Consider the following 55,487-nt stretch of genomic DNA (forward strand, 5'->3'; position numbering starts at 1 on the left):
CCCGTCCGCCGCTAACATCCGGGAGCAAGCTCCCTTCTGTCCGCTCGACTTGCATGTATTAGGCACGCCGCCAGCGTTCGTCCTGAGCCAGGATCAAACTCTCCGAAAAAGAACAAAACCGAAGTTTTGTTTTTCGCCAGTTTGACTGACTACCTATGATGTTTCATAGGATTTTTTTATAAAAACTCGAATTAACAGGTACGTTTTGTCTTGTTTAGTTTTCAAAGATCATGTTCGTTATCGCTTGTAAGCGACTTTAATATCTTAACATTTCGTGTCGGTTAAAGTCAAGAACTTTTTTCAATTTCTTTTTTTAACCCCGCTGCTGTTTTGCGGCAACGAATAATAATATACCACCTTGAAATCCTTCTTGCAATAGCTTTTTTAAAAAAAGTTTTATTTTATGAAAAATAAAAAGCGCCATTCATAAAACGGCGCTTTTATTGTTATATTAACGATTTCTCATTTGTGGGAAAAGCAGTACATCTCTGATTGATGGAGAATTTGTTAATAGCATGATCAATCGGTCGATACCGATTCCTAGTCCACCTGTTGGCGGCATTCCATATTCTAATGCTTCAACAAAATCGTCATCCATTAGATGCGCTTCGTCATTTCCTTCTTCACGTTCTTTTAACTGAGCTTCGAAGCGTTCTCTTTGATCGATTGGATCGTTCAGCTCTGTGAATGCATTTGCGTGCTCACGGCGTACGATAAATAGCTCAAAGCGATCTGTGAAGCGAGGGTCTTCTGGGTTTTTCTTAGCTAATGGAGAAATCTCCACTGGATGTCCGTAAATAAAGGTAGGCTGAACCAATGTTTCTTCTACTTTTTGCTCGAAGAACTCATTGATAATATGACCCACTGTCATGTTTTTCGCAATTTCAATACCGTGATCAGCAGCATGCTGTTTCGCTTCCTCTACAGACATCTCCTGCCAGAAGTCTACACCTGTGGCTTCTTTGACCGCTTCAACCATGTGCAATCTCTTCCATTCAGGTTTTAGATCAATTTCATCTTCTCCATATTGAATCGTTGTTGTTCCTAGTACCTCTTGGGCAATATGAGCAATCAGATTTTCAGTCAGGTTCATAATGTCTTTGTAGTCTGCGTATGCTTCGTATAGCTCGATCATTGTGAACTCTGGGTTATGACGAGTAGATACACCTTCGTTACGGAATACGCGGCCGATCTCGTATACTTTCTCTAGACCACCGACAATGAGACGTTTTAAGTGCAGCTCGATCGCAATACGCATATAAAGCGGCATATCAAGTGCATTGTGATGAGTAATGAAAGGACGAGCTGATGCACCACCAGGGATGCTATGCATTGTTGGTGTTTCAACTTCTAAGTATCCCTTAGAATCTAAGTATCTTCTCATTGATTGAATGATTTTGCTTCGCATGATGAACGTCTGCTTACTTTCTGGATTTACAATCAGGTCAAGGTAGCGCTGACGATAGCGTTGTTCCACATCTTTTAGTCCGTGATATTTATCAGGAAGCGGGCGAAGTGCTTTTGTAAGAACCTCAAAGCCTGTCGCTTTAATTGAAAGTTCTCCCACATTCGTTTTAAATACTGTTCCTATCACACCAATGATGTCACCTAGATCTGAGCTTTTGAATAATTCGTAAGCTTCTTCTCCTACACTATCTTTACGAACATAGATTTGAATTTGTCCTTCTAAATCTTGAATGTGCGCAAAGCCAGCTTTTCCTTTTCCACGCTTTGTCATCATACGGCCAGCGATTGTCACTTGGGCATCTTTTTCTTCTAAGTCTTCTTTTGAAAACTCGTCATATTCTGCAATAATTTGTGCAGATTGATGAGTTCGGTCATATCGTTCACCGAATGGATCGATACCCTCTTCTCTCATTTTGTTCATTTTGTCGCGTCTGACTTGGAATTGGTCATTTAATTCTTCGTTATTAAGCCCTTCATTACTCATTTATATCACTCCAATAATGTATTTTGCAGAGAAAAGCAGAAAAACTGCCAGTACATGCACTAGCAGTGAGCTACAAAAAGAAAGATAGTCTTATCCTACTTTTATACTTTGAAGCTCTTTTGCCTCGGCTTCGATCGTAAAGTCATCAAGAACTTGTACGAGCCCGGCTCTCGTTTCACTTTGATTGATTCGGTTTCTAACGTCTGCGTTGCCTCGGACACCTTTTAAATACCATGCGGCATGCTTTCTCATTTCTCTGACAGCCACGTGTTCGCCTTTCAGGTCAATGAGTCTGTCTAAGTGAAGTTTGCACACAGTCATTTTTTCACGCACGTTTGGTTCTTCTTTCAGTTCTCCCGTTTCTAAATAATGAACCGTACGATAAATCATCCACGGGTTACCTAGTGCTGCTCTTCCGATCATTACAGCATCCACACCGGTTTCATCAAGCATACGTTTTGCATCTTGAGGGGTTTTGACATCGCCATTTCCGATGACAGGAATGGAAACAGATTGTTTTACCTCTTTAATGATATCCCAATTCGCTGTTCCTTCGTACATCTGCACACGGGTCCGGCCGTGAAGTGCAACTGCTTGTCCACCTGCTCGTTCAACAGCACGGGCATTTTCAATAGCGAAGATATGGTCTTCGTCCCAGCCCATTCTCATTTTTACCGTAACAGGTTTATCTACAGCTTCTACAACAGCGGAGACCATTTCATAGATTTTGTTTGGATCAAGCAGCCATTTCGCTCCTGCATCACATTTTGTAATCTTCGGTACAGGACAGCCCATGTTGATATCAATAATATCCGCCGTTGTATGCTGATCTACAAACTTTGCCGCTTCTACGAGTGTGTCCTTTTCTCCTCCAAATATCTGAAGACTCAAAGGCTTTTCCCGTTCATCAATGTATAGCATTCCCATCGTTCTCGCATTATTGATGAGGATCGCTTTGTCACTGACCATTTCAGCGCAGACTAAGCCCGCTCCAAACTCCTTGACTGTGAGTCTGAAGGCAGAGTTACATACACCGGCCATTGGTGCGAGCACCACTTTGTTTTTAATCTCGATATCTCCGATTTTAAACATCTTTCCCCCTCCTTTCTTCCTCGAGTATTGGTGAAAGTTCTTCCACCGTTATATTTAAAGCATCTGCTATTTGACCAACCATTTGGTTTGTTGGTAATCGATTGCCTCGCTCAATTTCTCCTAAGACAGAGACAGAGATGCCCAGTCTTTTGGCTAACCCTTCCTGAGTATACCCTTTTAGCTTTCGGTATGCACGAATTCTTCTACCCCACATGTCTTTTTCCATATGCTAACACCTTCTTGGTCTGTTACGGCATTTATTTGTACTTCGCCGATTTCTGGGCAAATCTCACTCATCGGAACAAGAACGAATAAACGTTCGTACATTCTAGGATGCGGCACTACAAGTTGTTCTGTTTCAATATTTTCACGATTATAAAGTAAAATGTCAAGGTCAGCCGTTCGCGGACCCCATCTCACTTCTCTTGTTCTGCCTAACTCTTGTTCGATTTTCTGAGTAAGTGCGAGCAGTTCCTCTGGACGGAGCGAGGTGGAAATCTTCACGGCCATATTCAAAAAGTCATCTTGGTTCTCGTACCCTACGGGTGTTGTTTCATATATAGATGAGATTGACTCCACTTGAACATCTGGGTGTTCGTGCAGTTTTTTGACTGCTTCTTTTAAATAGGTTTCCTTTTTACCTATGTTTGAACCTAAAGCGATATATGCTGTATTGTTCATGTGCGTGATCTCGTCATTTCAATTGCAACGGACTGATAGTGTCCTGGAATTGGCGGGTCTGGCTTGATCACCTTCACTGTACATTCCTGAACTGTCGGAAAGTCCTTTAACACTTGGTTTGCAATTCTTTCTGTCAGCGTTTCAACAAGGTTAACCGGCTCCCCTTCTACAATGCTTTTGCAGATTTGGTAGAGCTCTGCGTAATTGATGGTCTCGTTTAGGTCGTCTGTTTGTCCTGCTTTGCTTAAATCAAGTGAAGCTGTTAAGTCCACACGGAATCGCTGTCCTAATTTATTCTCTTCTGCAAATACTCCGTGATAGCCGTAAAATTCCATTCCGTTTACATATACTTTATCGATGATAAGCGCCTCCCTTATTCAGCATGGCATCCATCATTTTTGCCATTCTTGCTATTTCTTTTACATCATGCACACGGACCATCGCACTACCCTTTTGAATCCCTAGGCAAACCGTGGCACCCGTTCCTTCTGTACGTTCTTCAGGTGGCAGATCTAAGACAGCGCCGATGAATCTTTTTCGAGATGTAGCAAGAAGCAGCGGATAGCCGAGGCGGCAAAAATGTTCAAGTTCATTCATCACCATCAGGTTGTCTGTTTTATTTTTTGCAAATCCTACACCTGGATCTAATACAATCATGTCATCACGGACACCCGCTTGTTTGACAATTTGAACACTTTCTTTCAAATCAGCAATCATATCTGGAATCAGATGTGTGTAGTTTCGCTCTGGTCGATTGTGCATTAAGATGATTGGCACATCGTGCTTCGCTGCTACATGTGCCATTTGAGGATCGGCTTTTGCTCCCCATACATCATTAATGATGGAGGCTCCAGCTTTTACCGCCTCGTCTGCGACATGGGCTTTATACGTATCAATGGAAATAGGCACATCCAATTCTTTTGTGATCTTCTCAATCACAGGGATCACTCTTGAAAGTTCCTCTTGCTCTGAGACAAGTGCCGCTCCCGGACGAGTCGATTCTCCGCCAATGTCGATGATATGCGCACCGTCTTCCATCAGCTGCGCTGCATGAGCCAGCGCTTTATCCATTTGATTAAACTTTCCTCCATCTGAAAAAGAGTCAGGTGTGACATTTAAAATGCCCATGACCAATGTCTTTTCTTCATAACTAAGGGTGTGGCGCTTGGCTTGTATGATTTTAGGCTGTTTTATCACTTGTTGTGTCACTGTGTCCACCTACTCTTTATGTTCTAGACGTTCCTTTGTATATTGCGTTCTCAACTTTGTTGAGATCGTTCGGTTATTTTTGGGCAAGGCGATTTCTCCTATACGCCTGAAAGGCACAATCCCCTGTACAGAATTGGTCATCCATGCCTCATCAGCTGAGAGCAGATGTGAGACTGGGTATCGTCCTTCTATCAGCGAGACCCCCAGAGCGCAAAGCGTTTCTATACAATATCGACGGGTTATCCCATTTAAAATACCTGTATCAAGTGACGGTGTATAGATCATATCTTCTTTTCGCCAAAATACATTCGAGGTAATTCCTTCTGCCACATCATCTTCTTTTGTTAAAAAGATGCCTTCTATCGATGGGTCGTTCCCTACTTCTCTTTTAGCCAGCAGGTTGTTCATATAATGATGAGACTTGAGCCGTCTCGGACCTTCTGGTGTGTTTCTCCTCGTATGAAGAATGACTCCCTGCTTTTCATCTAATAGAGACTCAGGCCGGAATGGAGAGATCATCACAAAAATGATCGGCTCTTCATAAGGGTCTGCAGAAAATCCATTGCCTCTGCCCGCAGAGACATTGAAGCGAATCCTCGCATGACCATCGGTTATATGGTTTTGATTCAGTAAGGTATGAATGATGTCGAGTACAAATGGTTTCTCTATTGTGGATTCGATGCAAAGGTCACGTAACGATTGATTGAGCCTTTCAAGATGCCAATCTAACAGGAAGACTTGTCCTGCCAGGCTGGTAAATGTTTCGAATACACCGATGCCATATAGAAAACCATGATCAAAAGGAGAAAGAGTCGCGTCTTTCTCCTCTATATACTGACCGTTCAGATAAATGATCATGCGTTTACTTCATGCCCCTTTGTACGATAGGTTTCAATGAAATTCTTGAGCATTTCTTTTCCGAAGGAAGTCATAATCGATTCAGGATGGAACTGAACACTTTCAATTGGCAGTTCTTTATGGCGAATGGCCATGAGCTCGCCTTCCTTAGTGCTAGCTGTTGCCACAAAGCACTCCGGCAGCGTCTCGTTTTTGACAATTAATGAATGATACCTCGTTGCGACGAGCGGATTTTGGAGTCCAGTGAAGACACCTTTGCCGTCATGTTCGATCTCTGACGTTTTACCATGCATTAACCGCTCTGCGCGAATCACATCTCCACCAAAGACTTGTGCGATGGATTGATGACCTAAACACACACCGAAGATCGGTATTTTTCCGGCAAAATGCTTGATCGCCTCCATACTAATTCCCGCTTCATCAGGACTGCATGGTCCTGGAGAAATCATCAGAAAGTCTGGCTTGAGTTCCTCGATTTCTTGAATGGTTACTTGGTCATTCCGTTTCACAATTAATTCTTCTCCAAGCTCACCTAAATACTGGACCAGGTTGTACGTAAATGAATCATAATTATCAATCATTAATATCATACTCTGCTCACCTCTAACTCAAAATAGTCTCTTCTTCGCTCAGCTGTAATGCTTTTTTTACTGCATAGGCTTTTTTAATCGATTCTTTGTATTCGTGCTTTGGTACAGAATCGATGACGATCCCAGCACCTGATTGCATAAAGGCTTTGCCTTCTGTACAGTACGCTGTACGAATGACGATATTAAAGTGCATATCTTGATTGAATCCAAACCAGCCTATAGATCCAGTATAAAGCCCACGTCTTGTTGGCTCAAGTTCTTCTATGATTTCCATCGTTCTCACTTTTGGAGCACCTGTGATCGTTCCACCCGGGAATACAGCATGCATGACATCTACTGCATCACATTCAGCACGCAGCTCTCCTTGTACATTGGATACAATGTGCATCACGTGTGAATATTTCTCAATCGCCATAAATTCGTTCACTCTTACTGAGCCATAAGTGGACACGCGTCCAAGGTCATTCCGCTCAAGATCCACGAGCATCACATGCTCCGCGCGTTCTTTTTCATTTTCAATGAGCTCTTTTGCCAGCGCTTGATCCTCAGCGTCGTCCTTGCCTCGTGACCTTGTGCCAGCAATCGGTCTTGTTTCTAGTTGAGTGCCTTTTTTCTTAATAAGCAGCTCAGGAGACCCACAAACAATCTGGAAATCTGGCGTGTGCAGATAAGACATATAAGGAGATGGGTTCACTTGACGTAATGTTTTGTAAAAATCATATGGGTGAGTCTGAAGCTGTTCATCTTGTCTGATGGATAGGTTCACTTGGAACACATCCCCGTTTGCGATATATTGCTTAATTTTCTCTACTGCTTCCGCAAAGGTTTCTTCAGTAAAAGGCGCAGCTGGCACAAATTCTGAAGAAGATACGCTGACAGGTGAGTGTGTTGATTCTTCTGAAAAGCTTGTCCAGCTTAGCTTCAATTCCTCCAACCTTTGATGAGCTTCATTCACAGGTTCCTCTCCCTCTGTGTGGGTGATGAGCCATAGCATATTTTCTTCATGATCAAAGACCGCGACATCATTAAACACGAGGAAATACAGGTCAGGCGTCTTGAGATCATCGATTGACAGCATTTTAAAATGCTCGATATATCTCGCATAGTCATAGCTTAAAAACCCAATCGCTCCGCCTTGAAAATCAGGGTACTCCTCGTTCGTTTCGGTTTGGAGTGTTTGAAACCAATCAGCAAACGCTCTGAATGGATCGCCTTCTTTGAACAAAACCTCATCTTGATAATGGATGGTTGTCATCCCGTCTTTCCCTTTCGCTTTAGCGATCGGGTGAATTCCAGCAATGCTATATGTTCCGCCGCGTGCACTTTCAAGAAGGACATGGTGAGTTTCACGTGCAGCTAGTTGTTCGTATCTTTTTAAGAATGCATCTTTCGTAAAAGGAATTTTGATGCCAATCGGCCTTCGTTGTGTCATGTTATCATCCTTTTTCATTTTCATTAATCTTATTGTAATGCAATCCATTTTATTTAGAAAATAGTATTTGCTTTCCATCTTCAGAATTCATGAAAAAACCCCAGCAAATGCTGGGGCTTATGGTTTAATCGAACTGATAAAGAGGTGTACTGAGGTAACGCTCACCATTACTTGGGATGATCGCTAACACTTTCTTCCCTTTACCAAGCTTCTTCGCTGTTTGAAGAGCTGCGTAAATGGCTGCTCCTGAAGAAATACCACCAAGGATACCTTCCTCTTTTGCCGCCTTTCTTGCAAGCTCAAATGCATCTTCGTTTTTCACTTGGATAATGCCATCATATACTTCCGTATTCAAGATGGATGGGACAAACCCTGCTCCAATTCCTTGAATTTTATGCGGACCTGGCTTTCCTCCTGATAATACTGGAGAATCTGTTGGCTCTACCGCATACAGCTGAATAGTTGGGATGGCTTCTTTTAGGACTTCACCAGCCCCTGTAATCGTACCGCCCGTACCAACACCTGCAATAAACGCATCAAGCTCGCCATCAAACTGTTCAAGAATTTCTTTCCCAGTTGTACGGCGGTGAATCTCCGCATTGGCTTCGTTGTTAAATTGCTGAGGCATGAAGTAACCATGCTCTTCTGCCAATTCTTCTGCTTTTTTGATGGCGCCTTTCATTCCTTCTGCACCTGGTGTTAAGACAAGCTCTGCACCATAAGCGCGTAAAAGGTTGCGGCGTTCCTGACTCATTGTGTCCGGCATAACCAAAATGGCGTTGATTCCTTTAGCTGCCGCTACCATCGCAAGGCCGATTCCTGTGTTTCCGCTTGTTGGTTCAATAAGTGTGTCGCCAGCTTTTAATGTACCTTTCGCTTCAGCATCTTCGATCATTGCTAACGCAATACGATCTTTCACACTGCTGCCTGGGTTCATATATTCAAGTTTCAAGTAGACATCCGCACTGTCTTCTTCTACTAAACGGTTTAATTTAACGACTGGTGTATTTCCTATTAGTTCAAAAACTGAATTTGCAATACGAGCCATCACTAACACCTCTATCTCCGAGTAATTTTATTGTATTAATATTAAATTATCAATTTCAAAAAATTTTGTCAATGCTTTTAGTCCTGCTCTCCATCGTAAAACCATGTGACTTTTGCTTCTTTCCACAGGGTTTTGACATTCGCCTTTTCACCTAGATCTTCCATTGCGATCTGTCTTTTGATCTGATCTTTGACTTCTTCGTAAGAGAAGGAGCGGCCATTTAATTTTTCTTTTAATTGGATGATGGCATACCCGTTTTTAGTCTCAATCGGCTCTTTCGTCCATTCATCTGGTTGAAGCTTTTGAGCTTCTTGTATGTATAAGGCTGGGATACTCTCTTGCTCTTCTGTCACAAAACCAAGATCTCCGCCGTATGGTGAGGTGTAGCGGTCGATGGAGCGTTCAGCTGCCACGGCTTCGAAGCTAGATCCGCCTTTTAAATCTTTCAACACGTTTTCAGCCTCGTCCTTTGTCTTCACGACAATATGACGAATACGGTATGAATCATCATATTGATATAAGTCCTTGTTTTTTTCATAAAAGGCTTTGGCTTCTTTTTCAGAAACAACGGCATCTCTTGTTAAGAGCTGTTCTAATAAAATTTGATAACGAATCTGCTCTTTCCATTCCTTTTCACTTGTATGACCATCTTCGTAGAAATTATTAGAAACCGCTTTAATCATCAGTAATTCACGATTGATCTCTTTTGAAGACACCTCTAGCTTGTTTTCCTTCGCAAGCTGATTGACTACCTTCTGATTGATCATTTGTTCAAGTGTTGCCTTTCCGTAGCGGTCTTCCATCTTCTTTAACCATTCTTGACGCGTAACCTTCTCTTTTCCAATGGACGCAATGTCTTCACTGTTCTTCCCGTTTGAGGAAGCCTGCGACATTTGCGATTTTGTTAGTACATATGCAATAACAACAGCATTGATCATGAGCAAAACGAGGATAAATGTCCATACCACTCTTGCTTTTAGTCTCATCTTTCGTCTCCTTTCCATGCTAAAAAGAAAACCCGCTGCTGAGAGCTTAGCGGGTTATTTCTTCACGTAGCTCTTCTAGCTCTTCTTTTGTAAATACATACGTTTCGTTACAAAAATGGCATTGAGCTTCTGCTTGTCCGTCTTGTTCGATCATATCTTCAATTTCGGCTGTTCCTAGGCTGATAATGCCATTAGCAAACCGTTCTTTTGAGCAGTTACAAGAGAATTCGACAGGTACAGTTTCTAAAATTTGAGGTTTTTCACCGAGAACTTCTTCTAAAATTTCTTCTGGTGTCATTCCTTTTTCAATGAGTTTAGATATCGGTTCAATAGTTGATAAACGTTTTTCTAGTCTTTCAATGACTGCATCTTCTGTTCCAGGCAGCAATTGAATGATAAAACCACCTGCCGCAAGGATAGAGTTGTCTGGATTTACAAGGACACCTACGCCTACAGAGGAAGGTACTTGCTCAGAAGAGACGAGATAATACGTGAAGTCATCTCCAATTTCCCCTGAGACGATTTCTGTTTGTCCTGTAAAGTGATCTTTCAGCCCAATATCTTTCACAACACTTAATGTTCCTGTTGTTCCAACTGCACGTCTGACATCCAGCTTGCCATGTTCATTTAAGTCAAAGTGAACTTGTGGGTTCGATACATATCCGCGAACGTGACCTTTTGCATTTCCATCAGCGATGATGGCTCCGATTGGTCCACCGCCTTCAATTTTGACAGTTAACTTATTCTCGCCTTTGAGCATAGCTCCCATCATGACTGTAGCCGTCATGGTTCTCCCAATCGCTGCAGAGGCAGTTGGCCACGTATGGTGTCTTCTTTGTGCTTCGTTGATTGTATCTGTTGTGTTTGCAGCATATGCGCGGACTTTACCGTCATATGCTAACGCTTTAACTAAGTAATCCATTTGATTTAAACCTCCTATAGTACACCGACACGATTACGTTCATAAATTAATTGGAGTCCTTTTAATGTTAAGAACGGATCGACAATATCAATACAATCTGATTCATTTCCAATCAATGTAGACAAGCCGCCTGTTGCAATGACTTTCGGTGTTTGTTTGGCTTGCTGCTTCATCCGTTTCACTATTCCCTCGACTTGTCCAACATATCCATAAAGGATACCTGATTGCATCGCACTGATGGTGTTTTTTCCAACGATGTGATCCGGGCGGACGATTTCAATTCTCGGCAGCTTAGCCGCTCTTGTATATAAGGCCTCCGTTGAGATGGTAATACCCGGTGCAATGGCTCCACCCATGTATTGTTTTTGTTCATTGATATAGCAGTAGGTTGTCGCTGTTCCAAAGTCTACCACAATGAGAGGCGCCCCATATAGGTGAATGGCCGCCACCGCATTGACAATTCGATCAGCGCCGACTTCCTTTGGATTGTCGCACTTAATGTTTAGTCCGGTCTTCATCCCAGGCCCTACAATTTGGGGTGTAATGTGAAAGTACTTTTCGCACATTCTTTCAAGTGCAAACATCATTGGCGGAACCACAGAGGAGATGATAATACCTTCTATTTGGTCAAACATTAGCCCTACATAGTCAAATAAAGACCGGATGGACATGCCAAATTCATCTTCTGTTTTATGACGGCTTGTTTCAATTCGCCAATGGTAATTTAGATCGCCATTATGATAAACACCTAAAACGGTATTTGTGTTTCCTACATCTATCACGAGTAACAACTTCATCACCACTTTGAATAGTTTCTCAAAAAGATCATTTTTCGACTTTCTATCATACCATACACGAATCGAGTTCCATTTGTAAACAATTCGAAACCGATCCATTCATGAATCGAAATAAAAAAAGCTGCCGGTGATCCCGGCAGCTTTCACAGAAGGAGATTAGATCTCCTCATCTTCTTTTTTCTTGATGTTCACTTTCACATCATCGTTTTTCTCTTCGTCATCCGCGTATATACGCTCTGGAAGCTTTCCAGTTTCGTAAAGAGATTTAATTTGCTCAGCATCTAATGTTTCAACTTCTAGAAGGGCTTGTGCGATAATTTCTAGCTTATCTTTGTTCTCAGTGAGAATTTGTTTCGCACGTTCGTAGCTGTCCTTGATGAAACGCTGAATTTCTTGATCAATCTCGTAAGCAATGGCTTCACTATAATTCGGCTCGTTGTTAAAATCACGACCAAGGAACACTTGACCACCTTGTGCTTGACCGAACTGAAGCGGACCAAGCTTATCAGACATACCGAACTCAGTAACCATTTTTCTTGCAATGCCTGTTGCACGTTGGAAGTCGTTGTGAGCGCCTGTGCTTACTTCACCAAACGTAATTTCCTCTGCAACACGACCGCCGAGTAAGCCGACAATTTTATCAAGAAGCTCTGGCTTCGTTTGGAAATAACGATCCTCTCTTGGAAGCATGACCGCATATCCGCCTGCCTGACCACGAGGAACGATTGTTACTTTATGCACCATATCCGCTTCATCTAGGATAAGTCCAATCACAGTATGACCTGCTTCATGGTAAGCCACGATATTACGTTCTTTCTTCGAAATGACGCGGCTTTTCTTCGCCGGTCCAGCGATAACACGGTCAGTCGCTTCGTCGATATCACGCATATCGATTTTCTTTTTGTTATGACGAGCAGCAACTAGAGCTGCTTCGTTTAGTAAGTTCTCAAGATCTGCTCCAGAGAACCCTGGTGTTCTGCTTGCAATGGCTTTCAAGTTGACTGTATCATCAAGCGGTTTGTTTTTCGCATGAACCTTCAGTACTTCTTCACGGCCAATGACATCTGGGCGATCCACCGTAATTTGACGGTCAAAACGTCCCGGACGCAGCAATGCAGGGTCTAAAATATCTGCACGGTTCGTCGCAGCGATGATAATAATTCCTTCGTTGGCACTAAAACCATCCATTTCAACAAGAAGCTGGTTAAGCGTTTGTTCGCGCTCATCATGACCGCCGCCAAGACCTGCTCCACGCTGACGACCAACTGCATCAATCTCATCAATAAAGATTAAGCAAGGTGCATTCTTTTTCGCATTTTCGAACAAATCACGTACACGTGATGCACCGACACCGACGAACATCTCGACGAAGTCAGAACCACTAATGCTGAAGAAAGGAACGCCTGCTTCTCCTGCAGATGCTCTCGCAAGCAATGTTTTACCTGTACCTGGAGGTCCTACTAGTAAAACCCCTTTAGGGATTCTTGCGCCAAGCTCCGCAAATTTACGCGGATCCTTCAGGAATTCTACCACTTCTACAAGCTCTTGCTTTTCTTCATCCGCACCGGCAACATCTTTAAATTTCACACGCTTCTTCTCTTCTGTGTAAAGCTTTGCCTTACTTTTACCAAAGTTCATGACTCGGCTTCCGCCGCCCTGAGCTTGGTTCAATAAGAAGAAGAACAGAATAAAGATGATGATAAACGGAATGATGGTTGTCAGAACTTGCAACCATCCATTTGTCTCAGGTGCTGGTTCTACTTTTACATCTGTATTCTTCAGTGCACTGTAAATTTGGTCAACACCTTGACCATCTGGAACATGGGTAATGAAGTATTCATCTTTCTTCGCGCCATCTAATTGACCACGAATTTCATAAACCCCTCTTACAGGCTGGATGGAGATACTCTCCACTTTTCCCGCACTTAGATTTTGCGAAAATTTGCTGTAAGACATGTTCTCAGGCTTTTGATTGGGGGATCCTAACCAACTAACAACCCCTATTACAAGTAATAAAATAAGTATATAAAAAATCGTATTACGAAAAACCCGATTCATTCCTTACCTCCTCCCACAGTAAGCACAACTATGTTCAATAGTATCATAGAAAATCATTCCAATACAACCAATAACCTCATGTATACGTATGCTCATTAGCCTTCGTAAACAGATGGTTTTAACACTCCAATATACGGGAGGTTTCGGTAACGTTCAGCGAAATCCAATCCATAGCCGACAACAAATGCATCTGGCACTTCAAATCCAACATAATCTGCTTTGATGTCTGCTTTGCGACCGCTCGGTTTATCAAGCAATGTCACAATTTTAATGGAGTTTGCTTTACGGTATCGGAAAAGCTCTACCAGATAACTCAAAGTTAACCCACTGTCGATGATATCTTCCATAATTAGAATATCTCTTCCTTCAACAGAAGTATCTAGATCCTTAATGATCTTCACTTCTCCAGAAGATACGGTAGACTTGCCATAGCTAGATACATCCATAAAATCAAGCTCTAAATATGTATCAATGTGTTTGATCAGGTCTGCCATGAATGGAAGAGCCCCTTTCAAAACACCAATAGCCAGGGGAAATTTACCATCATAATCGCTGGTTAATGTTGCACCCAGTTCCTTCACTTTTTGCTGGATCTCTTCTTCTGAGATCAAAATCTTTTCAATATCTTGTTTCATGCTTTTGCTTGCCCCCTACAAATTTTCGTGCTGTCTATATTGTAATACAATGAGATCGCTGTTTGTCATATCAATTTCTTCAAAAACAGATTTTTTCAGACCTGGGATCCAGAGGATTTGATGATCCGAGTCAGTGACGATCGGCCAGCTGTCTCTTTCTGCAAGAGGCACTTTTTTATCAATAAATATATCCTTCACCTTTTTTGATCCATTCATCCCTTTAAGTTTAATTCGATCACCATTTTTTCGTGAGCGAATGATCAAAGGGAGACGAACATGATCTTTTTGAAGCAAGAAAAAATGGTTTCCGTTCCGTGCATCCTTCGGAACATGATTTGATACCACAATAGACTGTCCATTCGGGAGAAAAAGCTCCTCTCCCAGCTCAACCTTTAAGTGATGAGCATAGGACTGATCTAATCCGAGCGATCGTTCAAAGGTAAACATACAGTGATCATAAGACTTGACAGCTTGTAAACCCTTTGGCAAATCTAATGATCCAGATGGTTGTTCCGTATGAGATAACCAGTCCAAAGTCCCTAGAATATGCTGATTTGAAAACGCTGATCGAGTGTTTTCATAAAGATAGTTTAATATTAGTTGAATGCCTCTTCTTTGTAAAGGCAAAGGCAGGTCAAGCAAAGGCTTCGTTTTGATCTCGATTTTCTTAGGCGTGTGACTGATCATCACTTGGTTCATTTGTTCCTTTGTTAATGCCTGCAAGTATTGCTCATCCTCAGTCAGCATCTCACTTACAAACTGAAAGCTTTCATGTACATGAGGCGCCTCTTCTTTTAACACGGGAAGAATGTGTCTTCTTACCCGGTTTCTCAAGTAGTCATCTGTGTGATTGCTTTGATCAATGACATAGGGAACATGTTCTTTTTCACAGGCTTTTAGCACGTCGTCCTTTGAATATGCAATCAGCGGACGAATCAGCCACCCTTCTTGAAAAGGGCGTTTTGCTTGAATACCTGCGAGTCCTATTCCTACAGTCCCTCTCGCCAGCCTCATCATCATTGTTTCTACTTGGTCGTCTCCATGATGTGCAAGCGCTATAAATTGAGCGTTATACCGCTCCATCAATTGACGAAAGAAAGCATATCTGCACTCTCTTGCAGCTGCCTGTTTGTTTAAGCGATTTTCTTTTGCATATTGGGTCACCTGTATACGGGCCGATTCAAAAGGAATTTCTTGCTCCTTGCAGTAAGCCTCAACAAATGCCAAATCAGCAAAGGATTCTTCTCCTCTGAACATGTGATCTACATGGGCTGCAATCAGCTGAAAGGAACCTTTTCGACGCTTGTTTAGTTCATGCAGTAAGAGCATGGAATCCGGTCCGCCGGAAACCCCGACAATGACTGTCGTATTTTCAAGGAAAACATCATGTTTTTTCAAAAAAGATTCAATTCTATTCACAACTTCCTCCTCACAAAGAGCAGGTAATTTAAAGATATACATATCCTATCACTTTCAGTAGCTCCAAGCAAAGAAGAAGCCTGCTTTTTTACAGCTCTACAACAGGAATAAAACCACATATGCACAGTAAAGAGCGAGTACACTGCACAAGATGAGAATGGTTTCAAAAAGCCCGCCTGCTTTTTTACGTACTGACGTTCTTTTCCCCGCAGCAACTCGCGATCGTGACATTACCTGTTGATTTTGACTAACAGCAGGCTTTGGCCTGTTTTTTTGTGCTTGTTTCCTTTGAGGTGTTTTTCTTGAAGCATGCAGTTGTCCTTCTTTCAGCAGGGCACTTTTCATATCTCCTGCTGATTGGTACTTACCTTGAAGGGCTGCCTTCAACACCCGCTCATATCGCTTTAATAAAGGATGACCTTCAATCGCTCGATAAAGCTGCTTGTCTGGTTCTACCCCTTTTTTGAATTCTTTTTTATACGCACAGTTCACCATGACCATACTTAAAGCAAATAGATCATAAGATGGTTCTGCCTTTCTTGTACCAAATCCCCAGTAGCCTCGATCAAAAAACTCGGTATACTCCTTGATTGCCCTACCTGCCTTCGTCGTTCCTCCAACATCGATACATCGAATAGTGGCTGGAGGACCCGAAATGATGAGATTATCCGGCTTCAAGTCCCCAAATATCCAGCCTTCCTTATGTAAATGAGCCAAGTTAGACAAAAGCTGAATCATTAAGACGACGATCCACTCATCACCTTTTTGCTTAACGAACTCGAGCAGCAGCGGGCCTCTGACATACTCCATCACATAAAATGAACGCTTTTGAGACATGCCAGGATAAATAGCATCATCCATATCATAAAAAGAAGGCCCCATGGTTTTCACAGGAGCCTTTGAAAAGGATTTTAATACATTGACTTCAGATGCAATGAGCATACTGTCATCACTCACTTTAAGGGCCACTTGCCCGTTTGGCGATTCGGCCAAATAGACAACGCCGTTCGCCCCTTTTCCCAGCTCTTTTACAATGCGGTAATGATGGTGGTGCCATTTCCCTTTAATCACCGTGCCTAGCGGGATGTTAGAAGCCGAATTCATCATCATGCTCTTCCTTTGCTTCAAGCAGCCCTTTACGTGAACGAACTGATTTAAAATGCTGGAGTGCTTCTCGGAGTGCTGGTCCAGTCGGAGTAATTCCTCCAGTGGTCAGCTTTGGGAAAATAGATGATAACGAATCGAATCGAGGCGTCCAATTCAACACAATTTCTGCATCCGAGTTTTTCCCGGGAAATACACACATCCCAAACTGATTTTCGCCAATTCTTGAATTTAAACTAATGGAGAGATCGATGAGTGCTTCTTTGACAGTCGGTAGCTTCGGTTTCATGCTTGCACTTGTATCAACAAGTACTAGCACTTGAAGGTGAACAGTCTCCCCTAACTCATCGACAACTTCCATCACTTCTCCGCGCTTATCAGGCGGAAGCTCTTCAATTTCTGTATCTTTGCCGAGTATTTGCTGCAATTCTTTATTTACGACACCTTGCAATGTTTGTGTCATCGCCTTTTTTGTGACCATTTGTACCGTTTGAGACAATTGCTGTACGTAGACAACCTGATGGATGCCTCCGCCTGCGAGAGCAATCCCCTCTACTTCTTTCATCGCTTCATGATCGTGTCTGTTTTCTTCCATAATGCCAATGACATTGACTGTAATCCCTTGTTCCTTTGCCAATGAGGCAATCGCAAGTGGATCTTCCCCGTGATTTGAGCAGCCATCTGTAATCAATAAGATTTGGTTTACATGACCTTTTCGCATCTTCATTCCTCCTGGGATTGTAACTGAATGCTTATACCCCCCATCATCGCCAGAAGAAATTCATATTATACGATATTTTAAGAAATCTCTTGTTTCTCAAGATAGAATGTACCAGTCGGAATGGATGCCCATTTTGGCGTGTTGTGGTCGAGCCTAATGACGACAACCGTCATATCGTCGTCAATTTGACCCGATCTTGTTCGAATGACCTCTTCCATTAATAAATCAGCAATCTCTTGCGGATCTTCTGTTTTAAAGCTTTTCATTTTCCGTTTCACCCATAAATCATGATTTTCGATATGCTTTGGTCCCTCAAAAATGCCATCGCTCATCATAATGAGCAGATCTCCTGCCTTCATCTGTTCGCTCACAACTTCCACTTCGAACTCATCAATAATCCCAATCGGCAAGTTGCTAGCTTGTACCTTCATCACCTGATCACCCCGTTTAATAAAACTAGGGGTTGAACCAATCTTTAGGAACTTACAGCTTGCATCCTGTAAATCAATGATTGATAAATCTAATGTTGAGTAGATTTCATCAGTCGTCCGTAAAGATAAAATACTATTAATGGTCTTGATTGCCACTTTTTCATTGATACCAGACGCCAATATTTTTTCTAACAGCTTAATCGTTTCATTGCTTTCAAAATGAGCCCTTGCTCCATTTCCCATCCCATCACTAATTGCTGCGGCATATTTACCCGCACCCAGCTCCATCATGCTGTAGCTGTCTCCAGATACTAAGCCTCCGCCTTTCGCTGCATGCGCTACGCCTGTAGTTACTCGATACGATTTTGCAGAACCAAATACAACATGACAATAGCCTGTTGGATGCTCTGCGCACTGCTCTGCTTTTACTAAAATCTGTTCTTCTAAAATATCTGAGAGCATTGGAGCAATGATTTTTTCACATTCCCCATGACCTTGGCAATAGGGAATTCTCATTTCTATGTCGACATTCCCCTGCTCCAAGCTATAGATTTCTACTTGCTGAATTTCAATTCCAAAGTGCTGAAGCGCTTCTATCATCTGCTCTTCCTGAATAAAATGCTGTTCTCTTTCTCGTTTTATTTCCCGGGAAAAATCCTCCATCACTTGTGAGACGCCCATCAGCTGTTCTGCCACAAGGCGCCTGCTGTCTTGGACCTTTTTCTTAAGGGTCTGATTTGCTTTGTAGTAAGCAATCTCCTCTTCGATCAATTCCTCGACATGTTTTGATTTTGAGCAGTGCTGGCTAAATTTCTTTTTTAATTTCCGGTTATGCTCATACGTTTTTTCATCCGATTCATGCATAACTTGTTTCATCAGTTCATAGGTTGTATCAAAGTTCTGCACCCAGCATTTATTTTTCTTATAGCACGTTTGACAGGATCGTTCTGTGATCGTACTTAAAAAAAGATCTACATCCTCTTCCTGCTTCTTCTCTTCAGGAATGGAATCGTAAAATGTCGCAAAACTCTCAGACAGCGCATGAAATACATTAGAGAATTGATCTACTTTTTTTGCTGTCACATCTCGTACTTTCCGGGCATATTGCTGTTGTTCCTGTACATGCTCTGCCGTACCAGGGATATATTTTGCCACCTTAGAGGTCACTGAATGTGGTGTGAGCAAAAACAGTGCAACAGCAATGAATGATTCATATAGCGTGGTCATGAGACCTGCTGATCCTTCCCCGTACAATGAAATGAGTAAGGAACCCACAATTAAGCCGATGGCTGCTCCTGCTTTCTTCCCCTCTTTTAACAACCCACCCAATAAGCCTGAAAAGGCAAGAAGACTCATCTGATAAAGATTACCGATGTTGGCGAGACCGAGAATTAAGCCTGTCACGACACCCACCGTACAACCAATACTGGCTCCGCCAATAAAGGCAAATGTAAGCACTACATAACGTGACAAAATATGCTCTGCTTGCATCCCTTGGAAGGTAATGCCCGCTAAGCCTGTTAAAACTGACGCAATTAAAATCATAAAACAAATGATTTCTTCGACCTTTAAGGAGTGTTTGATTTTCCTGACTGTAAAAATCGGTAAGCTTTGAAGAAAAATCAATGTCAATATGAAGGCAAGTCCTGCTTCAACGCCTGCCATGACGTAATCGTAGCTTTGCACAGCGCCTTGCTCTAGGTAAACAAAAGCTCCTCGGGTAATCAACATGGAAAGAACAATCACAACCGGCAATGTTTTCACTGGATCTTTGATGATGAAAGAAACAACTTTTGACACGAGGAGAAACATGATCAATGACGCAAAGACAAATAATGCGTTTTGAGGTGATATGGTCATCGCCCCAGCGAGTAAAGCAAGACAAGCAAGCATCGCCTTATCTCTTTTAATGAGCAGCATGGAACCAAAGAAAGGCAAAGCAAACGGCATAATTTCAGATAAAATAAAGGCTCGTCCTAATAAAAAACCGAGAACAACATAAATAAACCCTTTATAGAAAAAAAGAGAATGCGTATGATGAAGAAACAGGTTTTTCATCTTTTTCAAACCTGCACTGATTCTTTCAAACCCCACTCCTGTTAAATCAGTTCTTCTTTCTAGTTTTTCCATCTTCTCATCCCCCACCTGGTATTCGTTGGTTGTCATTATAGCGAAGGTGAAAAAGAAATTTTGTCAAAAGAAGTTGTCGTTTCCATAAAACGTTCGACTCTTTATTCGTCAAAGAGGCATACTTTCATGAAAGTCGATTTCTTTCATCAGAATTTTACGAAGGCACAAAAAAACAGCTTTCCTATAGAAAGCTGTTCCGAAGATGACCCGTACGGGATTCGAACCCGTGTTACCGCCGTGAAAGGGCGGTGTCTTAACCGCTTGACCAACGGGCCTTGCTTGATGTTCTACTTAAAAGGATAGCGGCGGAGGGGATCGAACCCCCGACCTCACGGGTATGAACCGTACGCTCTAGCCAGCTGAGCTACACCGCCATAATGAAAAATGCGCTAAGAAGCACAAGAACTATAATACAAAGGATTCGCTTGTCCGTCAATAGAAAGTTTTAAATTAAATGACGAAATCTCAAAAAATGTCGAGCTAAATAAAAAAAGCACCTGCTGAACAGCAAATGCTTTGTTGTAAAATTATATAGAAAGCAGCAACAAGTTAACCTCTTCTTGCTCCGCGCCCCCCACGTTTTGATTCCGTGTTACGTTTTAAAGATGTTAAGCGGTCTTCGCTATCTTTTAAGAATTTGTTCATTTTTTGCTCAAACGATTCCTTCGGACGGAAATCATTTCTGCTCGGTCTTGATTGTTGTTGTTGAGGACGATCTTTTGCTTTTTTAATGGACAAGCCGATTTTACCGTCTTTTTCAACGTTAATCACTTTCACTTCAACTTGTTCACCGACTTTTAAATGCTCATTAATATCTTTTACATAGTTATCGGCTACCTCACTGATATGAACGAGACCAGTTGAACCTCCTGGCAACTCCACAAAAGCTCCAAAATTTGTAATGCCCGTAACTTTCCCTTGTAACTTGCTGCCAACTTCAATCGACATAAAAAAAGTGCTCCTCCTTAGACTTATAAAAAAATCTCATTTGTTCAATTATACATAAACTGAATTTTAAGTGTCAACAAGGCTAATCGCTCTTATTGCCCACATCAAAGATTTTTTCGCCTTTTTTGGACATATAATAGTCCCGTCGTGCCAGTTCGAGTACGTATTCCTTGCTTTTGAGCTTCTTGATCTCATCAGAAATATCTTCCTGCTTTGTTTGTAATTGCTTCAATTCTTTTTCGAGCGCAACCTTTTTCTCTTCTTTTTCTTTTAATGCGGAAGATTGCGACCAGAGGGCACTTGTCACCAAAACAGCAAACATGAGCGCAATTACACCAAACACGGTAAGCCTTCTAAGGAGTCCACGGCGTTTGCGTTTTAAGCGCTGAGCTTGTTGTTCCATTTGTTTTTGGTAATCATTTTGAATTTGTGCGATATTTCTTTTTCTCTTGTTCAAGGATGAAGGCCTCCTCTCTTACTTTGTCCAGAATTGTTTCCATTTCGTTTTAATGGTACGAGATAATTTCTTGGTCCCTTGTAAAATTCCTGCTCCTTTTGAGAAAAACAATCTAACGGATGTTCGCCATTTTTCGGGAATCCGATGAATAATGGTCACATTGAGTAACCAGATGAGCGGATAGCAAACAATCGATAGCACCTTCCACACGAGCCGAAACGTAAAACGAACAAGACGTAAGAGCGAGTGGAACAAGAACAGTATAACACTTATGACCATTGTGACAATCCAACGGATCGGCTGGAAGACGATCGACATGACCAGCCTTTTAAGGATTAGAACGGTCTGATAAATACACATCGTGATAAACTTGAGAATATTGATATACAGCTGTTTCATCAATGCCTGATACATCGAGAAACCTAGGGCAACGGCCAGAAAGATATAAAGCCTGAATTCTCCCTCATTTGTTAACAGCAGCACATAAAAGAATAAGAGACCTTGCACCATCCAAAAAAGGACATCGTGTATGACCAGAAGCCATTTTGCTGTTTTCTCACGGTTCACAAACAGCTTGTACGTATCAAGCGATGCGCCCAGCCAGATGCCCATCGCTGTCATCGAAAGCATCGTATAAAACTGGACTGTCAGCGTCATTTAAACAGCTTGCTAAAAAATCCTTTAGCTTTCTCCCCGTGCTGCTCATCTACATAGATTAAGTCAAAGACACGCCCTTTGATGGACACAACGCCTTTTTCTACGTCTAAGTTTTTCATTTGCAGATTTTCCCCTCGGATAGCGAGAATTCCCATGACCGTCTCAAGCAGAAATTCTTCATTATCAAAGCTTTCCACCTGTTTGACGCCGGTAATATCTAAATGCTTTCTGCTTCGCATTGTGACATTGTGCTCCGCTTCTGATGACAGCTTCGTGCCTTGAGGTTGATTATAATATTGATTCATTTATACATCCCCCATATCTCATACTTGCATTGTTACTGCATTGTATGTGATAGGAAGGTCATTTAGAACAAGCCCTATTCTGCTGTTTTTTCTTCTTTTAGCACAGTATACATTCCAGCCGCTTCTTCTTTTTTCGTCGTGTCCTTTAACTCGTTGACTTGAACAGTCACAAGTTTTTGACCAAAGCGGATTTGAAGCTCGTCTCCTTCTTTCACGTCAGAGCTTGCTTTCGCCTGCGTTCCATTAATGGAAATTCTGCCTTGATCGGCTACTTCTTTTGCCAATGTTCTTCTTTTAATTAAACGAGAAACTTTTAAGAATTTATCTAGTCTCATATGTCTTCACCTCTTTCTATGCGTTTGGCATCGTTCCACAGATCGTCCATTTCCTCTAGCGTCAGACCCTCTAGTGAACGTCCCATGTCCTTAGCTTTTTGTTCGATATGCTGAAAGCGCCGCATGAATTTTGTGTTTGCGGAAGAGAGGGCCGTTTCAGGCTCCAGCTGATAGAACCTGCCAATATTGACAAGAACAAATAAAAGATCCCCAAATTCATCTTTCATTTGCTTTGTTGCACCTTCGTCTGTCTTCTCTGCCACTTCAACGAGGAATTCCTGCTTTTCTTCTTCGTATTTATTCCAAATATCTTCTACTTCTGTCCAATCGAAGCCAACCTTAGCGGCTTTCTTTTGGAGCTTATAAGCCTTTGTTAAAGCTGGAAGTGTCACCGGGATGGATTGCAAAATAGATGCTGACCGCTCCGGCTTCTCTTGCTGCTTGATTTTTTCCCAGTTGGTTACCACGTCTGATGCCTCAGAGACATTCGTATCACCAAACACATGTGGATGTCGTCGAATCATTTTTTCTGTGACATGCTGGATGACATCATCAATTGAGAAATAGCCATCATCTTCACCAATTTGAGCGTGAAGTAAAACCTGCAGCAGCACATCTCCGAGCTCTTCCACCATATGATCTGGGTCGTCTTCATCTATAGCTTCAAGCAGTTCATAGCACTCTTCAATTAAGTACGGTTTGAGCGACTCATTGGTTTGTTTTTGATCCCACGGACAGCCGCCTGGACCTCTTAATGTACGAATGACATCACGGAAAGTGTCAAATTGTTGATAGAGTAGCTTTTCATCTTGAATTGGAGGTACATAAACACTCGTTAAGTTATTTATCGACACATCTCGATCAAGTTCAAATAAAGGAACAGCAGTAATCTGTTCCTGACTGCTCCCAGCCGCAGTCACAATATAAACTTTATAGTCGTCAGGCAGTTTCTCCATCAGCGTAAGCTTCACATTCGAAGCTGTCATCTGATCATACACCTGACAAATCAAAACATGCTGGGTTAATTTCAGATCATCTGCTCTCATATCCCCTGCATCAACGAATTGTAACCCTTCAATCGGGTCAATCTGCAAGGAATTAAAGGTCGCATCTAGAAAGCTTTGTCCACCAGCAACGTACACTTCAATCCCGCGTGCTTTCTGCTGAGCCACAAGCAGTTGTACGGTCTTTTCTGCGACAAATGGATGACCTGGTACTGCGTACACAATATCCTTTTCAGCAGCCTCCGCAAATAGAATTTCCGTGATTTCTTGATACACCGAATCAAACTGATCGTGCTTTTCATAAATCTCATCAAAAAAGGTCAGAGATGGGATCTCCTGCATCAATTCTGCGGTAAGTGGATGATCCTGCGTTCTCATAAATACTTCTTTCGCCTGCTTCAGTTGCTTATATACACCGAGCGTCAGCTGATCCATGTCGCCTGCCCCGAGACCAACGACTGTAATCTTACCTGCCATTTTGATTCCCTCTCATCTGTTTAAAATATAAAATCTTTTCACCTAATGGAATGAGTCTCCATTCCTCGTCCGTAAATACTTCTAGCTTAAGAATACTATATAAAAAGGCGAAACCACCAATAAAAACTGACGTCAAGCTCTCTAAAACGGAAAACGGACGTTTTTCAATGGGAATGACCCAAGAAAACAAAGTTTGATACCCTATTAAGACGATGGCCATGAGAGCCGCTGATAAAAGAATTTTCAGCGGGAACAGCTCTCTCATTGAAATCCATCCTTTACGCTTCAAGTAAACCGCATTGAGCAAGGCTGCGGCGAGAAAACCACATACGGTTGACCATGCGGCACCGTGGATGCCAAAGAAGGGCACAAGCGCAAGCGTCAGCACCCATTTCACGAGCACACTGAGGATCACCACAACAGCCGGATACACGGTATGCCCAAGCCCCTGAAGTAAAGCGGTTTGCGTAATCGCAATCGACGTAAATGCGATCGAAATACAGAATATTTGCAGCGCATCTGTGCCAAGGTCATTACGAAAAAGCATTGTATTCACTGACGATAGAATACAAATCAGCCCAACCGCTGCACCAATCCCTAGCACCGACGTTGTCTTCAACGATGTACGGACTTTTTGCCGAATCGCTTCGTGGTGCCCTTTCCTCATGGCTGAAGATAAAAACGGAACAAGAGAGGTTCCGATACTAATTGCAAACACCGTCCCTAGCTGTAAGAAAGGCTGTCCTCTGTCATACACGCCTTTTGCCGCCTTTGCTGCCGCTTCACTCAAACCCTCGCTGCGGAGCAAAGCATACAAGTGAAAGGCATCAATCATTTGCATCCATAAAATAAGCAATCCACTCACGCAAATCGTCAATGTATATAGAACTAAACTTTTCAAAACATCTTTTTTCCGCAGTGTCGCCTGGTGTAACGTACTGCTTAATGGCGACTGCCTTCGATTAGTCAGCCAAAGAAAAAGAAGCAGTATGAGTGAGGCCGCACTTCCGGCTATAGAGGAGAACACTGCACCAGCTCCTGTTTCATAAAGCGAATAGCCATGCCTCACGAAATAGAAGGATAAAACTAGCAGAACGCCTACCCTGATGAGCTGCTCAACCAACTGAGATATAGCGGTGGGGAGCATCATGCCGTCACTCTGAAAAACACCCCTCAGCATAACGGTGAGCGGAAGAAATAGAAAAACAAATGCACTCATCTGAATGAGCAAGATTAAATGGCTGTCCGCCATGAGATTCGCTATTCTGCCTGCTCCTATGTATAGACAAAGAAATAAGACCAAGCTCAGGAAAGTGATATACACTAGCGATACCCTTGTAATGATTCGCCGATTCTCTGCCCCATGCTCACTCAGGAGCTTGGACACCATGACAGGAAACCCTGTTGTTCCGAGCATGATGGCAATGCCCAGGAAGGGATAAACCTGCTGATAAATATAAAAACCTGTGTCTCCTACGATGTTTTGAAAAGGGACACGATAAACGGCACTTAGCACCTTTGATAGCAATCCTGCGATGGTCAAAATCACTGCACCTTGGAAAAGCCAATGCGGCTGATTCACAGCATTTTTCATGGATGACTCCTTTATGTTCAATCAAAAAATAGATCTACATTTAAACGCACTCATTATATCATACGTTACTGAAAAACCGTTTCTTTCTAAGGAGTAGACGACACATTACCCGTTTTGTTTCATCCCATATAAAAAACGCCGATAAAATCAAATGATTTCATCGGCATTCTTTCGTTTTATCAAAATGATATAGAATTATTAGACCTAATGTTCCATTTGACGGGCTAAGAAGCCAGCTGCCGTTTCTGCCGCTTTATGCTCCACTTCTCCCATTGAACGCTCTTTAGAAAATAAAACCACGGCGCCAATTGGATCTCCGTTTGCAACAATAGGTGCAATGGTATAAGCAGATACGTCATCATCTATACCATCGACAAGTTGAATTTCTTTCTTGCTTTCCTCTAACACAGAATTACGCTGATCCATTGTTCGTTCAAGTAAATCACTGATGGATTTATTTAAATACTCTTTTTTCGAACTTCCGGATACAGCAATATACGTATCACGATCACAAATCAGGATGGAATGACCCAAACTATCGAATAATGCATCAGCATATTCCCTTGCAAAGTCTCCTAGCTCACTAATCGGTGAATACTTCTTCAAAATCACTTCTCCATCGCGATCGACAAAAATCTCAAGCGGATCTCCTTCCCGGATGCGCAATGTTCTGCGAATCTCCTTCGGAATAACCACTCTACCTAGATCATCGATACGGCGTACAATTCCAGTTGCTTTCATTCACTGCTGCCTCTCTTTCGTTTGATGATGTGTTGGGTGAATGAAACAAAAGCGTCCACTTTATGCAACATTCACCACTTGACCCTGAGTTTAGTATCCGTCACATCAAACGTAATATACACGAGAGACAAACAAAATTTTATGAAGATGGAATGGTTTCTTTTTTCACACTTTGAAGGCCTCGAAGCATGCTAAGAACGACCTCCAGCCATTCCCCGGTTTTCTTGCCTTTCGTTTGGACAGAAATAATCAGCTTGCTGCCTTCCATTCCTAAACCAATGTCACGTCCATATTTGCTGCCGAGCTCAAATAATTTTTGACCGTCGATTTCACTGCTTGCTTTCTCATCCAGGGTAAGTCTGACAATGCCTTTCTCCATCTTGATCAGCTCGACACGTTCCTGCACAGCGTACACCTTCATCGTCGCAATCGTGAACAAATCAGCCACTTCTTGCGGATATTCACCGAATCGGTCAATCATTTCATCCTGAAGCTCTTTTCGCTCTTCAATTGATCCAATGGCTCTAAACTGTTTATACATCTCGATCTTTTGCTTGCCATCAGAAATATATGTGTCAGGAATGTAAGCATCAATTTGCAGATCGATTTCCGGCTCAAATTTTTCTTGAGCTGTCGTGTCGCCTCTTCTTTCTTCAATCGCTTCTTTCAGCATTTGAGAATACAGGTCAAATCCAACAGAATCAATGAATCCATGCTGCTGTGCACCAAGTAAGTTTCCTGCTCCTCGAATCGTTAAATCACGCATCGCAATTTTAAAACCTGATCCGAGCTCTGTAAACTCTTTAATGGCCTGAAGTCTTTTTTCCGCTACTTCAGACAGAACTTTGTCTTTTCGATAAGTGAAATAAGCATAGGCAACACGATTCGATCGCCCGACTCGTCCTCTTAACTGATACAGCTGAGAAAGCCCCATTTTATCAGCATCGTGTACAATGAGCGTATTCACATTTGGAATATCGACGCCCGTTTCAATAATGGTTGTACTGACCAATACATCTGATTCGCCTTCAAGGAAATTGATCATAACCGATTCTAACTCGTTCTCACTCATTTTCCCATGTGCATAACTAACTTTCGCGTCTGGGACAAGCATCGAGATTTCATCTGCTTTCCGTTCAATATCCTCAACACGGTTGTAAAGGAAGTACACTTGGCCGCCTCGAGCTAGTTCTCGCTCGATCGCTTCTCTGACTAAAGCGCCATTGTACTCGACAACATAGGTTTGAACAGGGAAACGGTTTTCAGGCGGTGTTTCAATAACGGATAAGTCTCGTACACCAAGCATTGACATATGAAGCGTACGTGGGATTGGCGTTGCCGTTAATGTCAGTACATCAATATTGGCTTTCATCTGCTTAATTTTCTCTTTATGCGTGACGCCAAAACGCTGTTCCTCGTCAATGATCAACAGTCCTAAATCCTTGTAGACAATGTCTTTTGAAAGAAGTCGGTGTGTCCCGATGACCATATCAATGGTTCCGTTCTTCAGCCCTTTTAACGTTTCTGTTGTTTCTTTTCGCGTACGGAAACGGCTAAGCTGAGCGATTTTGACAGGGTAGTCTTGGAATCGGTCCATAATCGTGTCAAAATGCTGCTGTGCTAAGATCGTTGTCGGTACAAGCAGTGCAACCTGCTTCCCGTCAGCAATAGCTTTGAAGGCCGCACGAATGGCCACCTCTGTTTTTCCATATCCCACATCTCCACAAAGTAGACGATCCATCGGACGTTCCCGCTCCATGTCTTGTTTGATTTCGTGAATAGAACGAATTTGGTCGTCTGTTTCCTGATAAGGGAAGGCAGATTCAAACTGGCGCTGCATCTCATGATCCGGCGAGAAAGCATACCCTTTGCTTGCCTCACGTTCTGCATAAAGCTTAATGAGATCATCTGCTATGTCCTGAACAGAAGTTTCTACTTTTTTCTTCACGCGTTTCCAGTCACTGCCGCCTAGTTTGTACAGCTTTGGTTCTTTTCCTTCTGACCCTACGTATTTCTGTACCTGATCAATTTGTTCAACCGGTACATAAAGCTTGTCGCTTCCTTGATAATGAATATTTAAATAATCTTTATGAATGCCGCCAATCTCAAGCGTTTCGATTCCTAAATACTTACCGATCCCGTGGTTAATGTGCACCACATAATCGCCGACTTGAAGCTCTGAATAGCTCTTAATTCGCTCTGCGTTGGTTAGCTTTTGCTTACGTGCCTGCTTCTTCACACGTTTCTTGAAGAGCTCACCTTCTGTGATCATTGCAATTTTTGATAATGGCAGTTCAAAGCCTGTTTGCAGCTCCCCTTGTAAAATATAGACTTGCCCGCTTACAAGCTCAGCGTCTGGTTTGGCAAGAGCGGCTTCAATGTCATAATCATGTAAGACAGATGACAGCTTCTCTGTTCGCTCTTCATCCGCACCTAAAAAGACAACCGTGTAATGTTGTTTTTTGTAGCGTTCAATTTCACTCGCAAGTACATTCATCTGCCCATGGAAATTCTGCATTTGCTTACTAGATACATTGACGATATTTTGCGGATTTGTCTGCTGGACATGTCTCAAGAACAAAGAATAGTACAGAATGGATCTCGATTGCTGATTGATTAGCTCTTGGAACGGGAAAGAAAGAGACAAATCATGAAGAATGTTGCCTTCTTCAAGCAGACTAATCGTCCAATCAGCTTCTTCCTTTTCAAGCTGCTCTTCCATCTCCTGAATTCTGCTAATTTCATCTAGAATGATAATCGTATCCTGCGATGTGTAATCTAGCAAACTAGCAGGCTTTTCATAGAAATAGGACAGGTACTTCGTCATTTCCTGTGTCACGATGCCTTCTAGCAGCTTCTCACGATCAGCAGAAATATTCTGATGCAGCAGCTCTTTTTGCTGGTCAGAGTTGAATTTCTTTAAGCTTTTTGCAAGTCCTTGATCAAGCTGTTCAATCGCTCTCACTCGTTCAGGGCCTCTCACAATCAGCTCTTTTGCCGGACCGATCTTAATCTCTTGAAGCGTTTCTAGTGAACGCTGTGTATCAGAGTGGAAGGTCCGAATTGAGTCCACTTCTGTATCAAACAGTTCGATACGGATCGGATGATCTTCCGTTAACGCATAAATGTCGATGATCCCTCCGCGCACACTAAAATCTCCGGGCGCAGCAACCATAGACGTCCGGTCATAACCGATTTGCACGAGTTGTTTTGAAAACGCCTCCAAATCAATTTCTTCACCAACCTTTAAATGGACCTGACTCTCCTTCCAGAGCTCGACTGGCGGAAGCATTCTGCGCACCGCAGCTGCCGGGGTTACGATAATGGGGTTTTCTCCATTCGCAAGTCGATTCAGAACATCTAGACGCTGTGCTCTAAGCTCAGGGCTGGCAACTGCGATCTCTGATGCAATGAGTTCATTTACAGGATAAAGAAGGACCGAGCGATTCGAGATCACACTTGCTAGATCATCTGTTACCTTCTGCGCTTGATACAAATTATGGGTCACAATAAACATTGGCCGTTTTAACTCGTCTGATATAGCGGCTGTAAATAAAGATCTGACGGAGCCTGATAGTCCGGCGAGCAGCTGTTCTTTTAACCCTTCTTTTAGTCCGTTAAAAATGGACTGAAAATCATCACTTTGTTTGATAAATGACTGTATGTTTTTCATTTGGCTCCTCCTCCCTGCTTGTTTAAAACAGAAAAACGCTTTGGTCTAATATCTACACCAAAGCTTTTTATTGAATAAAAGTATGATACTGATGGTAATCAGGATTTCTTTCGAGCGCCTCTTGGCAATCCTCACAAATGGTTTGTACATGTAAATCACCATTTTCCCTATAAGAAATCATATCGTTTCTTTCTTCATTTGTTAAGTGATGAAATCCAAGTGCTTCACTTTGAACAGCGGATTCATCTAAACTGCCAACCTTTACACCACAGTGCCGGCAGTAATAATGCAAAGCCATACGTGATCCTCCCATGCTGAGATTTTATGATCAGTATGTGCTTTGCTTATCATTCTTATACCTTCTTGTTGAAATCATTCATCACTTCTAAAAACGGCTTTGTTAAAGCCGCCTCACAAGCTTCAACAGACGCTTGAATGGCTGATGCGATGTCAGGCTGTTCCTCTTCTGAGAAGCGTCCTAGTACGTAATCAACGACCTTCATGCCATTTTGCGGGCGGCCAATACCAATGCGGAATCGGTCAAACTCAGGTGAGCCTAAATGCTGGATCAACGACTTAATCCCATTATGCCCTCCGGCACTTCCTTTTGTGCGCAAACGAATCCGCCCTGTTGGTAAATCAAGATCATCATAGATGACCTTTAAATGTTCAAGGGGAATATCATAGTAATCCAAAAGTGGACGCACGCATTCTCCTGATAAGTTCATATATGTAAGAGGCTTCACAAGTAGAACCTTTTGCCCTGAAACAAACCCAGTTCCAAATTGTCCATGGAATTTTGATTGATTTAATGGGATGTCCCATTTTTTTGATAATTCATCTATTGTCATAAACCCGACATTATGTCTTGTTTTTTCGTACTCTCTTCCTGGATTACCCAATCCAACGAATGCAATCATGAAACCAATAACCTCCTTTATCACAATGCACACGCCTAAAAAATGAGCCAATATGATTGCCTCATGCAAAAACGTATGAATTCTTTTCATTCTAGCACAAAAGACGCAACCACGGGAGGGTTACGTCTCGAAATGACCAGTTATTCTCCATTGTTATCCTTTTCTTTAATAGCCTCAGGTTCTTGTGTTTCCTCTTCGCTATCTGGCTCAGGAACCTCGGATTGCTGAGGCGGTAGAATGGATGCAACGACTTCTTCTGGATCGTTATTTATTTGATAAGTTGACTGAACAGACAGCTCACCGACTGTTAGTACATCATTTACATCTAAGTTTGTAATATCAGCTTCAATATGTTGCGGGATATCCTTTGGTTTTGCTGTAACGGATAGTTCAAATAGTGGCTGCTGAAGCACACCGCCATCTTTTACCCCTTTAGACTCACCAATCAGCTGTACAGGTACATCTGCATCAATTTCTCGCTGTAAGTCGACCACTTGGAAATCAGCGTGGACAAGCTCGTTTTTCAGCGGATCTGTTTGTAATTCTGTGACCATCACAGATTTTGTATCGCCGCCCACGTCTAATGTGATGATTGTATTCTTCCCTTCATCACGTAAGGTCTTTAATAAATCGATGCTGTCTAATGAAACAGCCAGGTTGTCTGTGTTTTTTCCGTATATGACACCAGGAACGTGTCCTGAATGACGGATTTTTTGCAGTGTGGAACGTTTGAAATCAGTTCTTTTATTTGCTTTTAAAGTTGCCATATTCAGCACCATCCTATTTCTTTTTTGTCACTACTTTCATAAATACCCATAACTACATCATTTTAAACATGTTTGGCTGTCAATTATGAAAGCAAAAAGACCCTAAGCTGATGCCTAGGGCCTTTTTGATAAGAGAATTAGCTAAAAAGGTAGCTCACAGATTCTTCTTCATGCACACGGATGATGGCTTCTGCAAGCAAAGGCCCAACTGAAAGTGGAATAATTTTTTCTACTTTCTTGTCATCTGTTAAGTGAATACTGTTGGTTACAACCAATTCTTTAATTTTAGAGTTTGTGATCCGTTCTACTGCTGGTCCAGACAATACTGGGTGAGTACAGCAAGCATACACATCAGCCGCTCCATTTTCGACAAGCGCATTTGCTGCCAGTGTAATGGTACCAGCTGTATCAATAATATCATCAATTAAAATCGCCGTTTTACCTTCAATGTTACCAATGATGTTCATCACTTCAGCAACGTTTGGCTTCGGACGACGTTTGTCGATAATTGCGATTGGCGCTTTTAAGCGGTCTGCCATTTTACGCGCACGTGTCACACCACCGTGGTCAGGAGACACAACGACAATATCATTCAAGTTTTTCTGTTCAAAATAGTTTGTTAAGATTGGCACAGCCATTAAGTTATCGATTGGAATATCAAAGAAACCTTGGATTTGCGGCGCATGTAGATCAAGTGCAATAACACGTGTAGCACCAGCTGTTTCAAGTAAATTTGCAAAAAGCTTCGCAGTGATTGGCTCACGCGGTTTTGCCTTACGATCTTGACGTGCATATCCGTAATAAGGGATCACAATGTTGACAGTTTTCGCAGAAGCACGTTTTAATGCATCAACCATAATGAGAAGTTCCATAATGTGCTCATTAACTGGCGCACTTGTTGATTGAATGACATAACAATCACAGCCGCGAATACTTTCTTCAATATTGATTTGGACTTCACCGTCACTAAAACGTTTAACAGAGCTCTTTCCTACATCAACTCCGATACGATCGGCAATTTCTTTAGCAAGTTCAGGGTTTGAATTCAAAGAGAATATCTTTAAATTCGCATCAGCATAACGATTAGACATGGTAAACCTCCGGGTATTTGGATTATTTTTTATGAATATTTTTCACATAATCTTCTTTATTGACTTGTCTTGCTCTAGCAATAGACAATGCATCCTGCGGCACATCTTTTGTAACCGTTGAACCGGCTGCAACATACGCCCCTTTTCCAACAGTGACTGGTGCGACGAGATTTGAATTACAGCCAATAAAGGCGCCGTCTTCAATCTTTGTTAAGAATTTGTTCTTCCCATCATAGTTGACTGTAATTGATCCACAGCCAAGGTTTACATCAGTGCCGACCTCTGCATCTCCAATATAGCTTAGGTGAGATGCTTTGCTGCGGTCACCGAAAACCGTTTTCTTGATTTCGACAAAATTCCCGATCTTCACTTCATCGCCAATTTTCGACAACGGGCGAATATGAGCAAACGGCCCAATTGTCACATCTACTCCAACCTCACTATCGCAGACGACAGATTGCTTAATCACTGTTCGATCTCCGATGTTGCTATCAACAATTTCAGTGTTCGGCCCAATAGTGGCGTCTGCACCAATTTTTACATTCCCTTTGATGACCGTTCCAGGATAAATGATTGTATCTTCACCGATGACAGCATCTGGCGAGATATACGTGTTCTCAGGATCAATCAAGGTCACACCATTCTTCATATGCTGATGATTAATACGTCGCTTCATGAATTGCTCTGCTTGTGATAGAGCAATACGATCATTTACTCCAAGTGTTTCTTCAAAATGCGGTGTTTGATAAGCTGCAACTGTTTGTCCTTCATTCTTTAAAATTTCAATAACATCTGGCAAATAGTATTCGCCCTGTGCATTTTCATTCGACACTTGCTCAATCACACGGAAGAGATCTTCATTTGAAAAGCAATAGGTCCCTGTATTAATTTCATTCACTTGACGTTCTGCATCATTCGCATCTTTATGCTCGACAATCTTCACAACAGCACCTGTTTCGTCACGAATAATACGACCATAGCCTGTTGGATCATCCGCATGTGCTGTTAAAATAGTGACTTTCGCTTGATGTTTTTGATGCTCGCTTAACATGGCTTCCATTGTTTCCGCTGTCAATAATGGCGTATCTCCACAAATGACAATGGTTGTTCCCTTTTCCTGCGCGAGGAACGACTTTGCTTGTTTGACGGCATGTGCTGTTCCCAGCTGTTCTTCTTGAAGTGCATATTCGCTTCTGTCCCCAAGCTGTTCCTTGACGTCCTCTGCTCCATGACCGACAATCGTCACAAGCTTGGCTAAAGAAAGCTTTAACGCTTCATCTGCCACATGCTCGACCATAGGCTTTCCGCAAACTGGATGAAGTACTTTGTATAACTTTGACTTCATTCTCGTTCCTTTTCCCGCTGCTAAAATCACTGCGAACCGCTTATCCATTGATTGGCCTCCAATATCCCTATTATCCATAGAAAAATATATCCTAAATAAGGACTGATTTCAAGGATACATGAGGAAGTACAATATTTTTCTAACGGATGAAACATATAAGACACATAAGGAAAAACGCAAAAAAGACAGCATTTAAAAGAAAACATTCCATTTTCTCTTAAAGCTGTCTTTTTAGATTCACATATGATTAAGAAGCTCCAGCTTCTTCATATTCAATTGTTTCTTCCTCTTCGCCTAAGCGATGATATTCATTTAATACAGCATCTTGGATTTTACCCCGAGTACCTGAATTAATTGGATGTGCAATATCGCGAAACTCTCCATCAGGCGTGCGTTTGCTAGGCATTGCAACAAACAACCCATTGTTTCCATCAATCACACGAATATCATGAACAACAAATTCGTGGTCCAGCGTGATGGATGCAATCGCCCTCATGCGACCATCGGTATTCACGCGGCGTAATCTTACGTCAGTAACTTCCACAGTAGTTCACCACCTTTTCCCAATATAAAAGCATTAATTAGGTATTCAACGATTGTGGTGATTCTCCTGCACATATTTTAAACTTTTTTTGAAATATCGGGATATTTATACATTTTTTGTCATTTAGATGACGACGCTTACATCTTTTGCGTGAAAAAAAGACATCATGATGATGCCTTTTCCTGCATATGATGAAACCAAACGGCTTTCAATGAGGTTGCCTGTTTATTTCACTAATGCAACAACTTCAATTTCTACAAGCGCATCCTTTGGAAGTCTTGCTACTTCCACACATGAACGAGCTGGCTTATGCGTATGGAAATACTCACCGTAGACTTCATTCACTTCAGCGAATTGTTCCATATCTTTAATGAAAACAGTTGCCTTCACGACTGTTTCAAATGAAGCACCTGCTGCTTCAAGTACGGCCTCGAGATTACGGAAAACTTGATGTGTTTGGTCTTTAATATCTCCGTTTACAAAATCTCCAGCTGGCGTTAATGGAATCTGGCCTGAGCTGTAAAACATGTTATTGACAATAATTCCTTGAGAGTAAGGTCCGATGGCTGCTGGTGCGTTTTTGGTTTGAACAACTTTTGTCATATCAATCTCTCCCATTCAAATACATGTTTGATCAAAGCTTAAGCTTTCGAATGAAAAAACTCGTGGAAATTGCCTTCATTGATCTCAATGATCTTCTGCTTCATATCAATGGTTGATAGCTTTAAAAGCGATACATATTCATCGACAAGACGTTCTTTTACGCCCTCATCTTCTAAAAGAACACCGATCCCTGCAACATTTGCATTAAATTCCTCAAGCAGATTCATCATGCCGTTAATGGTTCCGCCCGCTTTCATAAAGTCATCAATGATCAGGACATTGGATCCTTTATCTAAGCTCCGCTTTGCAAGTGACATGGTTTGAATTCGGTTAGAAGAACCTGACGCATAATTAATACTAACAGTTGACCCTTCGGTTACCTTATTATCTTTTCTAACGATCACAACAGGCACATTTAAATAACCTGCAACAGAATAGGCAATTGGAATACCTTTCGTCGCAACGGTCATGACGACATCAATCGCACGGTCCGCAAAGATGGTCGCAAACAGCTTACCGATTTTCGCAAGAATCGATGGATTGCCTAAAACATCGGTTAAATATAAATAACCACCAGGAAGTACACGTTCAGGAGTCGATAAAGCCTCTCCGATATCGTTTACTACTTCGTCTGCTTCTTTTAGGTGAATCTTTGGAATATATTTCACTCCGCCAGCAGCTCCAGGGACAGTAAGCAATGTGCCTATGCCCTGCTGTTCGAAGGTCTGTTTAATAATCGTTAAGTCTTCACTAATGGAGGACTTCGCAGATTGATATCGCTCTGCAAAAAATGTTAACGGTACTAGTACGTGCGGGTGGGTTAACAAATAATTTGTTAAGTCCACCAATCTGCCGCTTCGACGAAACTTCATGAACTTACCCCCAGAACCCGAATAATTTATGAATAATATAACTTAATATACGGATTTAATCAAGGGCATTTTGTTCGCCGATCATGCGGACAGCGTAAACTTGATCACAAAATCCTCTCAGTCCGTTATATATTCTTTGTACCTTAGATTCAAATTGAATCAAGCCAAATACAGTTGGGCCACTTCCACTCATTAAAACAGCATCTGCACCGAATCGCTTCATCTGTCTCTTAATCATATCTACTTCTGGATACATCTTTAATGTCACAGACTCCAGAACGTTACCGAGTGAGCCGCACATCCCTTTATAGTCTTTCGCTTCAATTGCTTCTATCATACGCTGTACATTTGGGTGTTCTACTTTGCTTGCGTCGTATTGTCTGTAGACTTCAGCTGTAGATACCCCAATCACCGGCTTCGCTAAAATAACCCAGCAATGCGGAGGTGTCGCAATATGCTTCAGTTTCTCTCCACGTCCTGTCGCTAGCGCTGTCCCTCCGTGTACACAAAAAGAGACATCTGAGCCGATCTCCGCTCCAAGCTCAGCTAGTTCATCTAACGTGAGATTTAACTTCCACAAGCGATTTAAGCCGCGCAGAGCCGCTGCCGCATCGCTGCTGCCCCCAGCTAGACCTGCTGCGACAGGAATTGATTTTGTGATGACAATCGATACTCCTTTTTGAATACCGAACCTTGTTTTTAGTAATTTAGCCGCCTGATAGGCCAAGTTACGCTGATCATCTGGCACAAATCGATTATGAGATGATACACGGATTTCATCTTTGTCCAGCTCCGTCAGCTCTAGTCGATCTGAAAGGTCTATTGTTGTCATCACCATCTCCACTTCGTGATATCCATCCGGTCTTTTTCCATGAACATCAAGTGAAAGATTTATTTTTGCCGGTGCTTTTTCTAAAATACGCAAACATTTCACCTACTTCTCCATCTAAACATAAGTATCAATATTGTATCACATTTGATGGATCTGATGAATATTGGCTTTTACGCCTAGCACACTGACTTTTCCATCAAAAAAAGCCAGAGACACACGAGGTATCCCTGACCGTTTATCTATCGTTGATTCTCATCCTGAGCCATGTGCTGTTGAGCTAATTCAATGGCACGTTTGACCATATTACCTGCATCACGCGCACGAATCTCTCCCCAGCCTCCATTTTTGACGGTATCATAAAATCCAAGATCCTTCGCCAGCTCGTATTTGAACTCATCTGACATAATGCCTCGGCGTCTACCCAAACGAAACAGCCCCTTTAGTCGAGAATTCGAATCAGCGCCACTAACTTTCGTGGCTTTCTTATTTTGTATCGAATCTTCCGTTTTAACCCTTTCAAATAATGGACAGGCGCCCATACAGAAAAAAAGGCAAAACAAAAAGCAGTAAACAAGAAGTTCACTGCCCATTAATAGGCGACTGAGCTAGCGGTATCATCGAACGTTAATTCGACCGTCTCAGTCAGTATATCTGCATAACTGTAAGAAACTCTTTCAAACGAATTTTCATCTTGATCTAATTGAATCACAAAAACAGAAGGGTACGTTTCAGCTAAAATGCCCGAACGCTCAATTGTTTTACGGCGGCCTCCGTTAGCCTTTAACGTCAAACGTTTACCTAAGTTACCATCAAGCGATCTTTTGATGTCGGACAAAGTCTTCGCCATTGCATCCACCTCACTGAGATAATTATACAACAACGGCCCGTTTTTGTCAAATAAAAATTAAATTATATCAACGAACACGAGCCATTGTCAACAAAATAATTTTGACAAACTTCTACCTTTTCTTCTCCCTATTTTTCTCAAATTCCGGTGAATTATGTATCCGTTTGAAATTTCTTTTTAAATATAAAAAAAACCAGACTGAAATCAGTCGGGTTATGTCGATTCATGGTCTCTTTTATATGGCATACCTACCCTTAAAACACCCTTCGTTTCGATTCCTCCGAGACCTTTTTCTCTTGTTAATGTATTTCGGAGCACATCCCACACGTTGATTCGATCTACAAATGGAGTGAAGCTGATCTTCGCAACAATATAGACGGGGTCGAGCGCATGGATGTTGACACGAGAAGGTGAGCTTGCAAAGTTGGCACCTGCTTGGATCAATGATTCAAAATGAGATTGACATGCACCCGCAAAGATCACAAGCTGATCTAAATGCGGAATTTTCCTTCTTGCTTTTTGAACCGTTTCAACGAAATGACGAGAATGGCGATATGCACCGATATCATGTACACCGCCTTTTTGCTTGGAATACGCATCATGTCCTGTGATGACCAAGATATCAGGTCGATATTGATCGATTAAAGAGTCAATCATGCTTGGCATTTTCTTCTCATGGCAATGCACGCCATACACAGGCACACCAATTCGTTCATATACGTCTAAGCATTTCTTTAAGTACGAAGCATCTCCATCTAAATGAAGAACCTTTCCGGGCATGTGAAAATACTGCTCCTGATGCTGGTATTGCCCAGAAGTATAATATTCTTGCTTTTCACGCAGCAGCTGATAATCCTGTCTGAGTAAGTCGAGCGATTCGTTAATTTTCCGCTCGTCGTCCTTCTCTCTTGTCAGCTGCTCTTCTTTTTGAATCAAGACCAAGTCAGACATCTTTGCATCAGCAATCAGCCTCACTTCATTCCCATGCAAAATGGCGGTGGCTTCGTGCTGATCTGTCTCATCAATTCGTATGATACGAAACATAATATCCATCTGATAGGATGCCCTCGTCACCATATCTCCTATTTGAAATTGCATGCTTTTCACTCCACAATCAGGCTCATATCCTGTTGGTATCGTCTTGCGTTGAACATGTTCGTCTTTCATATGTGCTGTTCTTTCTAGCCTATGCCCGAACGGATGAAGTGGTGAAAAACAAAAGAAAAAGCCCTTAAAATAGGGCTTTTTGTAAAACGTTAGATAAACGGGCAAATTCCTCAATGGATAGTGACTCACCGCGTCGCTTCCCATCAATTTCAGCTGTTTCAAGCGCTTCTTCAATAATGGCTTTATGTTTTTTACCATCAGGCAGATTGTTCAACAGATTATTCATCAACGTTTTCCGGCGCTGACCAAAGCTTGCACGGATAAGCTGAAAGAAAAATGCATCATTTTCTACTGAGACAGCAGGCGTTTCACGAACTGTTAGTTTAATGACAGCCGAATCAACATTTGGCTGGGGAACGAAAACAGTTTTAGGCACAACCATGACCGTTTTCGCTTCCGTATAAAATTGCACCGCAATAGAAAGAGAGTTGTATTCCTTTGATGAAGGGACAGCTGCCATACGATCTGCGACTTCTTTTTGCAGCATGACCACAATCCCTTTCAATGGAAGGTTTTCTTCAAGCAATTTCATAATAATCGGTGTCGTCACGTAATAAGGAAGGTTGGCTACAACCATCACTTCTTTACAGTCAGCAAAATTTTCTTCGATCACCTTCCTCACATCCGCCTTCAATACGTCTTGGTGAATGATGGTGACATTATCATATGGAGAAAGTGTATCGTTTAAAATGGGCAATAAACGCTGGTCGATTTCGAAAGCGGTCACTTTCTTTGCTCGTTTAGCGAGCTGTTCTGTTAATGCACCGATCCCAGGTCCAATTTCAATAACGCCTGTTTCATCTGTAATCTCTGCATGATCGACAATGCGATCTAAAATATTTGTGTCAATTAAAAAGTTCTGCCCTAAGCTCTTTTTAAAAGAGAAACCGTACTTCTTTAGTATTTCCTTCGTTCTGACGGGTGTCGCAATATCTTTATTCATCAGCTTCCTCCTGCATGACGGTCTTTAAGGCCGCAATAAAATCATGTTTGGTTATTTGAAACATGTGAAGGCGCTTTTGCAGCTGCTTCGCATTGGTATATCCTATATTTAAAAGCACACCTAGTCGTTCGCGGCGCCGTTTCGATGCATCGCCTCCGATAAGGCCTGCGTCAAATAAGTCGTCTAATGTAATGTCACTTTCCGATTCTTCCATTTCCTCATGGACATGGGCAAGGCATTCCCGAATACTGTCCAAAGAAGCGTGCTCAACGCCAATTCCTTTGTCCCGCTTGGCTTTCGCAAGATGTTTTGGCAAAAACGCGTGCTTACAACCTGGAACCGCTTCTGCGATGGTTTTACGGATCTTCTCACCAGGAAAATCAGGATCTGTTAAAATAATCACACCTCGCGTCTCCTGAGCAAGACGTACCTGTTGAATGACTGTATCGCCAATAGCAGATCCGTTTGTTTCGATCGTATCTGCATCAACGGCCATCTTCACTCTGGCAGTGTCATCACGACCCTCCACCACAATGATCTCTTTGATTTTCATTTATTCCTCCGCTTGCAAAAACAATAAACATTTTTTGGTCAAAAAACGAAACCTTTCATGCTGTTTTTGCGTCTAATTAATTAGAAAACAGTGCTTCTATTATAACCAAAAAAACAGAGGGTGCGCAAAGCCCTCTGTTCATATAAATGATTTGATGTGTTTATTTGAGCACTCTAATTTTCACTCGTTTATTTCCCCATTGATAAGCTGCCGACTTACTTGGGACGAACACATCAATTTTATTCCCTTTTATAGCAGATCCAGTGTCTGATGCAACGGCATATCCATAGCCTTCCACATACACTTTAGAGCCTAGCGGAATGACACTCGGATCAACTGCTATGACCTTTGCACCCGGATTTGCTTTTAAATTAAAACCTGTAGACGTTCTGCCCGTACATCCAGCACAGCTCGCTGTATAGGCTGTTGACGTCACGTAGAATTCTTTTCCTGACGATTCATTGCTTCTTGAAACTACAGGGGATGCTTTAGGTTCCTTTTTGGACACTTGGGTACCAATGGCCACTAAACGATCCTTGCTATCTTTTTCAGTTACTTCTTTGATTAATTCTTTAGACACCACTTTGCCGTTTTCTTTCACAATGGCATAGTGCTTCTTCAATTTACCTTCTTCACCTTTTTTAAGTACCTTCTCTTTTCCTTTTTCAAGAGAACGATCCTTTTTATGTTTGGTATCAAAAGCAATTTTCTCTTCCACTACATCGGTGACTTTTTCCACCCGAGTGATCTGGATATCTGCGCTTTTTTTAGAAATGTTACTATGTAACGCAGGCTTGATCTTATCGTGCTTCTTGAGCCTTAGCTCTTGTTGCTTTAAAAAGTCAGCGACCGTAGTCGAAGTGGTCCACACTTTTTTATCCTTTCCTCCATCCTTTAAGCTGACCTGAAAGGCCTGCTGAACCACAAGATTCATACCCTTTTTAATCTTGTCATTCTTTCCTGGAGTCACTTGATCGTGCTTCCCAATATCTATCTTTTCATTCTTCAATAATGCTCCAACCGTCTGATCTGTTGTCCATATCGTTTTCTCTTTCCCATCTAGGGTAAGATGAACCGGTATAGCCGCATCATACACAATGTTCATATTGTCTTGAATCTTTGTATTTAGACTTGGAGAGATATGATCCTCCGCCCTGGTCCTTATCCCAAGGTCTGAAAGCAGCTGTGCTACTGTCTCTTCATGTGTACGAATTGTCTTCTCTTTACCATTGATTGAAATGGTAATAGACTGCTTAGTGAACTCATGCGCACCGTAAGCCGTCCCAGTTCCAGCTAAAAGTAAGCAAGCGACTAGTAATAAAACCTTGCCTTTTCCTAGCTTGACAGAAAACAGATTTTTCACTTTTTGTACGATGAAAAACGCCTCCTTCTCCTCGGAGAGATTATATAGAGTATCTCAAAACCTGTCAACCCTTCCACCCACTGTACAAAAATGCTCGATTGTAAACCTATTATGGGAGATTTATGGCAGGAAGGGAAGAAAGACTTATCGACAACTTATCCTATGAGGAGCAGCAAACGTGTAGAACTTTTTCGTTATGTTTCACAAATGGACAAGCTTAAACAAGGATTGACATCATATACTGTCAGTTTATACGGAAAACTTTTTTCGCATTTTCTGTTGTCAATTCAGCAAGCTCTTCAAAGCTCATTTCTCGTAATTCAGCAATTTGCTCTGCGATATATTTCACATAACTTGGCTCATTGCGCTTCCCTCTGAAAGGCGCTGGCGTTAAGTATGGGCAGTCTGTTTCAATCAAAAGTCGATCACTTGGTATGTCCTTTACAACTTCCTTCGGCTTTTTGGCATTTTTAAATGTCACAGGTCCACCGAATGAAATATAAAAGTTCATTTCCATACAGGCTTTTGCAATTTCTAGGCTTCCTGTAAAGCAGTGCATAATACCTCCAACATCTGCCGCTCCCTCTTCTTTTAAGATCGTCACGACATCTTCCGTTGCGTCACGGTTATGAATGATGATTGGAAGATTCACTTCCTTCGCAAGAGCAATTTGACGTCTAAAGACTTCTTTTTGTACTTCTTTTGGCGACTTGTCCCAATAGTAATCCAGACCCATTTCTCCAATGGCAACGACCTTTTCATGTTGAGATAATTCTTTAATCCAAGCCAAATCCTCATCTGTCATATCAATTGCATCGACAGGATGCCAGCCGATGGCTGCATAAATGAAATCATACTCTTCAATTAATTCCATCGCTCTCGTAATCGTCGGGCGGTCAAACCCCACCACCACAATGTTCTCTACCTTTTCACTTTTGGCTCGTTCGATCACCTGCTCTAAGTCCTCATTGTATTGTTCCGCATTTAAATGGGCATGTGTATCAAATAACATCGTTCATTGCTCCTTTCGACAATTCTCCTAAAAAACAAAAGGTGTTCGACGAAATGTTACACGTGGAACACCTTTGTTGATTTATAAAATTTTTGTTCCATTCGCTAGAGATTGATCCACTTCAAGGACCTGCAATTTCCCACCAGTTTCCCCAGTTAAAATCATTCCCTGGGAAATTTCCCCTCTGAGTTTAACTGGCGTGAGATTCGCTACGCAAACAAGCTTCTTCCCTACCAATTCATCTGGTTGATAATGCTTGGCAATCCCTGAGACAATTTGTCTTTTTTCAAATCCAAAATCAAGCTGGAGCTTTAAAAGACGATCAGCTTTTTTAACTGGGGCTGCTTCCAATACTTGTGCTACTCGAAGATCAACTTTCGAGAAATCATCAAATGCAATTTCTGCTCCCAGCTCAGGCAATTCCGTTTCTTCTATTTCAGCTTGCTCTTCTTCTACCTTAGGCGTACTTCCCTGCATTTTCTCTTTAATGTATGCCACTTCTTCTTCGGCCTCTAAACGCGGGAACAATGGCTCTCCTTTTTGTACCGTCGCTTGTTGAATCGCACCAAATGATAGAATACTGTCCCAGCTTTTGAGTTTATCTCCTTCGATTCCAAGCTGGAAGAAGATTTTCTCAGGTGTTTTCGTTAAGAATGGCGTTAGTAGCACTGCTGTAATTCGAAGTGATTCTGCTAAATGGTACATAACAGAATGTAGTTCTTTTCGTTTCGTTTCATCCTTCGCTAACACCCATGGAGCTGTTTGATCAATATATTTATTGGTTCTGCTGATTAATGTCCATACATTTGAAAGAGCCACCGAGAATTCAAGGTTTTCCATCGCTTCTTCATAAGCTTTTACCGTTTGTTCAGCCACAGCTTTAAGCTCCTCATCAAACTCATTGACAGGCCCTTTATAGCTACTTAATGTACCGTCAAAATATTTTTGCACCATCGCCACTGTACGGTTAAGCAAGTTTCCTAAATCATTGGCAAGGTCATAGTTTACACGTTCCACGAATCCTTCTGGTGTAAACACACCATCCGCACCAAATGGCACTTCGCGAAGTAGATAATAACGAAGGGCATCAAGGCCATAGCGATCAATTAATGTGACCGGATCTACCACGTTCCCTTTTGATTTAGACATTTTGCCATCTTTCATAAGCAGCCAGCCGTGTGCAAAAATTTGTTTCGGCAGAGGCAGATCTAATGCCATCAGCATAATCGGCCAATAAATTGTATGGAAGCGCACAATTTCTTTCCCTACAAGGTGTACGTTGGCAGGCCAATATTTTTTATATTTTTCATCCTGATCGGTCCCATAGCCAATCGCTGTTAAATAGTTGAATAACGCATCAATCCATACATAAATCACGTGTTTCGGATTATTCGGTACTTTAATTCCCCAATCAAAGGTTGTTCTTGATACAGCTAAATCCTCTAAACCTGGTTTAATGAAGTTATTGATCATTTCATTCTTTCTTGATTCAGGCTGAATGAACGATGGATTCTTTTCGTAATAGTCCAGTAAACGATCTGCATACTTACTCATACGGAAGAAATATGATTCCTCTTTAATCAATTCAACAGGGTGACCACTGTCGGGGCTTTTCCCGCCAATGACTTCTCCTTTTTCATTTCGCTCAACATCAACAAGCTGTGTTTCCGTATAGAATGTTTCATCAGGAATACTGTACCAGCCTTCATATTGATCTAAATAGATATCTCCTTGATCGAGCAGTTTTTGGAAGACTTGCTCAATGATTTTCGTATGTCTTTTTTCCGTTGTACGAATGAAATCATCATTTGAAATGTCGAGTTTCTTCCATAATGATTGAATGTCTGCAACGACGGGATCTAAATACTCAATCGGTGTAATATTTTGTTCTTCAGCTTTTTGCTGAATTTTTTGTCCGTGCTCATCTGTACCCGTTAAATACATCACATCATAGCCTTGAAGACGTTTATAACGAGCCATGGCATCCCCTGCCACTGTCGTATAAGCATGTCCAATATGTAATTTTCCGCTCGGATAGTAAATAGGTGTTGTCAGATAAAACGTTTTTTTCTTTTCCGGCATGTCGGAACCTCCTGCGTGTGTGTAAATGTCAAAAGCTCCCGCCCAATGGACGAGAGCGGTTATAATCACTTCATTAAAATGTGTCAGATCATTTCATTATGTTTTGCACTTGTGCTTTCTCTATGATACCATCTTAGCCTTTAAGATCAAGCATATATACATAGAAGAAGCTGAAATGATCGAAAAAGATGAGTTTTTCGAAAAAACGACAAACCGCTCGACATTTTGTCGAATATTGTCGTATGAAATATACTTTCAGATTTACAATTGGCTAATTTAGGGCAAAAGTCTCGTCAATCTGTTCTCATTATTTATCATATTTTTCTAGATAAAGTCCACAAAATCCTTACACACCAATAGTTTCAAGGTCTTTTGACTTTAAGAGTCATATTTTACAAACAATAGTAAACAAAATGATTGACGATTTATGGAAACCTTGTTATGCTAGGAATGTAAGGAATTTGTCGAATAATGACGAAGATAATATTATATTAAGAATAAGAACTCTTTGGGAGGAGAATGAAGATGAAATCTACAGGTATTGTACGTAAAGTTGACGAATTAGGACGCGTGGTGATTCCAATCGAACTTCGCCGTACACTAGGAATCGCTGAAAAAGACGCTTTGGAAATTTATGTTGATGATGAAAAAATTATCCTAAAAAAATATAAACCAAACATGACTTGCCAAGTAACAGGTGAAGTATCAGACGATAACCTTAAACTTGCTAATGGTAAATTAGTTCTTAGCCGTGAAGGTGCAGAGCAAATCATTAACGAAATCCAAAACCAACTTCAATCACAAAAATAAGTATCATATAAAAAGGTTCTTGCACCGTTTGCAAGAACCTTTCTTTATTGTTCAATATGATAGGCATCGTATATCGTGCGCTTTGGCACACCCCGTTCAACTGCTGTACGTTTAATGGCTTCCTTCGACGTCAATCCTTCCTCTATGTAATGGATCACGTGTTCTTTTTCAGATAAGGACTTCCACCAGGCTTCTTCATTCAGCTCTGCTTCATCCTGATCATTTCCTTGTACCACAAGACAGAATTCGCCGCGAATTTGTTGTTCCGTAGCCCATGTCAGCACGTACTCTAAATCTCCACGAATAAACTCTTCGAATTTTTTTGTCAGTTCTCGCGTAATCGCAATGTTCCGGTTCCCCCACACTTCCTTCATCACGGTCAGCGTTTCTTTTAACCGATGGGGCGCCTCATACAAAATAATCGTTTCTTGGCGTTTCTTCAATGCTTCCAGCTGTTTTTTCTTTTCCTTTTTTTGACGATCAAGAAAACCGTAAAAGAAAAATGGCTGTGGCGCGATCCCTGACGCAATTAGCGCCGTTAGTGCTGCGTTTGCACCAGGTAGTGGAATAACATAGCCTCCGATGCTAGTAAAGTCTCGAACCACTTCAGCTCCTGGATCAGAGATAGTCGGCAAACCAGCATCGCTCACTAGTGCGATATTTTTTCCTTCTTTTAGCCATTCGATCAACTTGTAACCACTGCTGTCTTTGTTATGCTCATGATAACTCGTTAACGGTGTATCAATTTCATATACATGACAAAGCTTTTTCGTTTGTCTCGTATCTTCTGCGGCAATATAGTCTACATCTTTTAATGTTTGTATCGCTCGGAACGTCATATCTTCTAAGTTTCCAATTGGGGTTGGTACGAGATAAAGAATCCCCATTTCGGATTGACCATCAAAGCTTTTCTGTGTCTTTTTCATGTGCCGCCTCCTTTTCCATTCGCATTTCTTGTATATAAATGTCTTTCTTTTGACGTGTCCAAGTTTTAAAACGATATTCTTGCTGCATGGCTTCTCTTTTGGTTGAAAAACATTCATGGTAATAAAGCTCAACCGGCCGTCTCGCTCTTGTATATTTTGCTCCCTTACCACTATTGTGGGTATTCAGCCTTTTTTGTAAGTCGTTTGTATATCCAGCATACAAACTGCCATCTGCACATTTCAATACATAAAAGTAATGCTTATGCTTCTCCATATAGTATCGTCCTGATTTCTTCTGTATACTCTTGGTCTTCCCCATAAACAAAGAGGGGTGGCAAGATTTTTAAATCTGGCTTTCCATCTTTCATGCCTTCTACTAAGATTGTATTGGCTTCTTTCCCCTGTTTCGGATAAACAAATTGAATTCGCTTTGGCTCAATACGGTATTTCTTCATCATTTCAACAATCTCAAGCAAACGTCCTGGGCGGTGAACCATTGCCAGCTTGCCCCCTTGCTTCAGCAAAGTGGAAGAAACACGAATGACATCTTCTAATGTACAATGAATTTCATGCCGTGCAATTGCTAAATATTCATTTTCATTGATTTCATCCTTAGAGGGTGTCTTAAAATACGGCGGATTACATGTGATCACATCTACTTTGTGGTTACCATAGCGTTTTGGCATGTCATTCAAATCACCATGTATCAATTCAATCTGATGCTCTAATTGATTATGCTCTACACTTCTCTTTGCCATATCATACAGGCGTTCTTGAATTTCAACACCTGTAATAGAGGCCTTAGACCGAGTCGAAAGCAGCAATGGTACGATACCATTTCCCGTACAAAGATCAATGATCTCCCCTTTTTGGATCGGCACATACGCAAATTTTGCTAATAAAACCGCATCCAATGAAAAGGCGAACACGGTTTTACTTTGAATGATTTTCATATCTTCAGCCAGCAAGTAGTCTAAACGTTCATCTTCTCTTAATGAAACCATGATGTATCCTTTCTTTTCCTGTGAAAAAGGCTCCCGATTCAGCGGAAGCCTTTTCTCATTTTTTATTTAAAAATGACAGACAGAACAAACAGTCTCCCTCTTTACGAATGCTCCCATAATGTACATTACAAATATGGAAACCTTCCTGATATAACCGAGCAAGGTTATCATGACCTTCTCCTATATCAGAATGACTTGGCTTCTGTGCAGAATCATTCTCCGCCTCAGACGATTTGTCTCGATCGGACTGATCCAGACGTTCACGCAAGTGCTGATTCTCCATCTGAAGCTGATGATTTTCTTCAATCACTTCACCGATGTGATTTTTCAAATCACCTAGCTGTCGATAAAGAGAACCGATTTGTTCTTCTAAATTGATCACTGTATCAAATAGTTCCTTTTTATCCAAGGTGGCACACCTCGTTACTCAGTTGTTTGTGCAGATACAACGCCTTCTTGTAATAATTCTTCCCAAGTATATTCTACCACTTTTTCTTGCCCGGTTAATTCAACTTGCAAAATTCGTTCTAAAATGTTGAGCCCTACTACCTTTGCAGAGCCATTAGACGTCTGAATCGTTTCACCGATATCCGGTAATTGTTCTTTCGCTGTTTCATACTCATCATTCTCATATTTCAAGCAGCACATCAAACGGCCGCAAAGCCCTGAAATTTTCGTAGGGTTTAATGACAGGTTTTGATCTTTTGCCATTTTTATGGACACCGGTTCAAAATCTCCTAGAAATGTCGAACAGCAAAGCATTCTTCCACAAGGACCTATGCCGCCCAGCATTTTTGCCTCGTCTCTTACACCGATTTGGCGAAGTTCAATTCTCGTCTTGAAGATCGATGCAAGATCCTTCACCAGCTCACGGAAATCTACTCTGCCGTCCGCTGTGAAATAGAAGATGACCTTGTTTCGGTCAAATGTAAATTCAACATCGACTAGCTTCATTTCCAGGCCGTGTTCACTAACCTTCTGAAGACATGTATCAAAGGCTGCTATCGCTGCTTCTTTGTTTTCCTCAACGATGAGCCGGTCTCGTTCGTCTGCTACACGAATCACCTTACGTAGAGGGAGAACCACATCGTGTTCATCTACCTTTTTATTGGCGATGACCACTTGTCCGTACTCAACCCCTCTGACCGTTTCTACAATGACACAACTATCATTTTCTATATGAAATCCATTAGGATCGAAATAATAGATTTTGCCCGCTTTTTTAAAGCGAACACCAATTACGTTGTACAAGCTTATCCCTCCTGCAACATCAACACCAATTGCTCCATTAGCCCTTGGGCATTCACGTTGGATTGAAGTCTCTTTTTCGCTTCTAATACAGCAAGGATCTGGTTTGTCACCATCTGCTGTGTGGAATGCAGCGCGTGCTGCTTCATTGTCTGGAATAAGTCTTGATAAATGACTTTATCTTCGTTTCCTATTTGAATCGACAATACATCACGATATATAAATAAAAGCATATCCAGACCTGTTTCTTGAAGGTCTTTCTCTTTGAAAAAAGGCATCCATTGATCTTGTATATAAAAAAATGCATGTTCTTTTCGCTGGTGTAAGACTTCATACAATTTTATCACTTTCGCTCTAGACTCTGCAAACTGATCATTTCGACTTAATTCGAGTGCTTCTGCTAAATTATTAGTTAAATTCGACAAAAGCCTTGCAAGATGCTGAGATACGCCTTCTTGTAAAAGCTGCTGCTCCAAGGATTGTGGCTGCAGCGGCTGAAAGCTCAGCATCTGACATCTTGAAATAATCGTATCCAGCATTTTATGTGATTGCTCAGTGATTAAAACCGCCATCGTTTCCCGATTAGGCTCCTCTAGGAACTTTAATAAACTGTTCGCGGCATTGACCGTCATTTTGTCAGCATGAAGAATGATATACATTTTCCGGTGCGATTCTACACCTGTTTTTGTAAATTCTTCCTGCAATGCCTGCACTTGCGCTTTCTTAATCGATTGGCCGTCAGGCTGCATTAAATGTAAGTCTGGATGGTTTCCAGACTCAATCCTTTTGCAGTTTTGACAGGATTCACATGGTTTCACTCCTGCTTCCAAGCAAAAAAAGCTCTTAGCCAAAAGCATGGCAGCATCTAGTTTTCCTGTCCCTTTTTTCCCTTCAAATAAGTAAGCATGGGCCAGTCGGTCTTTATCAATACTATTAAAAATCAGCCGCATGACGCGCGGCTGCAAATCATTCATGTCATCCCAGCTAATTGCCATGTTATCACTCTCTATGTGTAAAGGTTAATCAATAAACCTTTTATTTCTCCAATACGTTCAAGCAAATCAATAGAGGGTTTCTCTTGATCCATCATATCCTCTGTTAATTCAATAAGCTTTTCATCTAATGCTTTGACTAAAGCGAGTGTTCGCGTGTTGCCATACAGGTCAAAGCTCCTTGACGTCTCTATATTTAATCCATTATCGACGGTCTCTTTCACAAAGCGCTTCACAAGTCCTTTAAACCTGGCCAAGTCCTTTAGATTTCGTGACTTTGTCAGCTTTTTACCGAACACCTCGATATCACTCAGCATGATTGTCAATTGTTCTAAGCGCATTTTGCCGCCTTGTGTCTCCATAGAAGCTTTAAAAGAAGCAGATGTCTGGCCGCCTTTAATTGCTTGAAGTTCACGCTTTTCTAAAAGCAGCCGCATATCTTGATTAATTTTCACAGCAACCCATCCTTAAAATTGATGAAATTGTTCAACTGGCAGAATAAAGACAGTAGCTCCACCAACTTCAACCTCAACAGGGTATGGTACGTATGAATCTGCATTTCCACCCATTGGTGATACAGGCGCGATCATCTGATCACGTTTACGGCAATTTTCCTTTATAAGCTGTAAAGCCTTATCCACTCGGACATCATCACAACCAATAATAAAAGTCGTATTTCCAGACTTTAAAAACCCACCAGTTGAAGCTAATTTTGTCACGCCGAATTGATGTTCAGTCAATATTTTCAGCAACTTGCTACTATCTTGGTCCTGTACAACGGCAACAATTAATTTCATTTGATTGGCCTCCTTCGTTTTAGGCACAGGTGACATGCCGATGTCTTCCTCTATATTATAACAACGATTGGGAATTAGGTCATATTTGATTTTTCTTTAATGTGTCCTGAATCAACTGAAGCACTTCTTCATAGACATCCTGCATCGGCTGAGACGCATCCACTACACGGAATCGTTCTGGTGATTGCGCAATCAGCAATTCATAGCCTTCTCTGACCATTTGGTGGAAATTCAGGGTCTCCATATCTAATCGATTTTTTTCTCTTCCTTGATTGGCATCAATTCGCTTTAGACCTTCCTCTGGTGTAATAGAAAAGTAAATGGTCATTTGCGGCATTGTACCATTAATAGCAAAATCGTTAATTGATTTTACTTCTTCAATCCCAAGCCCTCTCGCATAGCCTTGATAAGCAAGGGAGCTATCGACAAAGCGATCACATAAGACCGTGTCCCCGCGCTGTAATGCGGGTTCTACCTTCTCAGCCAAATGCTGTCTTCTTGCTGCTGCATATAGCAATGCCTCTGTTTTTGCGTCCATTTTTGTATTTTTTTCGTTTAAAATGACTTCACGAATCTGCTCTGCAATTTCGATACCGCCCGGCTCCCGAGTCGCCATCACTGCATATCCTTGGCGCTTCATTTCTTCGTACACTTTTCGTATCACTGTCGTTTTTCCGGCACCCTCTGGTCCTTCAAACGTAATAAACATACCGCTCATAGTGTCTCCTCTTCTATATAAACATATAATTTTCTCTGGTGAATCACCTGACTTGCTTGAACATGAACGTGATGTCCAAGCAAACGGCTTAACGTCGAAATTTGATCTGCTTCAATACGCTCTCCCTTAATCATCAAAGGTATGCCTGGCGGATAGGGAATCACCGATTCTACACTGATCCGCCCTGCTGCTTTTTCGAATGGGACGGCTTCTATGTCTTGTCTTTGCTGATCGACCTCTATGGATGGCGTCCCCTTTTGAAGATGCTCTTTTTTTTCAAGCATTACATCACTTTGCTGAAGAACCTGCTCTATGACTGAAAAAGGGACGTCCTTCGTCTGTCCCAGACCAAAAACGAGTAAGACTTGATGTTCATCCGCAAGTTCCGGGTGAACATCAACCGATTCAAGCACTTTTTTTAGTTCATAGCCTGTCAGCCCTTTTGTTGAACGAATGACGCATTTTAATGGGTCCGTAGATAACGAGTCAGACTCGACCACTTCGAGATGGGGCATCCTGTTAAACTGTTCTTTCAGCTTTGCCAGTCCTGTCATGATTCCGTCCAATTCCCCTTTTCCCTTGATCTCCTCAACATAAGCTCTCGCCACATCTAACGAGGCCATAATTGGATAAGAAGGTGAACTGCTTTGAAGCATCGTTAACAATGACTTCAAACGCTTCACATCTATTCGGTCCCCTTGAAGATGGAGATAAGAGCCCATCGTCATCGCTGGAAGGGTTTTATGTGCTGATTGTACCACCACGTCTGCTCCGTAGGAAAGGGCAGATGGAGGAAAGGCGCCGCCTAATACAAAATGAGCGCCATGTGCCTCATCAACCAAAACAATCATGCCCGCTTCATGACACATGTGAATCAGCTTTGATAAATCAGCTGCATGTCCATAGTAGTTCGGATACGTCAAAACGATTGCCCGACAGTTAGGATGTTTCGCAATAGCTTTTTTGACTGTTTCATCAGTAACATGGGTTGGGACGTGCAAGTATGGATCGATATCAGTTTCTAACATAATAGGCGTTGCTCCTGCAAGCTCAATCGCATGGAAAACAGACTTATGACAATTTCGCTGAACAAAAATCTCATCTTCAGTACGACATGCAGCCATCACCATCGCTAGATTTCCAACTGTTGTGCCATTCACAAGGAAAAAGCTTTGTTTTGCTCCATATAGCTTTGCCAATAAATCCTCTGCCTCTTGAATCACACCAGTCGGGTGATGGAGATCATCTAGACCTTCAAGCTCCGTCACATCCAGCTGAAGAATTGATGCATAGTCGGACCGTGCCTCATCAAAAAAGACATCTCCATTGTGATGTCCTGGAACGTGAAAAGAATAAGGCTTCTTTTCCGCATGTTGTGATAATGCTGTATATAAAGGTGTTTTCAAACTAATCGACCCTTTTCACTTAAACGATATCTTATTTCTATTATAACGTTCAAACAAGTGAACTGAAAGGTGGTTTCTCATTCCTTTATTGGTTGATGATTCGCCAGCTTCTGCTCAGCCTCGTACATGTTGTTTTTTAATTGAGCTCTCTCTTGGCTCCCATGTTCTTTCACCTGTAACGTTTCCTGTAAAGTTTCAGCTAATTGGTGTTGAACCTTTTTCAACGTATCTATAGGCGTTAATGATGCGTCTTCAAGAAGCTGTCCTTGCTGCTTTGATACCTTTTCATATGTTTGTTGGATTCGCTGTTCAAGGGCTGAATTAGCTCGCTGCTGAATATGAGTTAATGCAATCGACATTTGGTTGATCCATAGAGGAATAGAAGCGGAAACAGTTGATTGAATGTGGTTGGCTAATGTATGGTTCGTATGCTGAATCATCCGGATTTGAGCATTACATTGCAATGCAATTTGCCGGCTTAACAGCAAATCATACTTTCGTTCTTTCAATCTCTCCATATATTCTTCCTCATTTACTTCCTGACTCATCAATTGCTCCTCTAATGTCCGATCATTAGAATGTTTCGCTTCTGAAAGGACCTGCTGCTCTAACTGTGTCAATTTCGCTTCAACTGCTGCAACCTGTAGCGTCATCTCTTGGAAATATGATTGATTTTCTTCAAATAAACTCTCTAATAGCTTATGGTCCGAGATTAATACGCCTCTTGCGTAACGGAGCCTTGCTGATAATCTCTCTATCTGAGCTTCTGCTTGTTTAAAACGAGAAATGATCTCCTGAGTTGAACGCTTCCCCCGTTGAAATAACTTCAAAAAAAAGCCCTGCTTCTTTGGCAGTAAATCCTCGGGCTCCACTAAATGTAGTTGCTGCAAAAAAGCTTCAAGCACATCTCCTATTTGATCGATATCTTTTTTCTCAACATATTTCATCATGTGTTGTGATTGTTCTAATAATCGTTCCTGCACACGTGTACCATAGAGAAGCAGCTTTTGAGGATGGTCAGGGATCTTTTCAGCCCGCTGTATGGCCTCTTGTTTTTCCTCATCAGATAAAGTATCAAACACCCGAAACTGAAGATCTGTAGTAGATGTTGATGCTGATGTGACTTGATCTTCTGGTTTCATCGAGTTTGACTCCTTTCATCTATTTTTTGATCATTTTATCGGCCACTTCAAGTTCAATGTGAAGGGCTTCTATATCTCTTCCTAAAACTTGCTGTAAATCATTCGTCAATTGCTTTTGCAACTCTGTCAGTGTGACTCGAGTTTGGCTCAGTGTCATTTCAAGCTCATGACTGCGATTAGGCTGATTATACAGTAGTGCATATTTTTCGGTTAGTTCAACGACAGAATCCAAACTTTCGAAATAAAATCGCTGTGCATCATAAAATCGGTTCGGCTCTTTTTTTGTAATCGTATAGATTCGTCGTGCAAGCCGAAGGATTTCATAATTATGTTTGATCGTCTGCACGTTTTTCACAGCAAATAAAGCTTTCTTCAAACGAACCAGCTTTTGCCCTGCTTCTTTTAAATGCTGTTTAATATATACATAATCACTACGAGACAGTCCGTGCTTCTTTAAAAACAACTGGAAAGCAACCCATCTGCTTCCTACAAACATCGCGCCCCACCCAATCATCGAATACAGTATTGATAATCCAACATGATGGTGGAAAACTCCAATACTGACGGTTAAAATCACAATCGAGAAAAGAGTAGAGAGGATGGCCCATATAAATGTGAAAAAGATTGATTTCATGTTCATCGACTCCTATGAATAATCAGGCTCTTTGTTTATCTTATTATTTATTACGGTTGTTGTCCAAACTAAGTTCCAAAAAACAGGCCCAATCCTCGATAGCTCATAAAAAAAGACCATCTAGTGGTCTATGAATACAAAGGTGGCGTATGAAGATTTTTCAGCTTTCTAACATAATCGGCATAGCTAGGATCCGAGGTCGATGTAGAAATTAACTTTCGCTCACAGTCTCGGCACAAAAACTGATGATATAAATAAATTCCCTTTGTCTTTTTCTCTTCACAAATCAAACAAATCGCTTCTTGCTCTTTTTTGCTCATTGTGACACCTCCACTTATAGCTTCAGTATGCCCTAGCGCTTTCAATTGTATACAAAATTAAGAATGTTTTAGATGGTAGTTTAGTATATGTATCCATCCCAGATCGAGTGTTTGTTCCTTTTGTTAAAAAACAAAAAAGACCAGTTCCGTGTGGAACTGATCCTTAGAAAAGCTTGGCGGCGTCCTACTCTCACAGGGGGAAACCCCCAACTACCATCGGCGCTGAAGAGCTTAACTTCCGTGTTCGGTATGGGAACGGGTGTGACCTCTTCGCTATCGCCACCAAACCTGATG

Annotated in this window: 58 protein-coding genes, 2 tRNA genes, 2 rRNA genes and 1 pseudogene; 1 reads left to right on the forward strand and 62 read right to left on the reverse strand. The window is 41.7% G+C overall.

The genetic code is table 11. The features are described 5' to 3' along the window. From C6W18_RS19145 to metG, 48 genes and pseudogenes are all read right to left on the reverse strand, one after another. Nucleotides 1–109 (reverse strand): 16S ribosomal RNA (locus C6W18_RS19145); the annotation flags it as partial. Nucleotides 110–451: 342 nt separating this feature from the next. Beyond that, nucleotides 452–1,951: a lysine--tRNA ligase gene (gene lysS, locus C6W18_RS19150; protein WP_034325043.1), complete on the reverse strand. Its 1,500-nt coding sequence runs from the start codon at nt 1,949–1,951 to the stop codon at nt 452–454. Between the two features lie 90 nt (nt 1,952–2,041). Continuing rightward, nucleotides 2,042–3,043 (reverse strand): tRNA dihydrouridine synthase DusB, encoded by a 1,002-nt coding sequence (dusB, locus tag C6W18_RS19155; RefSeq protein WP_105928567.1) that lies wholly within the window; start codon nt 3,041–3,043, stop codon nt 2,042–2,044. After that, nucleotides 3,036–3,269 carry a helix-turn-helix domain-containing protein gene (locus tag C6W18_RS19160; RefSeq protein ID WP_105928568.1) on the reverse strand — a complete coding sequence of 78 codons (234 nt, stop codon included), beginning with the start codon at nt 3,267–3,269 and terminating at the stop codon, nt 3,036–3,038. The genes dusB and C6W18_RS19160 overlap by 8 nt, the downstream gene beginning before the upstream one ends. After that, the gene (gene folK / locus C6W18_RS19165; protein WP_034325047.1) at nt 3,221–3,724 is read right to left on the reverse strand and encodes a 2-amino-4-hydroxy-6-hydroxymethyldihydropteridine diphosphokinase; all 504 of its coding nucleotides are present in this window, start codon (nt 3,722–3,724) and stop codon (nt 3,221–3,223) included. The genes C6W18_RS19160 and folK overlap by 49 nt, the downstream gene beginning before the upstream one ends. Then, nucleotides 3,721–4,083 (reverse strand): dihydroneopterin aldolase, encoded by a 363-nt coding sequence (gene folB, locus C6W18_RS19170; RefSeq protein WP_024425659.1) that lies wholly within the window; start codon nt 4,081–4,083, stop codon nt 3,721–3,723. The genes folK and folB overlap by 4 nt, the downstream gene beginning before the upstream one ends. Next, on the reverse strand, nt 4,076–4,933 hold the full coding sequence (folP, locus tag C6W18_RS19175) for a dihydropteroate synthase (RefSeq protein WP_034325049.1): 858 nt from the start codon (nt 4,931–4,933) through the stop codon (nt 4,076–4,078). Before folP ends, folB begins: the two co-directional genes overlap by 8 nt. Before the next feature lie 9 nt (nt 4,934–4,942). Further along, complete coding sequence (pabC, locus tag C6W18_RS19180; RefSeq protein ID WP_105928569.1) at nt 4,943–5,791, reverse strand: aminodeoxychorismate lyase; 849 nt, start codon at nt 5,789–5,791, stop codon at nt 4,943–4,945. Beyond that, a complete protein-coding gene (gene pabA, locus C6W18_RS19185) occupies nt 5,788–6,381 on the reverse strand; it encodes an aminodeoxychorismate/anthranilate synthase component II (RefSeq protein WP_034325051.1) in 594 nt (197 codons plus the stop codon). The genes pabC and pabA overlap by 4 nt, the downstream gene beginning before the upstream one ends. Nucleotides 6,382–6,394: 13 nt before the next feature. Then, on the reverse strand, nt 6,395–7,813 hold the full coding sequence (locus C6W18_RS19190; RefSeq protein ID WP_105928570.1) for an anthranilate synthase component I family protein: 1,419 nt from the start codon (nt 7,811–7,813) through the stop codon (nt 6,395–6,397). Nucleotides 7,814–7,937: 124 nt separating this feature from the next. Further along, a complete protein-coding gene (cysK, locus tag C6W18_RS19195) occupies nt 7,938–8,861 on the reverse strand; it encodes a cysteine synthase A (protein ID WP_034325054.1) in 924 nt (307 codons plus the stop codon). A 77-nt stretch (nt 8,862–8,938) separates the two neighbouring features. After that, nucleotides 8,939–9,847: a peptidyl-prolyl cis-trans isomerase gene (locus C6W18_RS19200; RefSeq protein WP_034325055.1), complete on the reverse strand. Its 909-nt coding sequence runs from the start codon at nt 9,845–9,847 to the stop codon at nt 8,939–8,941. A gap of 46 nt (nt 9,848–9,893) precedes the next feature. Continuing rightward, nucleotides 9,894–10,769: an Hsp33 family molecular chaperone HslO gene (gene hslO / locus C6W18_RS19205; protein ID WP_034325056.1), complete on the reverse strand. Its 876-nt coding sequence runs from the start codon at nt 10,767–10,769 to the stop codon at nt 9,894–9,896. Nucleotides 10,770–10,783: 14 nt separating this feature from the next. Beyond that, nucleotides 10,784–11,560 carry a type III pantothenate kinase gene (locus tag C6W18_RS19210; RefSeq protein WP_105928571.1) on the reverse strand — a complete coding sequence of 259 codons (777 nt, stop codon included), beginning with the start codon at nt 11,558–11,560 and terminating at the stop codon, nt 10,784–10,786. 162 nt (nt 11,561–11,722) lie between these two features. After that, complete coding sequence (gene ftsH, locus C6W18_RS19215; protein WP_034325059.1) at nt 11,723–13,624, reverse strand: ATP-dependent zinc metalloprotease FtsH; 1,902 nt, start codon at nt 13,622–13,624, stop codon at nt 11,723–11,725. 95 nt (nt 13,625–13,719) lie between these two features. Beyond that, entirely contained in the window at nt 13,720–14,259 is a 540-nt protein-coding gene (gene hpt / locus C6W18_RS19220; protein WP_008357399.1) for a hypoxanthine phosphoribosyltransferase, read from the reverse strand. Continuing rightward, nucleotides 14,256–15,678: pseudogene (gene tilS, locus C6W18_RS19225) on the reverse strand (tRNA lysidine(34) synthetase TilS). Before tilS ends, hpt begins: the two are co-directional and overlap by 4 nt. 96 nt (nt 15,679–15,774) lie before the next feature. Continuing rightward, nucleotides 15,775–16,782: a protein kinase domain-containing protein gene (locus C6W18_RS19230; protein ID WP_105928590.1), complete on the reverse strand. Its 1,008-nt coding sequence runs from the start codon at nt 16,780–16,782 to the stop codon at nt 15,775–15,777. Beyond that, nucleotides 16,766–17,503, reverse strand: coding sequence for a vWA domain-containing protein (locus C6W18_RS19235; protein WP_034325063.1), 738 nt, complete (start codon nt 17,501–17,503; stop codon nt 16,766–16,768). The genes C6W18_RS19230 and C6W18_RS19235 overlap by 17 nt, the downstream gene beginning before the upstream one ends. Before the next feature lie 77 nt (nt 17,504–17,580). Then, a complete protein-coding gene (gene spoIIE / locus C6W18_RS19240) occupies nt 17,581–20,064 on the reverse strand; it encodes a stage II sporulation protein E (RefSeq protein WP_105928573.1) in 2,484 nt (827 codons plus the stop codon). A 203-nt stretch (nt 20,065–20,267) separates the two neighbouring features. Next, nucleotides 20,268–20,339: transfer RNA gene (locus tag C6W18_RS19245), tRNA-Glu, on the reverse strand. Between the two features lie 25 nt (nt 20,340–20,364). Then, nucleotides 20,365–20,438: transfer RNA gene (locus tag C6W18_RS19250), tRNA-Met, on the reverse strand. Between the two features lie 175 nt (nt 20,439–20,613). Beyond that, nucleotides 20,614–21,012, reverse strand: a complete 399-nt coding sequence (locus C6W18_RS19255) for a S1 domain-containing RNA-binding protein (RefSeq protein ID WP_003217901.1) — start codon at nt 21,010–21,012, stop codon at nt 20,614–20,616. A gap of 82 nt (nt 21,013–21,094) precedes the next feature. Then, a complete protein-coding gene (locus C6W18_RS19260; RefSeq protein ID WP_034324461.1) occupies nt 21,095–21,469 on the reverse strand; it encodes an FtsB family cell division protein in 375 nt (124 codons plus the stop codon). Nucleotides 21,470–21,487: 18 nt separating this feature from the next. Next, a complete protein-coding gene (gene yabQ, locus C6W18_RS19265; protein ID WP_105928574.1) occupies nt 21,488–22,126 on the reverse strand; it encodes a spore cortex biosynthesis protein YabQ in 639 nt (212 codons plus the stop codon). Next, nucleotides 22,123–22,431 (reverse strand): sporulation protein YabP, encoded by a 309-nt coding sequence (gene yabP, locus C6W18_RS19270; RefSeq protein ID WP_034324465.1) that lies wholly within the window; start codon nt 22,429–22,431, stop codon nt 22,123–22,125. Before yabP ends, yabQ begins: the two co-directional genes overlap by 4 nt. A 74-nt stretch (nt 22,432–22,505) precedes the next feature. Beyond that, nucleotides 22,506–22,766 carry an RNA-binding S4 domain-containing protein gene (locus C6W18_RS19275; RefSeq protein ID WP_008341839.1) on the reverse strand — a complete coding sequence of 87 codons (261 nt, stop codon included), beginning with the start codon at nt 22,764–22,766 and terminating at the stop codon, nt 22,506–22,508. After that, nucleotides 22,763–24,247 (reverse strand): bifunctional methyltransferase/pyrophosphohydrolase YabN, encoded by a 1,485-nt coding sequence (gene yabN / locus C6W18_RS19280; RefSeq protein WP_105928575.1) that lies wholly within the window; start codon nt 24,245–24,247, stop codon nt 22,763–22,765. The genes C6W18_RS19275 and yabN overlap by 4 nt, the downstream gene beginning before the upstream one ends. Next, nucleotides 24,237–25,841, reverse strand: a complete 1,605-nt coding sequence (locus C6W18_RS19285) for a putative polysaccharide biosynthesis protein (protein ID WP_105928576.1) — start codon at nt 25,839–25,841, stop codon at nt 24,237–24,239. The genes yabN and C6W18_RS19285 overlap by 11 nt, the downstream gene beginning before the upstream one ends. A 204-nt stretch (nt 25,842–26,045) precedes the next feature. Beyond that, nucleotides 26,046–26,582: a stage V sporulation protein T gene (gene spoVT / locus C6W18_RS19290; protein WP_034324472.1), complete on the reverse strand. Its 537-nt coding sequence runs from the start codon at nt 26,580–26,582 to the stop codon at nt 26,046–26,048. 139 nt (nt 26,583–26,721) lie between these two features. After that, complete coding sequence (gene mfd, locus C6W18_RS19295; protein ID WP_105928577.1) at nt 26,722–30,255, reverse strand: transcription-repair coupling factor; 3,534 nt, start codon at nt 30,253–30,255, stop codon at nt 26,722–26,724. A 67-nt stretch (nt 30,256–30,322) separates the two neighbouring features. Further along, nucleotides 30,323–30,553, reverse strand: a complete 231-nt coding sequence (gene fin / locus C6W18_RS19300; RefSeq protein ID WP_003217967.1) for an anti-sigma-F factor Fin — start codon at nt 30,551–30,553, stop codon at nt 30,323–30,325. A gap of 55 nt (nt 30,554–30,608) precedes the next feature. After that, entirely contained in the window at nt 30,609–31,175 is a 567-nt protein-coding gene (gene pth, locus C6W18_RS19305; RefSeq protein WP_034324477.1) for an aminoacyl-tRNA hydrolase, read from the reverse strand. A gap of 140 nt (nt 31,176–31,315) precedes the next feature. Beyond that, nucleotides 31,316–31,942 carry a 50S ribosomal protein L25/general stress protein Ctc gene (locus C6W18_RS19310; RefSeq protein WP_034324480.1) on the reverse strand — a complete coding sequence of 209 codons (627 nt, stop codon included), beginning with the start codon at nt 31,940–31,942 and terminating at the stop codon, nt 31,316–31,318. A gap of 137 nt (nt 31,943–32,079) precedes the next feature. After that, nucleotides 32,080–33,033 (reverse strand): ribose-phosphate diphosphokinase, encoded by a 954-nt coding sequence (locus tag C6W18_RS19315; protein ID WP_034324482.1) that lies wholly within the window; start codon nt 33,031–33,033, stop codon nt 32,080–32,082. 22 nt (nt 33,034–33,055) lie between these two features. After that, nucleotides 33,056–34,426 (reverse strand): bifunctional UDP-N-acetylglucosamine diphosphorylase/glucosamine-1-phosphate N-acetyltransferase GlmU, encoded by a 1,371-nt coding sequence (glmU, locus tag C6W18_RS19320; protein ID WP_105928578.1) that lies wholly within the window; start codon nt 34,424–34,426, stop codon nt 33,056–33,058. Between the two features lie 199 nt (nt 34,427–34,625). Beyond that, entirely contained in the window at nt 34,626–34,922 is a 297-nt protein-coding gene (spoVG, locus tag C6W18_RS19325; RefSeq protein ID WP_034324487.1) for a septation regulator SpoVG, read from the reverse strand. A 225-nt stretch (nt 34,923–35,147) separates the two neighbouring features. Next, nucleotides 35,148–35,525, reverse strand: coding sequence for a 2-iminobutanoate/2-iminopropanoate deaminase (gene ridA, locus C6W18_RS19330; RefSeq protein WP_034324489.1), 378 nt, complete (start codon nt 35,523–35,525; stop codon nt 35,148–35,150). A 38-nt stretch (nt 35,526–35,563) separates the two neighbouring features. After that, entirely contained in the window at nt 35,564–36,397 is an 834-nt protein-coding gene (gene purR, locus C6W18_RS19335; RefSeq protein ID WP_105928579.1) for a pur operon repressor, read from the reverse strand. A gap of 55 nt (nt 36,398–36,452) precedes the next feature. Beyond that, the gene (gene ispE / locus C6W18_RS19340) at nt 36,453–37,322 is read right to left on the reverse strand and encodes a 4-(cytidine 5'-diphospho)-2-C-methyl-D-erythritol kinase (RefSeq protein WP_034324494.1); all 870 of its coding nucleotides are present in this window, start codon (nt 37,320–37,322) and stop codon (nt 36,453–36,455) included. A gap of 146 nt (nt 37,323–37,468) precedes the next feature. After that, a complete protein-coding gene (locus C6W18_RS19345; RefSeq protein WP_012008653.1) occupies nt 37,469–37,654 on the reverse strand; it encodes a small, acid-soluble spore protein, alpha/beta type in 186 nt (61 codons plus the stop codon). A 164-nt stretch (nt 37,655–37,818) separates the two neighbouring features. After that, nucleotides 37,819–38,076: a biofilm formation stimulator Veg gene (gene veg, locus C6W18_RS19350; RefSeq protein WP_003217979.1), complete on the reverse strand. Its 258-nt coding sequence runs from the start codon at nt 38,074–38,076 to the stop codon at nt 37,819–37,821. 213 nt (nt 38,077–38,289) lie between these two features. Next, the gene (yabG, locus tag C6W18_RS19355) at nt 38,290–39,174 is read right to left on the reverse strand and encodes a sporulation peptidase YabG (protein ID WP_034324532.1); all 885 of its coding nucleotides are present in this window, start codon (nt 39,172–39,174) and stop codon (nt 38,290–38,292) included. 133 nt (nt 39,175–39,307) lie between these two features. Then, nucleotides 39,308–40,186, reverse strand: coding sequence for a 16S rRNA (adenine(1518)-N(6)/adenine(1519)-N(6))-dimethyltransferase RsmA (gene rsmA, locus C6W18_RS19360; RefSeq protein WP_034324496.1), 879 nt, complete (start codon nt 40,184–40,186; stop codon nt 39,308–39,310). Next, on the reverse strand, nt 40,179–40,739 hold the full coding sequence (rnmV, locus tag C6W18_RS19365) for a ribonuclease M5 (RefSeq protein ID WP_034324499.1): 561 nt from the start codon (nt 40,737–40,739) through the stop codon (nt 40,179–40,181). The genes rsmA and rnmV overlap by 8 nt, the downstream gene beginning before the upstream one ends. Nucleotides 40,740–40,899: 160 nt before the next feature. Continuing rightward, complete coding sequence (locus tag C6W18_RS19370) at nt 40,900–42,102, reverse strand: G5 and 3D domain-containing protein (RefSeq protein WP_105928580.1); 1,203 nt, start codon at nt 42,100–42,102, stop codon at nt 40,900–40,902. 244 nt (nt 42,103–42,346) lie between these two features. Next, nucleotides 42,347–43,114 carry a TatD family hydrolase gene (locus tag C6W18_RS19375; protein WP_105928581.1) on the reverse strand — a complete coding sequence of 256 codons (768 nt, stop codon included), beginning with the start codon at nt 43,112–43,114 and terminating at the stop codon, nt 42,347–42,349. Nucleotides 43,115–43,195: 81 nt separating this feature from the next. After that, nucleotides 43,196–45,196, reverse strand: coding sequence for a methionine--tRNA ligase (gene metG / locus C6W18_RS19380; RefSeq protein WP_105928582.1), 2,001 nt, complete (start codon nt 45,194–45,196; stop codon nt 43,196–43,198). Between the two features lie 519 nt (nt 45,197–45,715). Between metG and abrB the strand changes: the two genes are divergently transcribed. Further along, nucleotides 45,716–46,006, forward strand: a complete 291-nt coding sequence (gene abrB, locus C6W18_RS19385) for a transition state genes transcriptional regulator AbrB (protein WP_087975202.1) — start codon at nt 45,716–45,718, stop codon at nt 46,004–46,006. Nucleotides 46,007–46,050: 44 nt separating this feature from the next. Here the strand turns inward: abrB and rsmI are convergent, their stop codons facing one another. The 14 genes from rsmI to rrf all read right to left on the reverse strand — a co-directional run bounded on the left by rsmI (nt 46,051) and on the right by rrf (nt 55,480). Beyond that, on the reverse strand, nt 46,051–46,932 hold the full coding sequence (rsmI, locus tag C6W18_RS19390) for a 16S rRNA (cytidine(1402)-2'-O)-methyltransferase (RefSeq protein ID WP_105928583.1): 882 nt from the start codon (nt 46,930–46,932) through the stop codon (nt 46,051–46,053). Continuing rightward, nucleotides 46,907–47,206: a GIY-YIG nuclease family protein gene (locus tag C6W18_RS19395; protein WP_034324509.1), complete on the reverse strand. Its 300-nt coding sequence runs from the start codon at nt 47,204–47,206 to the stop codon at nt 46,907–46,909. Before C6W18_RS19395 ends, rsmI begins: the two co-directional genes overlap by 26 nt. After that, nucleotides 47,193–47,936: a tRNA1(Val) (adenine(37)-N6)-methyltransferase gene (locus tag C6W18_RS19400; protein ID WP_105928584.1), complete on the reverse strand. Its 744-nt coding sequence runs from the start codon at nt 47,934–47,936 to the stop codon at nt 47,193–47,195. Before C6W18_RS19400 ends, C6W18_RS19395 begins: the two co-directional genes overlap by 14 nt. 55 nt (nt 47,937–47,991) lie before the next feature. After that, the gene (gene yabA, locus C6W18_RS19405; protein ID WP_024425629.1) at nt 47,992–48,345 is read right to left on the reverse strand and encodes a DNA replication initiation control protein YabA; all 354 of its coding nucleotides are present in this window, start codon (nt 48,343–48,345) and stop codon (nt 47,992–47,994) included. A 14-nt stretch (nt 48,346–48,359) separates the two neighbouring features. Then, nucleotides 48,360–49,187 (reverse strand): competence/sporulation regulator complex protein RicT, encoded by an 828-nt coding sequence (gene ricT, locus C6W18_RS19410; RefSeq protein WP_034324513.1) that lies wholly within the window; start codon nt 49,185–49,187, stop codon nt 48,360–48,362. Nucleotides 49,188–49,189: 2 nt separating this feature from the next. Next, nucleotides 49,190–50,179 (reverse strand): DNA polymerase III subunit delta', encoded by a 990-nt coding sequence (gene holB, locus C6W18_RS19415; RefSeq protein WP_105928585.1) that lies wholly within the window; start codon nt 50,177–50,179, stop codon nt 49,190–49,192. Nucleotides 50,180–50,190: 11 nt separating this feature from the next. Then, nucleotides 50,191–50,631: a YaaR family protein gene (locus C6W18_RS19420; protein WP_105928586.1), complete on the reverse strand. Its 441-nt coding sequence runs from the start codon at nt 50,629–50,631 to the stop codon at nt 50,191–50,193. Between the two features lie 12 nt (nt 50,632–50,643). Next, entirely contained in the window at nt 50,644–50,973 is a 330-nt protein-coding gene (locus tag C6W18_RS19425; RefSeq protein WP_012008640.1) for a cyclic-di-AMP receptor, read from the reverse strand. 79 nt (nt 50,974–51,052) lie between these two features. After that, nucleotides 51,053–51,691: a dTMP kinase gene (gene tmk, locus C6W18_RS19430; protein WP_105928587.1), complete on the reverse strand. Its 639-nt coding sequence runs from the start codon at nt 51,689–51,691 to the stop codon at nt 51,053–51,055. Continuing rightward, entirely contained in the window at nt 51,688–53,097 is a 1,410-nt protein-coding gene (locus tag C6W18_RS19435) for an aminotransferase class I/II-fold pyridoxal phosphate-dependent enzyme (RefSeq protein ID WP_105928588.1), read from the reverse strand. The genes tmk and C6W18_RS19435 overlap by 4 nt, the downstream gene beginning before the upstream one ends. Before the next feature lie 77 nt (nt 53,098–53,174). Continuing rightward, entirely contained in the window at nt 53,175–54,239 is a 1,065-nt protein-coding gene (locus tag C6W18_RS19440) for a toxic anion resistance protein (RefSeq protein ID WP_105928589.1), read from the reverse strand. Nucleotides 54,240–54,258: 19 nt separating this feature from the next. Next, the gene (locus tag C6W18_RS19445; protein ID WP_034324527.1) at nt 54,259–54,873 is read right to left on the reverse strand and encodes a 5-bromo-4-chloroindolyl phosphate hydrolysis family protein; all 615 of its coding nucleotides are present in this window, start codon (nt 54,871–54,873) and stop codon (nt 54,259–54,261) included. A gap of 128 nt (nt 54,874–55,001) precedes the next feature. Next, a complete protein-coding gene (locus tag C6W18_RS19450) occupies nt 55,002–55,193 on the reverse strand; it encodes a sigma factor G inhibitor Gin (RefSeq protein WP_034324529.1) in 192 nt (63 codons plus the stop codon). Nucleotides 55,194–55,364: 171 nt separating this feature from the next. Continuing rightward, a 5S ribosomal RNA gene (rrf, locus tag C6W18_RS19455) occupies nt 55,365–55,480 on the reverse strand. Nucleotides 55,481–55,487: the final 7 nt, after the last annotated feature.

This window comes from Bacillus sp. LLTC93, from assembly GCF_002993125.1.
Lineage (GTDB): Bacteria > Bacillota > Bacilli > Bacillales > Bacillaceae > Bacillus > Bacillus zhangzhouensis.

Bases quoted from the DNA above. Each gene is read 5' to 3' on its own strand.
- yabQ (WP_105928574.1), bottom strand. From the start codon at position 22,126: ATGACGCTGACAGTCCAGTTTTATACGATGCTTTCGATGACAGCGATG.
- lysS (WP_034325043.1), bottom strand. From the start codon at position 1,951: ATGAGTAATGAAGGGCTTAATAACGAAGAATTAAATGACCAATTCCAA.
- pabA (WP_034325051.1), bottom strand. From the start codon at position 6,381: ATGATATTAATGATTGATAATTATGATTCATTTACGTACAACCTGGTC.
- C6W18_RS19230 (WP_105928590.1), bottom strand. From the start codon at position 16,782: ATGAATTCGGCTTCTAACATCCCGCTAGGCACGGTGATTAAAGGGAAA.
- tmk (WP_105928587.1), bottom strand. From the start codon at position 51,691: ATGAGCGGTATGTTTATTACGTTTGAAGGACCAGAGGGTGCCGGAAAA.
- C6W18_RS19285 (WP_105928576.1), bottom strand. From the start codon at position 25,841: ATGAAAAATGCTGTGAATCAGCCGCATTGGCTTTTCCAAGGTGCAGTG.
- C6W18_RS19255 (WP_003217901.1), bottom strand. From the start codon at position 21,012: ATGTCGATTGAAGTTGGCAGCAAGTTACAAGGGAAAGTTACGGGCATT.
- yabG (WP_034324532.1), bottom strand. From the start codon at position 39,174: ATGCAATTTCAAATAGGAGATATGGTGACGAGGGCATCCTATCAGATG.
- C6W18_RS19400 (WP_105928584.1), bottom strand. From the start codon at position 47,936: ATGGTTTCATTAAGAGAAGATGAACGTTTAGACTACTTGCTGGCTGAA.
- C6W18_RS19275 (WP_008341839.1), bottom strand. From the start codon at position 22,766: ATGAGACTAGATAAATTCTTAAAAGTTTCTCGTTTAATTAAAAGAAGA.
- veg (WP_003217979.1), bottom strand. From the start codon at position 38,076: ATGGCGAAGACTTTGTCCGACATCAAAAGATCGCTTGATGGTAACTTA.
- yabN (WP_105928575.1), bottom strand. From the start codon at position 24,247: ATGGCAGGTAAGATTACAGTCGTTGGTCTCGGGGCAGGCGACATGGAT.
- C6W18_RS19445 (WP_034324527.1), bottom strand. From the start codon at position 54,873: ATGAAATCAATCTTTTTCACATTTATATGGGCCATCCTCTCTACTCTT.
- ridA (WP_034324489.1), bottom strand. From the start codon at position 35,525: ATGACAAAAGTTGTTCAAACCAAAAACGCACCAGCAGCCATCGGACCT.
- folK (WP_034325047.1), bottom strand. From the start codon at position 3,724: ATGAACAATACAGCATATATCGCTTTAGGTTCAAACATAGGTAAAAAG.
- C6W18_RS19395 (WP_034324509.1), bottom strand. From the start codon at position 47,206: ATGGAGAAGCATAAGCATTACTTTTATGTATTGAAATGTGCAGATGGC.
- C6W18_RS19190 (WP_105928570.1), bottom strand. From the start codon at position 7,813: ATGACACAACGAAGGCCGATTGGCATCAAAATTCCTTTTACGAAAGAT.
- pabC (WP_105928569.1), bottom strand. From the start codon at position 5,791: ATGATCATTTATCTGAACGGTCAGTATATAGAGGAGAAAGACGCGACT.
- yabP (WP_034324465.1), bottom strand. From the start codon at position 22,431: ATGAATCAATATTATAATCAACCTCAAGGCACGAAGCTGTCATCAGAA.
- spoIIE (WP_105928573.1), bottom strand. From the start codon at position 20,064: ATGGAAAAACTAGAAAGAAGAACTGATTTAACAGGAGTGGGGTTTGAA.
- cysK (WP_034325054.1), bottom strand. From the start codon at position 8,861: ATGGCTCGTATTGCAAATTCAGTTTTTGAACTAATAGGAAATACACCA.
- metG (WP_105928582.1), bottom strand. From the start codon at position 45,196: ATGCCGGAAAAGAAAAAAACGTTTTATCTGACAACACCTATTTACTAT.
- mfd (WP_105928577.1), bottom strand. From the start codon at position 30,255: ATGAAAAACATACAGTCATTTATCAAACAAAGTGATGATTTTCAGTCC.
- C6W18_RS19425 (WP_012008640.1), bottom strand. From the start codon at position 50,973: ATGAAATTAATTGTTGCCGTTGTACAGGACCAAGATAGTAGCAAGTTG.
- abrB (WP_087975202.1), top strand. From the start codon at position 45,716: ATGAAGATGAAATCTACAGGTATTGTACGTAAAGTTGACGAATTAGGA.
- C6W18_RS19440 (WP_105928589.1), bottom strand. From the start codon at position 54,239: ATGAAACCAGAAGATCAAGTCACATCAGCATCAACATCTACTACAGAT.
- C6W18_RS19160 (WP_105928568.1), bottom strand. From the start codon at position 3,269: ATGGAAAAAGACATGTGGGGTAGAAGAATTCGTGCATACCGAAAGCTA.
- C6W18_RS19450 (WP_034324529.1), bottom strand. From the start codon at position 55,193: ATGAGCAAAAAAGAGCAAGAAGCGATTTGTTTGATTTGTGAAGAGAAA.
- pth (WP_034324477.1), bottom strand. From the start codon at position 31,175: ATGATTGCATTCGTTGGATTGGGTAATCCAGGAAGAGAGTACGAAAAA.
- dusB (WP_105928567.1), bottom strand. From the start codon at position 3,043: ATGTTTAAAATCGGAGATATCGAGATTAAAAACAAAGTGGTGCTCGCA.
- glmU (WP_105928578.1), bottom strand. From the start codon at position 34,426: ATGGATAAGCGGTTCGCAGTGATTTTAGCAGCGGGAAAAGGAACGAGA.
- rsmA (WP_034324496.1), bottom strand. From the start codon at position 40,186: ATGAATAAAGATATTGCGACACCCGTCAGAACGAAGGAAATACTAAAG.
- holB (WP_105928585.1), bottom strand. From the start codon at position 50,179: ATGGCAATTAGCTGGGATGACATGAATGATTTGCAGCCGCGCGTCATG.
- rsmI (WP_105928583.1), bottom strand. From the start codon at position 46,932: ATGAAAAAGACACAGAAAAGCTTTGATGGTCAATCCGAAATGGGGATT.
- C6W18_RS19235 (WP_034325063.1), bottom strand. From the start codon at position 17,503: ATGCGAAAAGGTCATGTAAACCAAATCTTATTGATTACAGATGGCTGC.
- rnmV (WP_034324499.1), bottom strand. From the start codon at position 40,739: ATGAAAATCAAAGAGATCATTGTGGTGGAGGGTCGTGATGACACTGCC.
- ftsH (WP_034325059.1), bottom strand. From the start codon at position 13,624: ATGAATCGGGTTTTTCGTAATACGATTTTTTATATACTTATTTTATTA.
- C6W18_RS19375 (WP_105928581.1), bottom strand. From the start codon at position 43,114: ATGTTATTTGATACACATGCCCATTTAAATGCGGAACAATACAATGAG.
- hslO (WP_034325056.1), bottom strand. From the start codon at position 10,769: ATGGATTACTTAGTTAAAGCGTTAGCATATGACGGTAAAGTCCGCGCA.
- fin (WP_003217967.1), bottom strand. From the start codon at position 30,553: ATGGCTTTGCATTATTACTGCCGGCACTGTGGTGTAAAGGTTGGCAGT.
- spoVT (WP_034324472.1), bottom strand. From the start codon at position 26,582: ATGAAAGCAACTGGAATTGTACGCCGTATCGATGATCTAGGTAGAGTG.
- purR (WP_105928579.1), bottom strand. From the start codon at position 36,397: ATGAAGTTTCGTCGAAGCGGCAGATTGGTGGACTTAACAAATTATTTG.
- hpt (WP_008357399.1), bottom strand. From the start codon at position 14,259: ATGAAACAAGATATTGAAAAGATTTTGATCTCAGAAGAAGAGATCCAG.
- C6W18_RS19200 (WP_034325055.1), bottom strand. From the start codon at position 9,847: ATGAGACTAAAAGCAAGAGTGGTATGGACATTTATCCTCGTTTTGCTC.
- C6W18_RS19315 (WP_034324482.1), bottom strand. From the start codon at position 33,033: ATGTCTAATCGTTATGCTGATGCGAATTTAAAGATATTCTCTTTGAAT.
- C6W18_RS19310 (WP_034324480.1), bottom strand. From the start codon at position 31,942: ATGGCAACTTTAAAAGCAAATAAAAGAACTGATTTCAAACGTTCCACA.